Below are 56,997 nucleotides of genomic sequence, written 5' to 3'. Positions count from 1 at the left end.
CCGACTGCGCGGCCTGCTGCTGGAGCGGCGTGATCGCGCTGACGCCATGGTGGCGGCCATCGACAGGGAACTTGAGGCACGGGCGAAGGGACTGAAGGTGACACCGGAGGAGCAACTGGAGATGCTCGGTGCACGGCTGTACGACGCGATCGGCGGCGCCTACACCGCGACACGGCGTACCGATCCGCGGATCGCCGCGCAGATCTGGGACGCGCTCGGGGACACGCAGACGGTGCTGAACGTCGGGGCCGGCACCGGCTCCTACGAGCCTGCTGATCGCGACGTGACCGCGGTGGAGCCATCGGCGGTCATGCGGGGGCAGCGGCCTGCCGGCTCGGCGCCGTGCGTGGCCGCCGCCGCGGAGAGCCTGCCGTTCGAGGACCACTCCTTCGACGTCGCCATGGCCGTCTCCACCGTTCACCACTGGGGGGACCCGTTAGCGGGGCTGCGCGAGATGCGGCGCGTGGCCCGCCGCGTCGTGGTGCTCACGTTCGACACCGACGAGCCCGGATGGCAGGACCGGTTCTGGCTTACCCGCGACTACCTGCCTGAGTTCGCCGCCGTCCTCGCGGAATTTCCCTCCCTGGCTGGGATGGCCGACGCGATCGGCGCCCGCGTTGAGCCGGTGCCCATCCCGTGGGACTGCGCTGACGGCCTGTTCGAGGCTTACTGGCGCCGACCGGGGGCGTATCTGGAGGATCACGTGCGCCGTGCGATGTCGGTGTGGACGAGGGTCGGACCGGAGGTCGAGCAGGGGGCGGTGCGAAGCCTTAGCGACGACCTCGAATCCGGCCGGTGGGCCGAGCGCAACAGCGACCTCGCCGACCTCGACGCGGCAGATCTCGGCCTCCGCCTGCTCATTGCTTGAACCGCGTCGCAGCGTCAGTGCCATGGCGGCATTTGGATGGCTCGCCGGTCATGTGCGGCGCTGAGCGGGCATGGCGCTGTGGACAGGACCGGCCGCGCGACTCGGCATGCCCAGGTCGATCGCCCGCGAGCCCCGCTGGTCGATCTGCGCAAGCTTGTCCTCCGCTCCGGCGAGGCTGATTCGCAGTCCTTCGACCTCGCCGAGCCAGCCTTCGCGTTCGGCTTCGGTGATGCGTGCAATGAGGTTGTCGCGGATCTCCTCCAACCGGATGAGCTTGACCGGGGCCGGCTGGAGGAGCGAGCAACGAACGCAAGCATGTTCATGGACACAAGGGCTTGAGGAGGCACGAGCGTAGGTGCCGATGGAGACCTTGCGCTTCTCGAAGTGCGCGAGGAATGCGTCCCCTTCCTCCTCGGTGGGGATCCGATACTCATCGCTGGGTCGGGTGGCCCTGCGGCGGGCGATGAAGGCGCGATGGGCCTCGATCGTCTCGGCGGGGTAGATCGCTAGTGGTGTGCTCGGGTATTGGAACTCTCTGAATGCCTCCTGCCCCCGCAGTTTCGCTCGGGTCGCCGGCGTGCTGCGGTCCTGTATCAGGTCAGGTCAGGTCGGTGCGAGGGTCGATAGCCCAGTGGTTGGTTCGCAGGACTCGACCGGCGAAGGGCACGTCTCGCTTGCCCAGGAACCGGAAGCCGAGCGTGCGGCAGATGCCGTTGGACGGGGCGTTGGTTGTTGCGGGGAATGCGTGTATCAACCCCCACCGGCCGTTGTCGCGGGCCAGCTCAAGAAGCTTGCGGACGCCCAGCTTCCCGAGTCCCTGTCCCTGGTACTCCGGCAGCACCATCCAGCCGATCTCGGAGATGCGCTCGCCGTCTGCGTCGTGAGGCCACAAGGCCACGGTACCCGCAACCACGTTCAGCTCGGCCTCATCGGGCACGATCATCTTTGTCCAGTCGGTGTCCGCTGCGACTCGTTGAACATCACGTTGGACCTTCGCCTCCATGCCTTCGCGAGGCAGCGGGCCGCCCAGCTCGGCCATCATGACCGGGTCGCATCGCATCCGGACGTAGGCGTCGACGTCACCGTACTCAACATCACGTAGCAGCATCTATGTTGCTCCCTTGTCTATGGATTCAGACATCATGGTGGCGGCGGCTTACCTCGGCTGCGTAGGCGGCCCAGTCCCCGGCGGCGGCTCGCTGCCATTTGATGGCGACGGTGATGTCGAACGTCGGTGATCGGGTCCCGGGCCCCGCAAGGACGCCTCCGCCGCCGGCGCCGTCGAGACCGTGATCGACGAAGCCTGCCGGACCCTGCACCTGCCCACGATCCGCTCACGCTGGGAGGAGATCGCGTCCACGGCGCTGCAGGAGCGAACCAGCTACAAGGACTTCCTGGCCGACCTGTTGGAAGCCGAGTGTCTCCAGCACGAGGAGCGGAAGACCCGGCTGGTCAGGGAGGCGACTTCGCCCGCCCCAAGCGGCTGGAGGACTTCGAGTTCGAGAAAAGTTCGAACGTGCCCCCCGACCAGGTCAGCACCCTGGCCGACCCAGCCGGGGTGAAAGCCGGCCTGCCGCTCTGTCTGATTGGGGACTCCGGCACCGGCAAGTCACACCTGCTGATCGCAATCGCTTCGAACGCCCCGTTCTCGGAGTGGAAGCAGACGTTCACCGACCCGCGGCTCTGCGCGGCGATCGTGGACCGAGACCGGCACCGACAGCTTCCGCTTCAAGAAGACCCAGAAGACACCGCAAGTCCTGAGTGCGTTTCCGTGGCGCGGCGTTCCGCCCGTCCCGTCCCGTCGTGCTCAGAGCAGCGGAGCGAGTGCCTCCGTGGCCGCGCGTAGGGCGGGAGCGTACGTCTCGATCTCCTCGCGGGAGACGAGGAAGGTGACGGTGGTGACGCTGACCCCGCCGATCGGTCGGCCCGTTGGGCCCAGGACCGCGGCGCCGATGCAGCGGATGGTCGGCTCGTTCTCCTCGTCGTCCACGGCGAACCCCCGGGCGTGGACCGCCTGCAGCTCCGCCCGCAGGGCATCCGGGGTGGTCAGTGTCCTCGGCGTGCGGCGCGGCAGCCCCGCGCCGGTGACCAGGGCGCTCACCTCCTCGTCGGGCAGGTGCGCCAGGATGCTCTTGCCGATCGCGGTGCTGTGCAGCGGCATCCGCATCCCGACCCGGGATGCCGTCAGGAACGGCTGGTCGCCCTCCAGCTTCCGGATGTAGGTGAGCGTCTCCCCGCTGTGCAGGGCGAGGTGGACGGTCTGGCCGGTGGCCTCCCGCAACTCGCCGAGGATCCGCCCGATGCTCTGCTGCTCACTGCCGCTGATCAGGGCGGACAGCGCACGCAGTCGAGGGCCCACCGCGTACCGGGATTCGCCTTCGAGGCGTACGAAGCCCTGCTCGATCAGTGAGGCGAGGATTCGGAAGGTGCTCGACTTCGGGACGGCTGCCGCCACCGTCACATCGGTGAGCCGGTGCGGCCCGCCGGGCGCGGCCACCGCCTCCAGGATCCGCATCGCCTTCTCCAGGGCGGTCCCGGCCGCCGAGGTCCGGCCGCCGCGGGAGGTGGCGCCGACGCCGGCTCCGCCGGCGGCCTCGGCTTCCGAGTCCCTCGTGTCACTCATATCCCTCTCGTTCCTCTGGCCCTTCTCATCGGGCATGCGCTCTCCCAAGGCGGGCCGGGTTGTGGGTAGGGTCTCGGCAAGGAGTTCCAATACACGGTACCGCGTGCCACTACGTGGCACACGAGGGGGTCTTCCGTTGTCCTGTCACCCGTACGCGGCGCTGGCCGCCCAAGGCCTGCTGCCAGTGCTGCGCAACGCCGACGCGGACGAGGCCGTCCGCCGGACCACCGCCCTGCTGGCCGCCGGCTGCCGCGCGATCGAACTGACCACCTCCACCCCCGGCTGGGCCGAGGCCGTCGCCCGTACCGCACCGCTCACCGACGCCCACGACCGTCCCGCCCTGATCGGCGTCGGCACCGTCACCACCACAGCCGAGGCCGAGTCCGCCCTGGCCGCGGGCGCGGCCTTCCTGATCTCCCCCTACCCGGCCCCCGAAGTCCGCGCCGTCGCCACACGGCGCGGGGCGGTCTTCGTGGAGGGTGGCTTCACCCCGGGCGAGATCGCCTCCGCCGTCCGGGCCGCCGGCGCCGCCAAGGTCTTCCCGGCGCACGTCGGCGGCCCGCAGTTCATCCGCTCCCTCAAAGCGGTGCTGCCCGAGGCCCTGTTCATCACGACCGGAGGCATTCGCCCCGACGAGACCCGACAATGGCTCGACGCTGGGGCGACCGCCGTCGGGATCGGCACCGGCCTGCCGGAGGACCTCGGCGAACTCGCCGCACTGTTCGCCGAGTTGGCACGGCCCTGCTGCGCCCACTGCGCCCGTCCGGAGCGCTGAGGTGCCTCCCCGAACCGCATACGACGTACTCGTCCTCGGCGAGGTCCTCGTGGAGGTCCACGCCGACACCGCGCTATCGGAAGCCGCGGACGGCACCCCGGCCCGCATCTCCTACTCCGGCGACGCCCTCAACACGGCCGCCGCCGCGGTGGCCGCCGGGGCTCGGACCGCCCTGCTCGCCGTCATCGGAGACGACGAGCTCAGCACACCGCTGCTGCACCGCGCGACCGAGCTCGGCATCGACGTCTCCCACGTGCGCCGCGCCCCGCGCCCCAACGGCGCCTACCTGCTCGCCGCCGACACCGAGGGCGACCGTGCGTTCGTCTACTGGCGGACCCACAGCGCCGGTTCCACCCTCTCCACCCGGCACGTCGATTCCTGGCGGGAGCTGCTGACCGGCGCGAAGGCCCTCGTCACCAGCGGGATCACCGGCGCGCTCTCCCCGACCAGCCGCGATGCGGTGGTGGCCGCCGCCGAGACCGTGCACGGCGCCGGCGGGCACGTCGCCTACGACCCCAACTTCCGTTCCCGGCTCACCGGGCGGGCCAAGGCCCGGGAGCTACTCGCCCGGGTCGCCCCGCTCACCGGGCTGCTCAAGTCCTCCTGCCCCTCCGACGCGCAGGCCCTGCTCGGCACCAGCGACCCGCGCACCGCCGCCGCCCGCTACCGTGCGCTCGGAGCCCGTACGGTCGTCATCACCGCGGGCGCGGACCGGTTGCTGCTCGACGACGGCAGCCGGCCCGCGTACCACCCCGTGCCCGTCAACCCCGATCCGGTCGACGCGACCGGTGCCGGGGACTGCTTCACCGGCACCACCACCGCCCGGCTCGTCCTCGGTGACCACCTCGTCGACGCCGTCGCGTACGGCGCGGCAGCGGCCTCCCTCTCGGTGTCGGGGCGCGGCGGCACCGGACGCGTTCCCGCGTTCGCCGAGACGGCGGCCCTGGCCGCCGCACACCGCACGGCCGGGCGGAACCGCCACCTGCCACCGCGGCATACCCACACCAGCCCGAACCGGACCGAGCACTACTAGCGCCCTTCGAGTAGCGCGATCTCCTCGGGGGACAGGCGTAGCGCCCCGGCGGCGATGTTCTCGACGAGGTGGTCCGGGTTCCCGGTGCCCGGGATCGCGAGCACGTGCGGGCCGCGGTTCAAGGTCCAGGCGAGCCGCAGTTGCGCCGTCGACACCCCGTGTGTCGCGGCGATGTCCCGCACCTGCCGGCCGTCCTCCGTGATCACCCCGGCCTCCTTGCCCGCGCCGGCGATCGCGAAGAACGGCACGAAGGCGACGCCCTGTTGCCCGCACGCGTCGAGGAAGGCGTGGTCCTCGGCCGGCGAGTCGATCCCGTACGGGTTCTGCACGCAGACGACGGGGGCGATGGCGCGGGCCTCCGCGAGCTGGTCGGGACGTACGTTGGACACGCCGAGGTGCCGGACGAGCCCAGCCGTGCGCAGCTCGGCGAGCGCGCCGAAGTGCTCCGCGATCGAACCGGTGGTCTCACGGCGCGGTATGCGCAGGTTGACCACGTCGAGGTGGTCGCGCCCCAGCTGGCGCAGGTTCTCCTCGACCTGCCCGCGCAGCTGCTCGGGCGTGGCCCACCACCACTCCCCGGCGGAGTCCCGGCCCGGACCGACCTTGCTGGTGATCACCAGCTCGTCGCCGTACGGGGCAAGGGCCCGGTTGATCAGCTCGTTGGCCGAGCGCAGTGGAGAGAAGTAGAAGGACGCGGTGTCGATGTGGTTCACCCCGAGTTCGACCGCCCGCCGCAGCACGGCGATCACCCGGTCGCGGTCGCTGGGGGAGCCGTCGGCGAGGTGCGTCAGGCGCATGGCGCCGAAGCCGATGCGGCGGACGGTGAGGTCGCCGAGTTGCCAGGTGCCGGACGCTGCCGCGGTGATCGTTTCGGGAGTCATGCGGTGAGGGTAACCGGGTCGGCGACCCAGCCCGCGGCGAGAACCAGCCGGGAGGTGCGGTGGACGGCGAGGAAACCGAAGGGACGGTGGAAGGAGACCTCGACCCGGCGGACGCGGTGACCGGGCCGGGGCGGCGGCCCCCCGCCGGGCTGGGCCGCGATCGCGGTGACGGCCGCGGCTTCGAACCCGGTCGCGTCGAAAGCGGCCATGGCGGACTGCCGGGCAGAACCGACGGCCAGGGGTTCGGGGCTGATCCCCGGGAAGTGCCCGGAGGTGGGATCGCTGGCGCTCTCCAACCCGAACAGGCTGGCGTGCTCCAGCAGGTCGTGCTCGGCCCGGACCGAGAAGGCCACGGTGTCGACGTGGAGCACGGGTTCCGGGGCGTACGCGTCGACCGTACGGACGGTCAGACCGGGAGCGGGGCGCCCCTCGGGGAGGGACCCGGCGCCCACGGCCGGGGCCGCTCCCGTGACTACGGCCAGCCCTGCGGCCAGAACCTCGCCCGCCGACACCTGCGGCTCACCGAGGAGCAGGTGCACGTCCAACCCGTCCGCTCCACGGACTTCCAGGGCGGTGACCGGACCGGCCGGGCCGTGCGTCACGCGGACCGGGTCCAGCTCCGACGTGGTGCGGGACAAGCCGCGCAGGATCCGCCCGTGCCACGGTCCGTGATCGGGCCGCAGGGACCGCTCCGCGAACGGCTCCGCCCACCGCAACCGCAGCGCGAGCGCGGAGGCGAGGACCAGCCGGGTGTCCTGCTGGAGCGAGACGGGCATCTCCTCGACGAGGCCGTCGGTCCGCTGCTGCGCCCACCCGTCCAGGGTCTTGCGGTCGGTGTCCTCGTCGCCGGTCAGGGTGCCCCGGGCCCCGTGCGGGAGCGAGGCGAGCCACGGGTCCGCCAGGGGGAGGTCCGCCCTGGTCCACAGGCCGGTGGCCGCCCGCAGGCCCCGTACGTCGGCCAGTGCGTCGAGCAGGTCCCGGGCGGTCTCGACCGCGGAATCGGCGGATGTGCCCAGCGCTTCCGCGAGTTCGGCGCGGGCGGGTCCGTCGGCGCCGCCCGCCAGGAAGGCGAGCAGGGGCCAGACCCCGGTCGCCATCACGACGGTTCCCTCCTCGCCGGTCGCCGCCTGCTCGGCCCAGCGCATGGTGAGTCGGTTGACCGCCCGTACCGTCGTGTTCGTCATGGCGGGGAGCGTACGGGGTGGGACGCCGCCGAGCGGGGTCAATTCTCCGCGGCCCGGCGAGCGTTGTACTGCGCAGTGTCTGTTGTGGCGAGCAAGAATCCTCCGCAACACCCGTGCGGGACGAACTTCCTCTCACTCGACACACGAAATCAGTTGGACCTTCGGCCCGCTCCATGCCAGAGTTGGCCTCACCGAAGGGGTGTAGCTCAGCTGGTCAGAGCGCTGGTCTCCAAAACCAGATGTCGCAGGTTCGAATCCTGCCGTCCCTGCAAGCAGTGCGCGGCGTCGGGCCCGTCCCTCTCCAGGGGGCGGGCCCGACGCCGTTCCCTCCCACCCGTCCCCGCCGGTCCGTTCGGTCCGTCCCCTTCTGGACCCTGGGTGGCCTGGGCGGCGCGGAAATCCCGGTAGGCGTGCTCACCGCGCTCGTCGGCGGACCGTTCTTCCTGTGGATGCTGCGTCGATCCACCCGGATCGATGGGTTGCGGGATGACCGGACAGCGGCCCGTGGAACTCGCCGTCTACGCCTGACGGGTGCCTGATGGGCGGTCATGCGATGCATGACCGCCCGGAGCAGGGGCTACTCGGCCGTGGGCTCCTGGTAGCCGTACGGGCGGGTGATGATCTCCATCCCGTGACCGGACGGGTCCAGGAAGTAGACGCCCCGGCCGCCGTCGTTGTGGTTGATCTCGCCGGGCCGCTTCATGTGCGGGTCGGCGAAGTACGGGACCCCGCCCGCCCGGATCTTCTCGAACGACACGTCGAACTCCTCCTCGGAGAGGAGGAACGCGTAGTGCTGCGCGGTGATGGTCCCGGACGGGACGGTCGCGAAGTCCAGGGTGACGCCGTTACCCGTGTCGACGGGGACGAACGGGCCCCACTGCGTCCCGACCCGCAGGCCGAGGATGTTCGCCAGGAACTCGGCGGATTCCCGGTTGTTCCGGGAGTGGATGATCGTGTGGTTCAGCTCTACTGCCATGGATGAATGCCTCCGCAAGGCACATCACGGCACCTCCATGCCTCACCCAGCCGGTGACCGACACGCGATGCCGTGATCCCGATCCTACATTTCGTTCACCGTGGACCTCCGTACACCGCACCGAGGTTGTCCCGTGCGGGATGCGTGCGCCCGGCCGGGCCGGCCGCGAACACCCGCAGCAGGTTCTCCGTCACCCGGGTGGTCAACGCCCCCGACTTCGCATCCAGGCCGTGGTTGGCCCCGCTCCGGCCGTCGCCCGTCGCGTCGAGGGCCTCCACCCACCGCATGGTCCCGGTCGCGAACACCCCCGCACCGCTCGGTACCGTGTAGTACGCCGTGTCGTGGTGGCTGGGCCGGCCCTCGCAGACCACGGGGGAGTGGGCCAGGACCTCGATCGGCCGGGGCGTCGGAAAACCGGTGTTGACCTTGTCGTACTCCACCCCCACCAGGTGTGCGAAGCCGTCGCCCGCCCGCACGCCGGTGCCCTCGAACAGCCAGTGGCCCGGGTTGGTCACCACGTACGGGGCGTCCACCGGGTAGCCGTCGTAGATCACGCCGAGCAAGGAGCTCTCCGGGTCCGCGCCCGGGGCGGAGCGGAAGTCGGCGGTGGCCGGGTGGCCCCGCTTGAACCCCGGGTCCTGGTCGTAGGCGGACTTGTAGCAGACCACCGTACGATCCGGTCCGAGGTCCGAGGGCTCCAGTCGGATCCGGCGGAAGCAGCAGTTCGCGCCCAGGATCGCGATGTTGGTTCCGGCGTCCCGGGCCGCCGTGACGTGGGCCCGTTGCTCGGGCGACCAGTACTCGTCGTGGCCGAGGGAGAGCATCGCCGAGGCCCCCTCCAGCAGCCGCTTCTCCCGCGCCACGTCGGTGGTGGTCGCATAGGCCAGGGGTATGCCGAGCCGTTCGGCGAGCGCCAGCAGCGGGGCCTCGTACACGAGGAACAGGCCGGCGCCGTCGTCGTACTCGTACGGCCGGTCGAAGGTGACGGCGAGGGAGCGCGAGGCGTAGCCGCCGGTGGGTCCGTCGTAGCTCCCGTAGCCGCCCCACCGGTTGTACGCCTGCCAGGTCGCCACCGCGTTCACCACGACCGTACGACCGGTGGCCGTGGCAGAGCGCACGGTGATCGGCACGAAGCGCTGGCCCTCGCCGCCCTGGGCGTCGAGCCGCAGCAGGTAGCAGCCCTCAGGCCAGCCCCCGGTGTCGACGGTGGTGGTACGGGGCCACCGCGTGCGGACCGTCCGGGTCGCGGGATCCACCGCGTGCTCGGGCTGGCGGACGCCGGGCAGGGCCTCGGACCGCCACACCAGCCGGGCCCGGGCGCCGCCGTACCAGCCCATCCGGTAGGCGGAGACGGTGAACCGGGGCGCCGTGGTGGACACGTGCAGTCCGAAGGACTCACCCGGCAGGACGCTGACCCTGTCGGCGAAGCCCTCCATGGACCGCGCCGGACCGGCCTTGGTCACGCGCCAGTCGGCGTGACCCGGCTTGGCGTTCTCGGCCTCGACGTCGAAACCGCCCGGTCCGGCCTTCCCCGCCGAACTGCTCGACACCGGCTCCTTGCGCGGTCCCGGCCCGTGCGCCCCGCTGGCGGACTCCCCGTCCGCGCAACCGGCCACGGCCCCGAGACCGGCGGCCGTGGCCGCCCCCGTCGCGATTGCGAGAAACCGGCGCCTGCCCGCGACCGCGCCGTCCCCGGCTATGTGCTCCTGTTCCATACGGGCACGTTATGGCACCGTTGGCATCCCTCTGATATCGGCCCGGCGACCCGCCTCGTGACCAGCCGACCGAACTCGTGAGCAAGCCCGTGTGGCTGTGTCCGCGTGAGCGGTGGAAACGACGAACGGTATGCACTCGGCCGGCAGCACAAGGCCTTGCGTAAGGCGATCGCGAGGAATCGGACCAGCTCGCACCGTACCGTTCCGCCGGCCTCCTCCCGTCCCCGAGCCCCTCGGGATCGGCATGACGTACGACTACAGGAGCTGACACTCGGCCCCTTGCCCACCACGACGTCACCCCAGCCGCACCACCACCTGCTGCGTGGTCCCCGCCGCCGCGGTGAGATCCCCGAACCCGAGGCGCAACTGCGCACCGGTGGCCTCCGAGACGACGCTCGGGGGCCGGGACAGCACCGCGGCGACGGACCGGTTCCACACCAGGGTCAGCCCGGTCAGCACCCGGGCCGGATCGGAGACGCAGACCGCGGCCGTACCGTCGGGTCGCTCTCGGACCGTCACCGAACAGGGTGCGGTCGCCTGCAGCGGGCCGGCCGTCCCTGCCTGCCAGAAATTGACCCCGGTGAATCCCAAGGAGGACACCGAGACGCCCTGGGCCGTCTCCGAGTTGGCGAGCAATCTAAGCCAGCCCGCAGCGGCGGCCCGCACGGCGGTCTGGGCCGCCGTGGCCCCCGGCAGTATCTGGTGGACGTATCCGGCGCTCACCGGATCCGTGCCGTGGTCGTACCAGAGGGTGAGGTAGCGCCGTGTCAGGGCCGTGGTGGACCCGCCCCGGTTGATGTCGCTCCACCGGCCGGTGCGGGCCGCGCGCAGGGCCCTGAACGGGCCCGCGCCCGACATCACGTACCCGCCGACGCCCGCGAGGTGAGCCCAACCAGGGGAGGGGAAGGCCGCCGACCAGCCGAGGGCGGTGGGCTGGGCGGTGCCACTGACGACCAGGGCATGAACGCCGGCGGCGCCCAGATTACGGTTGTCGACCACCGTCTCGACGGCTGCCCCGTCCGTGCAGGCGATCCCTGCCCCCAGGCAGACGATCGTGTCGGTGAGGAAGAACCAGGACTTGCGGGCCGTGAGCGTGCTGCCCAGACCCCGCAGATGCTGGCCGATCGAGGCGAACTCCCCGTCGCTCGTACCGCCCACCCAGGCCGCCTCGGGCCGTGCGGCCCCCCAGTCACCGCCAGCTCCGTCCGCCAGCAGCTTCCGTGACACGGTGGTTCCCGGTAGCCGGTACGGATCCACGGTGGGCCAGAAGGCATCTGCGTACTGCCCGTTTCCGAACGTGGACCCCCACCAGGACAGCATTCCGCTCCCGGTGTGCCAGCCGCGCAGGTTCTCCCCGTTACCCGTCTCGTAGTGGGCGATCCGCTTCGAGGCCATGGACAGTCCGGCCGCCCAGCCGGGCCGGCGGTGCGTGGCCCGGTCCATGGACGTGAACAGCCGGTGCTCGACCGGCTCGGGCAGGGCCGTGACCGAGGGGTCGGACTCGACCTCCGCCAGCCGGGTGAGCGAGGACAGGGCGAGCGTCGCGTCCGCGAGCGGGCGGCTGTAGTAGTCCCTGGCCATCGAGCCCTTCACCAGTCCCCGCCAACGGGCCCGCTCGGCACTGCTCGCGCCCTCCGCGAGGAGCAGGATCGCGGCGAGCACCGCATGCCCCCGGGCGTGGTCGTCCTGCGGGACCCGTCGCGGGTCGGCGACCATCAGGCCGCGGCTCACCGCCCGCCCCGACACCGCGTCCATGACCAGCCCGTTGAACAGGAACGGTGCCCACGCCTGCTCCACCGCATCGAACACGATCTGTGTCCCGGGGTCCGTGAGCTGCCACGGAGTGCCCTTCAGTAGCCCGAGCAGCAGCCCCAGTCCGCCGAGCAACACCGCACCGTACGTCCCGGTGTACGGCACCCACGTGTGCTGGACGAAGGATCCGTCCCGGTAGAGCCCGTCGCCCGCGGTGGCGTACGGGAACACCGGCGCGAGCGCGTCCCGAGCCAGGGCGATCTTCGCCGAGTCCGCGCCGACCACCCCGCGCAGCGCCAGAACCCGACACAGGTCCACGCGGTTCGCACCCGTACTGGTGCCGGTGTACGAGCCGACGACCGAGTCCGGCACGAAGTGGTCCACGGCCGCGCAGAAATCGGCGAGGCGGGCGGCCGACAACTCCTCGTACAGCAGCACGCACAGGTCCAGCAGGGCCTGCGGGGCGCCGATCTGCCAGCAGTACCAGTTGCCGTAGCGCACCTGACCGCAGTGGTAGACGTCCGTGTGCAAGTGGTCCAGCCCCATCAGCAGGGCCGATCGCAGCCCGCCGTCCCCCGTGAGCCCGGTCCCGGGCCGGACGTACGCCTCCGCCATGGTCCGCAGCCGGTAGTAGCTCTGCATCATCAACTCGGGATCGCCGCCGTAGGCCAGGTCGGGCCACAGGGAGCCAGCCGCCGGCGCCATGACGGACCGCCAACCACCGGCGAGTCCGCCGAGCTCCGCGAGTCTCGAACGGAACGGCTCGACCGTGGTCGCGACGTCACCACCCAGGACGAGCCCGCGCCACACCGCGCGCATGGCGTCGTGGACCTCGCTCACCGGCCCGGCGCCCGCGCGAGTCGACGCCCCCGGCAAGAACGCACCCCCGCCCGCGGCGGAGAGGAAGGCACGCCGACTCCACACCTTTGTCATCGCTTGCTCCTTGTCCGTTCCCGTTCCCGTTCCCGATCCGATTTCCGCCGGCAGGTCACCGCCCGCCCGTATGGCCCGCCTCACGCCACGTGCTCCCGGTAGCGCTCGATCACCTCCCGCAACACTTCGCCGCCATCCCGCGCCCATAGCCCCGGATGGAAGACCTCCACCTCCACCGGACCCCGGTAGCCGACACCATCGGCCAGCTCCCGGAAGGCCCGCAGGTCGATGCAGCCGTCACCCAACTGCCCCCGGCCGCACAGTGCCCCTTCGGGAAGCGGGGTCACCCAGTCGGCGACCTGCACCGACACGATCCGCCCGGAGTCGCCGGCCCGGCGCAGGTCGGCCGGCAGCCGGTCGTCCCACCACAGGTGGTACGCGTCGGCGACCACACCCACCCGCCCCGCCGGGAACTGCTCGGCGATGTCCAGGGCCTGGCCGAGGGTGGAGACCACGCACCGGTCAGCGGCGAACATGGGATGCAGCGGCTCGATCCCGAGGCGCACGCCGTACGCGGCAGCCCAGGGCACGAGCTCGCCCAGGATGTCCACGATCCGCCGGCGCGCCCCCGCCAGGTCCCGGTCGCCGGCCGGTAGGCCGCCCGAAACCAGGACGAGTACGTCGGCACCCAGCTCGGCGGCCTCCTCCACGGCCCGACGGTTGTCTTCGATGGCCGCCGACCGCCCCGCCGGATCGGCGGCGGTGAAGAACCCGCCGCGGCACAGCGAGCTCACCCGCAGCCCGGCCCCGGCGACCAGCTCCGCCGTCTTGCGCAGCCCGAACTCCCGGACCGGATCCCGCCACAGCCCGACCGTGTCCACTCCGGCCGCCGTGCACCCGGCGACCAGCTCGGGCATCGACCACTGGCGGATCGTCTCCTGGTTGAGGCTGAACCGGATCGGGGCGGGCACCTCACTCACGACGCCACCCCGTGTACGGCGAGGAGCTGCCGCATCCGTGTCTCTGCCCGCTCCGGATCGGGTAACAGGCCCAGCCGGTCGGCTAGTTCGTACGCGGTGACCAGATGGAGGAGGGACCGCGCAGACTGGAGTCCGGCCACCATCGTGAAATGATCCTGGTAACCCGCCAGCCAGGCCAGCAGCACCACCCCCGTCTTGTAGTAGCGGGTCGGCGGGGCGAACAGGTGCCGGGACAGCGCCACCGTCGGATCCAACAGCCCCCGGAAGCCGGCGAGGTCGTCCCGGTCGAGGGCGAGCGCCGCTCGGGCGGCCAGTGGTGCGATCGGATCGAAGATGCCCAGCAGCGCGTCGCTGGCCAGCTCTCCGTCTCCGGCGATCAGCTCCGGATAGTGGTGGTCGTCGCCCGTGTAGCACCGGGTGCCCGGCGGGAGTCTGCGCCGGATGTCCACCTCGCGCTCCGCGTCCAGCAGCGAGACCTTGATCCCGTCCACCTTGTCCGGGCACTCGGTGACGATCTTCAGGAAGACGTCCGTGGCGGCGTCGAGATCGATGTGGCCCCAGTACCCGGCCAACTCCGGGTCGAACATCGGGCCCAGCCAGTGGAGCACGACCGGTCGGGCGCTCTGCCGCAGCAGCCTTCCGTACACCTCCAGATAGTCCTCCGGGCCGCGCGCCGAGGCCGCCAGGGCTCGCGAGGCCATGAGTACGGCCCCCGCCCCGCACGCCTCGGTGTGAGCGAGCTGTTCCTCGTACGCGGCGGTGATCGCGGCCAGGGAGTGCACACCGCCCGCAGCGAGTTGATCGGTGCCCGCTCCGCAGACGATCCGGCCGCCCACCGCCCGGGCTTCGGCGGCCGACCGGCGCATCAGCTCCGCCGCGGCGGGCCAGTCCAGGCCCATCCCGCGCTGCGCGGTGTCCATGGCCTCCGCGACCCCGAGGCCCTGTGCCCACAGCCGGTGCCGGAAGGCCAGCGTGGCCTCCCAGTCCAGCCGTGGACCGGCCTGCGCCGAGGTGGTGAGCGGATCGGCGACCACATGGGCTGCCGCATAGAACCTGCGGCTGCGGGCCGGAGCGCCGATCGACGGTGCGAGCGGTTCGGTACAGGGGCGGTGCACGCGGTATCCGCCGTCCGCCGAAGGCAGCCGGATGCTCACAGGACCACCTCCGGCACTCGCAGCCGACGGCCCTCCACCGAGGAGCGCAACCCCAGCTCGGCGAGCTGCACCCCGCGCGCCCCGGCCAGCAGGTCCCACTGCCAGGGCTCGTCGAGCACGACATGGCGCAGGAACAGCTCCCACTGGGCCTTGAAACCGTTGTCGAATGGTCCGTTGTCCGGCACCTCCTGCCACTGGTCGCGGAACGCCTCGGTCTGCGGCAGATCCGGATTCCACACCGGCTTGGGCGTGGCCGCACGGTGCTGGACGCGGCAGCCGCGCAGCCCGGCGACCGCCGATCCGTGCGTCCCGTCCACCTGGAACTCCACCAGTTCGTCCCGGTGGACCCGGACCGCCCAGGAGGAGTTGACCTGGGCGACGGCGCCGCCCTCCAGTTCGAAGATGCCATAAGCGGCGTCGTCCGCCGTCGCCTCGTATGGCTTGCGCTCCTCGTCCCAGCGGCGGCCGATGTGGGTGCGGGCAAGTGCCTGCACCGTCCGCACCCGACCGAACAGCTCGTGCAGCAGGTATTCCCAGTGCGGGAACATGTCGGCGACGATGCCCCCGCCGTCCTGGACCCGGTAGTTCCACGACGGTCGCTGCGCCGGCTGCCAGTCGCCCTCGAACACCCAGTACCCGAACTCCCCGCGCACGGAGAGGACCTCGCCGAAGAAGCCGCCTTCGACGAGCCGTCTCAGTTTCAGTAGGCCCGGGAGGAACAGTTTGTCCTGGACCACGCCGTGTTTGACCCCGGCCGCGGCGGCCAGGCGGGCCAGTGCGAGCGAAGAGGCGAAGGTCAGGGCCGTCGGTTTCTCGCAGTACACGTGCTTGCCCGCTGCCACGGCCTGCCGGACCGCGGCCTCGCGGGCACCGGTGATCTGCGCGTCGAAGTAGATCTCGACCTCCGGGTCGGCCAGTACGGCCGCCAGGTCCGTGTCGAAGTGCTCCAGTCCGTGCTTCTCCGCGATGGCCCGCAGCGCCGGCTCCCGGCGTCCGACCAGCACCGGTTCGGGCCACAGCAGCCTGCCGTCACCCAGGTCCAACCCGCCCTGCTCGCGCAGGGCCAGCAAGGAACGGACCAGATGCTGGCGGTATCCCATCCGGCCGGTCACGCCGTTCATGGCGATCTTGATCGTCCTGCGCTCCACGGTGTCTTCCTCCATGTATCGCGTGCTCTTCGTGTTCTTCGTGCCCTCGTGTCCTTCGCGGTCCAGCGGGAAGTTCGATGAAAGCCCGATAGAAAGCGCTTTCACTCCATTCAGGCTAGGGTCGGGAATCACTCCCATGCAAGACTCGTTCGAGTGATAGAAAGCGCTTTCTCTTTCGGGCATCATGGAGATCCACACCCCGGATGAGACGGTGATCCGGGACGGACAGGAGGGGTGCAGGATGGCGGTGACCCTTGCCGAGGTCGCGGCGCACGCGGGCGTGTCGCCGGCGACGGTCTCGCGCGTGCTCAACGGCGGATACCCGGTGGCTGGCGGCACCCGTACCCGGGTGGAACAAGCCGTCGAAGAGCTCGGCTACGTGGCCAACGGCCCCGCCCGCGCCCTCGCCGCCGCCACCTCCGACCTGATCGGCGTCCTCGTCCACGACGTCGCGGACAGCTTCTTCGGGATCCTCGCCGGATCCCTGCAGAGCGCCCTCGCGCCCACCGGGCGAGGAGACGCCCGGCGACTCGCCGTCGTCTGCAACACCGAGGGCGCCCCCGCGGCCGAACTGGCCTACCTCGCCCTGCTGGAGGGCCAGCGGGCCGGCGGCGTCGTACTCACCGGCGGCGCCGTGGAGGAGCCCGAGCACACCGCCGCGCTCACGGCCCGCATCACCCGGATGGCCGGCGCCGGTGCGCCGGTCGTCCTGTGCGGGCGCCCTCCGCTGCCCGTGCCCGCCGCACTGCCCGTCGCGACCGTCATGTTCGACGACCGCGGCGGCGCGTTCCGCCTCGCCGAACACCTGCTGACCCTCGGCCACCGGCGCATCGCCTACGTGGCCGGCCCTCCGGGACTGAGCACCACCCGGGAACGGCTCGGCGGACACCACGAAGCCCTGCGCCGGCACGATCCGCGTCTCCTCGAAGCCTGCGACGCGCTCACCGTGCACGCCGGCTTCGAGCGCTCCGCCGGTTACGACGCCACCCGAGAACTGCTGCGCCGCGGCGCGTCCTTCACCGCGGTCGCCGCCGCCAACGACACCGTCGCCACCGGAGTGGCCGCGGCCTTGCGCGAGGGGGGCCTGCGCATTCCCGAGGACGTCTCCGTCGCCGGCTTCGACGACCTCCCCTTCTCCCTTGACACCGCGCCCGCGCTCACCACCGTACGGATACCCCTGCGCGAGGCGGGCGCGCTCGCCGCCCAGCTGGTCACCGGCCGCAAGCCGCTGCCTCCGGGCGGCATCACCACCCTGCCCACCGAGCTGATGGTGCGTGATTCCACCGCACCGCCCCCGTCCGAGGGGAGCCGTCCGTGAGATACGCCTTCTCCACCCTCGGCCTGCCCGGCGCCCCGCTCGACCGGAGCGCGGCCCTCGCGGCCGCCCACGGTTTCGACGGCCTCGAACTGCGCGCCCACCCCGAGGAACCCCTGCACCCCGCCAGCCCGGTAGCCGACCGTGCCGCGGGCCTGCGTACCCTCGCCGCCGCCGGTATCACGGTCCTCGGGGTCGCGGGCTACGCCCAGGTGGCCGCTCCGGAAGCGGACGAACAGGTCCTCGCCGAACTGCGGGGACTGGTACGGCTCGCCGCAGACCTCGAAGCCCCCTACGTGCGGGTGTTTCCCGGGGGCGCCGGGCAGTCCGAGGCCCGCGCCGACGCCCGCGCCGTGCGCCGGCTGGCCGCCGCCGCGCCGTTCGCCACGCGGCACGGCGTGCGCATCCTGCTCGAAACCCACGACTCGCACCGGACTGGAGCCGCCGCCGCGCGGGTACTGGACCGCGTCGGGCATCCCGGCGCGGGCGCGCTGTGGGACGTACTGCACACCTGGCTCGGGGGCGAGTCGCCTGCCGAGTCGCGACGGGCCCTGGCCCGGCACTTGGGCTACGTACAGGTGAAGGACGTGGCGTCCGCACAGGAGCTCACCCCCGTCGGGCTCGGCGCCGGAGTGGTTCCGCTCGCCGACGCGGTGGCCGCCGTACCACGGGACGGCTGGCTCTGCTGGGAGTACGAGAAGCGCTGGTACCCCGGTGCCGTCGAGCTGCCGGGGCAGCTCGCACGGGGTAGGGAATACCTGGAGCGACTCGTGGTGGCGACGCCTCACGCCGAGTAGGCCAGCCGCCCGCGGTCGACGGCGTAGCGGAAGTCCAGACCGAGGGCGTACCGCTCCAGCTCCTCGACCGCCGTCGCCGCCAGCCGGTCCAGCTCCGTGCCCAGCGACCCCGCGACGTGCGGGGTGAGCAGCACGTTCGGGAGGTTGTACAGCGGAGATCCGGCGGGCAGCGCCTCGGGCTCGGTGTGATCGAGCACGGCGTGCAGCCGTCCGGCGACCAGCTCCTCCGTCAGCGCCGCGGTGTCGACGAGCGAGCCCCGTGCGGTGTTGACGAGCGTGGCCCCGTCCGGCATCAGGGCCAGCCGGGACGCGTCCAGCAGGTGCCGGGTCTGGGGGAGTGCGGGAGCGTGCAGGCTCACCACGTCGCTGCGGCGCAGGAGTTCGTCGAGCCCGCAGGCCTCGCCGCCCAGCGCATCGAGTTCGGCGGGATCGGCGTACGGGTCGTGGACGAGCACCCGCAGGTCGAAGGGGCGCAGTAGCTCCATGACGCGCCGGCCGATGAGCGAGGCACCGACGATCCCGACGGTGCGCTGGTAGTTGCCCACGGCCGGGTAGCGACGCAGCAGGTCGATGGGGCCGCGCGTGGCACGGTAGGCGTGGGCGGATTCCAGCACCCGTTTGTTGGCGAACAGGATCGCGGCGAGCGTGTACTCGGCGACCGGTACGGCGTTGGCGGCAGCGGCGCTGGAGACGAGCAGTCCGCGCTCCCAGCAGGCGTCCGTGACATGGTGTTTGACACTGCCCGCGGCGTGGACCACGGCGCGTAGCCGCGGCATCCGGCGCAGCGCCTCGGCATCGAGGGGTGGGCAGCCCCAGCCCGTGAACAGCACCTCGGCCCGTGCCAGGCGCCGGCGGAGTTCGGGCTCGGCATGGGCGAAGTCGGTCACCAGCAGGTCGGCATCCACATCTGCGACGCGGACGAGTTCGGGCAGCACCCGGCCGCTGAGCACTGCGGATCGGGTACCGGGGCTCATGGCGAGCACGGTGGCGGGGCGACGGCGGGCGGGGAAACGATGGGTCACTTGACGGCTCCTGCGGTGAGACCCGAGCGCCAGAACCGCTGGAGCCGGAGGAAGGCCAGCACGAGCGGGACGACGGCGACGAGTGAACCGGTGATCACCAGGGGATAGAACTCGGGTTGCTGGTAGACGCTGCGGTTCCACATGAACAGGCCCAGACTCACGGGGTAGAGCCGCTCGTCGTTCAGCATGGTCAGCGCGCCGTAGAAGTTGTTCCAGATCGCCGTGAAGGTGAACAGGAAGATGGTCACAAACCCGGGCCACAGCATCGGGAACGACACGTGCGCGAAGACCCGCAGTTCACCCGCGCCGTCCACGCGGGCCGCGCCGAGCACCTCGTCGGGGACGTAGCCCTGCGTGAACACCCGGGCCAGGTACATCCCGAAGGGGCGCAAGACGTCCCGTCACGATGCCACCGGTATCGCGATCGGGCGATGCGCCCTCGGGCACCCGATCCGGCGACGGACGGCGCCGCCCCGCGACGCCCTGCACACGATGCGCGCGCGAACGGAGACGACCCCAAGAACGCGGCCGCCCAGTGCATCCAACCCCGGTACCGAGCTGCCGCTGGGCGACCGGCCCGACCTCGGCCGCGCCACCGTCGTCGCCCTCCAGTGACCCCGCCCTTACCGGGAGGCGGACCGGGCCCCGGCCCGCCTCGACGACCGGGCCGACGCCGACGCCGACGCCGACGCCGACGCCGACGCCGACGCGGACGCCGACGCGGACGCCGACGCGTCCGGCACATCGCCGCCTGGAGAACGAACCGGTCGCACGGGTCGCGGAGTTGCTGAGCGCCGGGCGGCTGCGGGTGGAGACCGCCGGCGAACGTACTGCCTAGACTGCCACTCGGTCGATCACGAGCCCGACGAGCGTGGAGGAACCCACCGCATGCGTTACATCCCCCTGGGCAGTTCGGGACTTCAGGTGTCCGCCGTCGGACTCGGCTGCAACAACTTCGGCGGGCGCCTCGATGCCCAGGCCACCCGCGCCGTGGTCGACGCCGCCCTCGACGCGGGGATCACCCTCCTCGACACCGCCGACATCTACGGCGGCCGGGGCGGCTCCGAGAACCACCTCGGCCAGGCCCTGAAGGGGCGCCGCGACCAGGTCGTCCTCGCCACCAAGTTCGGCTACGCGGGCATGGACATGGAGTACGGGCCCGCCGCCGGATCCCGTGGCGGTCGTGCCTATATCCGGCGGGCCGTCGAGGAGTCCCTGCGCCGCCTCGACACCGACCACATCGACCTCTACCAGCTGCACAGCCCCGACCCCGCCACCCCCGTGGCCGAGACGCTGGCCGCGCTCACCGAGCTCGTCACCGAGGGCAAGGTGCGCTACATCGGCCACTCCAACTTCAGCGGCTGGCAGCTCGCCGAAGCCGCCCACGTCGCCCGCGAGACGGGCGCGGTCCCCTTCGTATCGGCCCAGAACGAATGGTCCCTGCTCCAGCGCAGCGCGGAGTCGGAGCTGGTCCCGGCGGCCGTGCACTACGGCGTCGGGGTGCTCCCGTACTTCCCGCTCGCCAACGGCCTGCTGACCGGCAAGATCCGCCGGGGTGCGCCCGTTCCGGCCGGCTCCCGTCTGGAGGGGCGCGACGCCTACCTCACCGAGGCGCGGCTCGACACCGTGGAGGCGCTCGCCGCCCTCGCCGACCAGCACGGTCGCAGTGTCCTCGAACTCGCCATCGGCTGGCTCTCCGCCCAGCCCGGCTGCTCCTCCGTCATCGCGGGTGCCACCTCCGCCGAGCAGGTGAGGGCCAACGCGGCCGTCGCCGAACGCCTGCTGGAGCCCGAACTGCTCGCGGAGATCGACACGATCGCGGCGGCGGGGGCGTCGGCGTGAAGGACATGCTGCGCTGCGCCGTCCTGGACGACTACCAGGAGGTGTCCACGAGCATTGCGGACTGGTCGAGCGTGGCGGACCGGGTGGAGGTGGTGACGTACACCGACCACCTCTCCCACGAGGACTGGCTGGCCGCGCGCCTGGCCGACTTCGACATCGTCGTCAGCCTGCGCGAGCGGGTGCCCTTCCGGGCGACCCTGCTCGACCGGCTGCCCCGCCTCAAGCTGCTCGTCGCGAGCGGTATGCGCAATTCGGTCATCGACTACGCCGCCGCCGAACGCAACGGCGTGACCGTGTGCGGCACCGCCAGCTCCGCCACTCCGCCCGTCGAGCTGACCTGGGCGCTGCTGCTGGGCCTGGCCCGGTCCGTCGTCCAGGAGAACACCGCCCTGCGCGCGTACGGCCCCTGGCAGAGCACCCTCGGCGCCGACCTGCACGGCCGGCGGCTGGGCCTGCTGGGCCTGGGCAAGATCGGCAGCCGGGTGGCCGCGGTCGGTCTCGCCTTCGGGATGGACGTCGTCGCCTGGAGCCGGAACCTCACGAAGGAGCGGTGCGCGGAGGTGGGCGTCGGCCTTGCCGCGTCCAAGGAGGAACTGCTGGCGAGCAGCGACTTCGTCTCCGTCCACCTCGCGCTCGGCGAACGCACCCGCGGCCTGATCGGCGCCCCTGAACTCGCGCTGATGCGCCCCACCGCCTATCTCGTCAACACCGCGCGGGCGGCCATCGTGGACCAGGACGCGCTCCTCGACGCCCTGCGCGAGGGGCGCATCGCGGGTGCGGGCCTCGACGTGTTCGACACCGAGCCGCTGCCGGGCGACCATCCGGTGCGTTCCGCCCCGAGGCTGCTGGCCACGCCCCACCTGGGCTACGCGACGCGGGCCAACTACGCCACGTACTACGGCGAAGCGGTCGAGGACATCCGTGCGTTCCTCGACGGTTCGCCCGTGAGGGTCCTGCCGTAACGGCCTGCTCAGGACACGATGTCCTTGCGGGAGAACCCGCGGAACGCGAGCGCGAACAACACCAGCGCGTACGACACCGACACCGCCGCCCCCTTGATCATCCCGCCCCACTCCAGCTGCGGCTGGAGTGCGTCCGCCCAGGCGAACTGCCAGTGCGCGGGCAGGAACTCCCGCCAGGATCCGAGTGCCGTCACCGCGTCCAGCACGTTGCCGACGATCGTCAGGCCGACCGCCCCGCCCACCGCACCCAACGGCGCGTCCGTCCGCGTCGACAGCCAGAACGCCAACCCGGCCGTGACCAGCTGCGACACGAAGACGAACGCCACCACCAGGGCGAGGCGGGGCACGGTGTCGGCCGCGGCCAGCGAGCCGCCCGTGGGCAGTTTCAGCGGACCCCACCCGTAAGCGGCCGTGCCCGCCGCCAGCGCCACCACCGGCAGCAGTACCATCGCCGCCAGGCTGAACCCCAGCGCCACCACCAGCTTGCTCCACAGCAGCCGGGACCTCGGTACCGGCGAGGCAAGCAGGTAGCGCAGCGAGGACCAGCTCGCCTCGGACGCCACCGTGTCCCCGCAGAACAGCGCCACCGGGACCACCAGCAGGAAGCCCGCCGAGACGAACAAGCAGGTGGCCGCGAAGTTCGCAGCCGAGGCCGTCGCCGTGTCGATCAGCGTGATGCGGCTGTTCGCCCCGCCCCGGCGGCCCTCCGGGCCGCCGCCCACCGCGAACGCGACGATCATGATGAGGGGCAGCGCGGCCAGCACCCCGCCCATCACCAGGGTCCGCCGCCGGCGCCACTGCCGCAGCGCCTCGACGCGCAGCGGTAGCGTTCGGCTCGCCCGGTAGCCGACGGCCACTCCTGTCACGGCGCTCACGCCGAACCTCCGATCAGGGTGAGGAACGCGTCTTCCAGGCGGCGGTGCGGCCCCACCCCGGACACCGGCACTTCCAGCCGTACGAGGTCGGCGACCAGTTCCGCGGCCGTCGCCCCCTCCAGTCGCACCAGCAGTCCGTCGTCGGCCGCCGTCACGCTGCCCACTCCCTCCAGCGCGGCCACCTTCCCCACCGTCCCTTCGCCCACCGGTCCGGCCAGCGTCACCATCAGCACGTCTCCGCCGCCCGTGATCTCCGCGACCTCGCCCGCCTGCACCAGCCGCCCGCGGTCCATGACCACCAGGTGGGTGCACGACTGCTCCACCTCCGACAGCAGGTGGCTGGAGACGATGACCGTCCGTCCGCCCGCCGCGTACCGGATCATCACGTCCCTCATCTCCCGGATCTGCGGCGGGTCCAGACCGTTCGTCGGCTCGTCGAGGATCAGCAGGTCCGGCATGCCGAGCATGGCCTGCGCGATCGCGAGCCGCTGCCGCATTCCCTGCGAGTACGTGCGCACCGCGCGCTCCAGCGCGTCGCCCAGCCCGGCGATCTCCAGAGCCTCCGTCATGTGCGCGTCCTCGGCCGGACGTCCGGTGGCCTGCCAGTACAGCTCCAGGTTGGTCCGCCCCGACAGGTGCGGCAGGAAACCGGCCCCCTCGACGAAGGCCCCCACCCGCGACAGCACCGGCGCACCGGCCCGTACTGCGTGCCCGAACACCCGGACCTCCCCGGCGTCGGGCGAGATCAGCCCCATCAACATCCGCAGCGTCGTGGTCTTCCCGGCGCCGTTGGGCCCGAGCAGCCCCAGGACCTGTCCCTTCTCCACCCGGAACGACAGGTCCCGCACTGCGTACCGGTCCTGTGCCTTCGCGTACCGCTTCGTCAGACCGGTGATCTCCAGGGGTACGTCGGCCAGTGCGGGGTCGGGGTGCGGTGCGCCGCCCCGCACCCCCGCGCTCTCCCGGCCCGTCCTGCGCAGCCCCAGCAGTGCCGCGGCCAGCAGCGCCGCGCCCAGCGGCAGACCCCAGGTCCACGCGGGCAGGCCTGCCGAAGCCGTCCGCACCCCGTTCGCCACCGGGACGGCCAGGCCGCCTTGCACCGCGACCGAGTAGGTGGCCGGTGCGGACGGGGAGGCGTAGCCGAGGTCGGTGGCCGCGACCACGAGCCGCAGCCGGTGTCCAGCCTCCACGGCGTGGTCGACGGCGGGGAGCCGCAGCTCCACCACCGCCCCCTGCTGCGCGTTCTCCACCCGCAGCGGGGCGACCAGCTGACTCGGCAGCACCGCCTGCCGTCCGTCGGGCCCGACGTCGTACACCTTGCCGAACAGGACGGCCGAACCGTCCGCAGCCGTCGACCTCACCTTCAGGGTGACGGTCGGCGTCCCGGTGATCCGTACCGCCTCGGCCAGCGGCTCCGATTCGAACCGGGCGTACTGACCGGGGAAGTCCAGCGAGAGCCCGGCCCCGAAAGCGGCGAGCTGCCCGCCGATCCCCGGCAGTGAGGACAGGGCGGGCGGCGCGCCGCCCGCCGGATTGGCGAAGCCCTGTTCCCGGCCGGTCAGGGCGAACTGCCGGGGGCCCGCACGGAGCCCGGGGTACTTCTCGCCGCTCGCGCCGCGCAGCTGTACCGCCCCGTCGGTGGAGTCGATGCCGCCGGAGCGCGAGACGCGGAAGGCCGGGCCGGTGTCCGTCCCCCCGTCGCCCTTCAGGTAGCGGTCGAACCAGGCGGTGACCCGGGCCTCGACCCGGCCGGACTCGCGCATTCCGCCGTCGTGTCCGCCGGCCGCCCAGTCCACGGAGACGGGTGCGCCGTTGGCCGCGACGGCCTCGGCCATCGCATCCGCCTGGTCCAGCGGGAAGAGGGAGTCGTCCTGACCCTGCACGATGAGGGTCGGCACCTTGATCCGGCCCCCGACCGCCGACGGGCTGCGCGCCTCCAGCAGGGCACGGGCCTCGGCGTCGGGCTTCCCGGCGACCGCGACCCGCTCGTACATCGCGCACAGTTCCGGCTGGAACCGTCCGCAGGCCGTGCCGGTCGTGCTGCCGGGGGCAGCTCCGGCAGCGCTGCCGGGGGCGCTCGCGCGGTCGGCGGGCAAGGCCTGCGGCTGCATCCCACCGGCCGAACCGGTGGTGAAGAACAGCCCCGCCCACAGCTTCTTGAACACTCCCTGAGGGAAGAGGGAGTCCGCCAAGTTCCAGTACGTGATCTGGGGGGCGATCGCGTCGACCCGCCGGTCGTAGCCGGCGGCGAGCAGCGCGACCGCCCCGCCGTACGAGGCTCCCGCCACGCCGACACGCGGATCGCCATCCCCGTCGAGCTGCACCTCGGGCTGCTGCGCGAGCCAGTCGACGAGCCGGGACACGTCCTTGACCTCGTGCTCGGGATCGTTCAGCCCGATCTGCCCGCCCGAGCGGCCGAAACCGCGGGCCGACCAGGTCAAGACGGCGTACCCGTCCCGGGCCAACCGCTCCGCCTGCGCACGGACGTCGTCCTTGCTGCCGCCGAAACCGTGTCCGAGGAGCACGGCGGGCCGCTTCCCCGAGCTGCCCGCAGAAGTGAAGTACGAGGTGTCGATCCCGGCGCCGGGCATCTGCACCACGCGGTCCAGGCGGTGCACGGTGGGCGCGTCACCGGACGCGGCTGCCGTCCACGTACCGGCTCCCGCGACGACGGCGAGCGCGGCGACGCCCGCGAGCAGACGGCTCGGGCGGCGCCGCGGCAGCGGGAGCTTCGGTGATCGGAGCTTCATACGGGAACCCTAGACGGCGGGGCCCCGCACCCCGAGCGCCCCAAGGGGGAACCGCCCACCTCCTCAAGGACTACCCGGCCGGCCCGGCATACCGCACTTGCGGTACACGGACCCGACCTGCGCCGTACGTCGAGTGGCGGGAGGATGACGGCATGCTGCTGGCCGACGTCGCGCGCGTCTCCCGGGAGGTCGCCGAAACCTCCGCCCGCTCCCGGAAGACCGCCCTGCTCGCGGAGCTGTTCGCCGCCGCGCCCGCCGACGAGGTCGGCCTGGTGATCGCGTACCTCTCGGGACGGCTCCCGCAGGGCCGGCCGGGCATCGGCTGGCGCACCCTCGGCCAGCAGGTCGAGCCCGCCCAGCAGCCCGTTCTGACCGTCGGCGCCGTCGACGCGGCGGTGACCGAGCTCGCCGCCGTGGCCGGCACGGGCGCGCAGGCCGAACGCCGCCGGATCATCGACGCGCTGCTCGGCGCGGCCACCGAGCTGGAGCAGCGGTTCCTGCGCAGCCTGCTCTCCGGCGAGGTGCGCCAGGGCGCGCTGGACGCGGTGGCGCTGGAAGGGGTCGCCGCGGCGGCCGGGGTACCGGCCGCCGAACTGCGCCGGGCCGTGATGCTGGACGGCTCGCTGCCCCGGGTCGCCGCGGCCTTACTGACCGAGGGCGCGGCGGCGCTGCGCGCCGTCACCCTCCGCGTCGGGCAGCCCGTCCAGCCGATGCTGGCGAACACCGCCACGTCGGTGGCCGCGGCCCTGGCCGCTCTCGGGCCCTGTGCGGTGGAGGAGAAACTCGACGGGATCCGGGTCCAGGTGCACCGCGACGGTGACGACGTACGGGTGTACACGCGCTCCTTGGACGAGATCACCGACCGGCTGCCGGAAGTGACGGACCTGGCGCGGGCATTGCCGGGCCAGCGGTTCATCCTCGACGGCGAGGTGATCGGGGAAACGGCGGACGGCCGTCCGGTGCCCTTCCAGGAGGTCGCGAGCAGGGTCGGCTCGCGGGTCGACGTGCAGGCCGCCCGGCGGACGCTACCCGTCGTCCCGTACTTCTTCGACGTCCTGGCGGCGGGGGACGAGGTACTGCTCGACCTCCCGGTCCGCACGCGGTACGCCGCGCTGGTGGCCCTGGTGCCGGAAGCCTCCCGGGTCCGCCGGCTCGTGATCGAGGACCCGCAAGCCCAGGCCGCGGAGGCCGAGGAGTTCTGGGCCGAGGCCCTACGGCGCGGCCACGAGGGTGTGATGGCCAAGGCCCTGGACTCCGGGTACGCCGCCGGGCGGCGCGGCAAGCACTGGCTCAAGGTCAAGCCCGTGCACACCCTGGACCTGGTCGTGCTCGCCGTCGAACGGGGCCACGGCCGGCGCACCGGCATGCTGTCGAACCTGCACCTGGGCGCGCGGGCCGCCGACGGCACGTACGCCATGCTCGGCAAGACCTTCAAGGGGCTCACCGACGAGATGCTGCGCTGGCAGACCGACCGCCTGCGGGCGCTGGCCGTGGAGGACGACGGCTTCACCGTCCGGGTCCGGCCCGAACTCGTCGTGGAGATCGCTTACGACGGCCTACAGCGCTCCCCGCGCTACCCGGCCGGGGTCGCGCTGCGCTTCGCGCGGGTCCTGAGGCACCGCCCGGACAAGAGCGCGGACCAGGCGGACACGGTGGAAACGGTGCTCGGCCAAGGCCGCGGCTGACTCCTTCGACGGCCCCGGTGGAGGAGGGTTTGCCTCAGAGGCAAGGCAAATTGCCAGAAAGGCAGGATTCTGAGTCAATCGGGGTATGACATCCGGTCCTGCCCCCGGCCCCGACGGCCTGGACGAAACGGTCGATCCAGCCCTCGGCGCCGATACCGACGCCGAAGCGGACGAGCTGCCCACCGTCGCCCCGCAGCTGCGTGAGCTGCGGCGACGCGCCGGGCTCACCCTGGAGGCCGCCGCCGCGCGGGCCCGGCTCTCGCCCGCGCACCTGTCGCGGCTGGAGACCGGGAGGCGCCAACCCTCCCTGCCCCTGCTGCTCGGGCTCGCCCGCACCTACGGTACGACGGTCTCCGAGCTGCTCGGCGAGACCCCCGCCGTCGCCGATCCCATCGTACGGGCGGGCGGACCCGGGGCCCGCGAGGCCGACGGGTGGACGTACTGGCAGGCCGGCGGCTCCGGCCGGGGGATGCAGGCGCTGCGCGTGCACGTCCCGCACGGCCGCAGCCAGGCCGAGCTGGTCCGCGTACATCCCGGTGAGGAGTGGCTCTACGTCCTCAAGGGGCGGCTCCGGCTGCACCTCGCAGAGGCCGAGTACCTGCTCGAACCGGGCGACAGCGCGCACTTCGACTCGCTCACCCCGCACCGGATCGGCGCGGCCACCTCGGGCGGCGCCGACCTGCTGTTCGTCCACACGCTGCTGCAGAGCAGCCTCGCCGGACTGTGCCTCGGCAGCAGCGGCGGCGGCGCAGGCGGCAGCGCGACCACCCACCACCGATAACCCAGGAGTCCCCTCGTGCGCATGCAGTCCAAGTTCCCGCGCGGCCTGATCGTTCGGCTGATCGCCTACTTGTTCGTCGGTCACCTCTTCGCCTTCTTCGTCTACCTCCTCTTCGTCCTGGGCGGTCAGAACCAATGACGGCCCCTGGAGCGGCCGGGGGAGATTTCCCCTCGCGGCTCTAGGAACCTGCAGGTCCTGTCGCTACCCTCCGCGCATGATTTCCACGGTTGTCTGGGGTACCGGCAACGTCGGCCGATTGGCCATCCGTGCCGTAGAGGCCCACCCGGCGCTGAAACTGGCCGCCGTCATCGTCCACCATCCCGAGAAGGTCGGCCGCGACGCCGGCCTACTCGGCGAACTCGACCACGACACCGGCGTCGCGGCCACCGACGACATCGAAGCGGTCCTCGCCGCCGGCCCGCAGGCCGTCGTCTACGCGGCCTCCGGCGACACCCGACCCGACGAGGCCCTCGCCGACATCACGCGGGCCGTCCGTGCCGGGGCGGTCGTCGTCAGCCCCGCCCTGTACCCGCTCTACGACCACCGCAACGCACCGCCGGAGTTCCGCGATCCGGTGGTGGCCGCGGTCGCGGAGGGCGGCGGCTCGCTGTTCGCCTCCGGTGTGGACCCCGGATGGGGCAACGACGTACTCCCGCTCCTGCTCAGCGGACTCGGCACCACCATCGACGCCATCCGCTGCCAGGAGATATTCGACTACTCCACCTACGACCAGCCGGACTCCGTCCGCTACCTCGTCGGCATGGGCCAGCCCATGGACTACGAGCCGATGATGCTCCTACCCTCCGTCCCCACCATGGTGTGGGGCGGGCAGGTACGGATGATGGCCCGGGCACTCGGCGTCCAGCTCGACGAGATCCGCGAGACGGTCGACCGCCGCGCCCTCGACGCCACCGTCCACACCCGCACCATGGGGGAGTTCGGAGCCGGCACCCAGGGCGCCGTCCGCTTCGAGGTGCAGGGCATCGTCGAAGGCGAACCCCGCATCGTCATCGAGCACGTCACCCGCATCCACCCGTCCTGCGCCCCCGACTGGCCGTCGCCGCCCGACGGTGGCGACGGCGCCCACCGGGTGGTCATCGAGGGGCGCCCGCGCATCGAGGTCACCGTAGAGGCCACCGACGAGGGCGAGAACCGCTCGGCGGGCGGCAACGCCACCGCCGTCGGCCGCCTGGTCGGCGCCATCGACTGGCTGGTGGAAGCCGAACCGGGCCTCTACGACGCCCTCGACGTCCCCCTGCGTCCCGCCATCGGCAAGCTCGGAAGGAAACAGTCATGAGGATCGACGTTCCCGAAGGTCAGCACCCGATCGAATACGTGTGGGGGGACCTGGTCCCCGGGATCGGGATGGCCGCCGCGAACTTCTCGTTGTCGGTGTACGCCCACACCACCCTGGGGCTACGCGAGTTCGAGGCCGCGCGGCTGCGCGTCGCGCAGATCAACGGCTGTGTGTTCTGCCTCGACTGGCGCACCGAGCGGGACGGGGAGAAGGTCGAGGAGGAGTTCTCCGACGCCGTTGCCGAGTGGCGCACCACGGACCGATTCGACGAACGCACCCGGCTGGCCGCGGAGTACGCGGAACGGTACACCCTCGACCACCACCACCTCGACGACGCGTTCTGGAACCGGATGACCGCGCACTACAGCCAGGTCGAGATCGTGGAGCTGACGATGAGCATCGGTTCCTGGCTGGCGTTCGGCCGGCTCAACCACGTGCTAGGGCTCGACAGCGTGTGCGTACTGCCGGGGCACTGAGGGCGGTGGGCACGGCGGACGCGGCAGGGGCGTCAAGCGGGTCGGGCGGGTCGGGCGTCAGGCGCGCCAAGGGGGCCGGGGCCGGTCGGTACGTTCCGACGGGCGGCCCCGGTCTCGGTGCCTGTCACCTACAGGTCGGTGGCGATGATCTTCTCGATGTTGCGCTCCGCGAGCGCCGTGATCGTGACGAACGGGTTGACGCTGGTGTTGCCGGGGATCAGCGCGCCGTCGATCACGTACAGACCGGTGTAGCCGTGCAGGCGCCCGTAGTTGTCGGTGGCCCTGTTCAGGACCGCACCGCCGAGCGGGTGGTACGTGAGGTGGTCGCCCCAGATCTTGTTGGTGCCGAAGAGGTCGGTCCGGTAGATCGTCCCCTCCTTTGAGTTGATCTTGTCGAAGATGGTCCTGGCCATGTCGATGGACGGCTGCTTCCACGCCGTCTGCCAGTTCAGCTCGACCGCGCCCGAGGCGGCGTTGTACGTGAACTCGGCGCGGTTCGGGTTCTTGGTGATCGACAGGTAGAAGGAGGCGTACGTCTCGATCCCGGTCGGTAGTGGCGCCACCTCGGCGAACGCGCCGCCCGCGTCCCAGTTGTCGATGCCCCCGCAGGGGATCGCCGCCTGGATCTTGCCCGTCGGGTCCCACATGTGGTTGGCCCGGCCGCACATGACGTTGCCGTTCTCGCCCCAACCCTTGCCGATCTCGTTGTTCAGGGCGGGCAGCGCGCCGGTGGCCTTCAACTTCACGAGCAGCTTGCTGGTGCCCACGCTGCCGGCCGCGAAGAACACCCTGTCAGCGACCACGGTCTTGGTGGCGGTGGTCTCGCCGGTGGTGCTGATCTGGTCGATGACGACGGTGTAGCCGCCGCCCGGCGCGGGGGAGACGGAAGTGACCTTGTGTAGCGGGGAGATGGTGACCCTGCCGGTGGCCCCGGCCTGGGCGAGGTAGGTCTTCTGCAGTGACTTCTTGCCGTAGTTGTTGCCGTAGAGGATCTCCCCGGCGACCGCGGACTTGGGGACGGTTCCGGCAGCCTCCTGCTTCATGTAGTCCCAGTCGTACACGTCGGGGACGAAGACGAAGGGGAAGCCGGAGCGCTGGGCGTGCTTGCGGCCGACGCGGGCGAACTGGTAGCAGTCGACCGCGTCGAACCAGGCCGGGTCGACCAGGCCGACGCCCAGCCCCGCATTGGCACGCGGGTAGTAGGTGTCGTACATCTCGTCAGCGTTCACCGAGGGGAGGACGGCGCCGAAGTTCGCGCGCTTCGGGGTGACCGCCATGCCGCCGTTCACCAGCGAGCCGCCGCCGACACCGCGGCCCTGGTACACGAGGATGCCGCCCATCTCCTCGGCATCCAGGATCCCGGTGTAGCGGGGGATGTCCTTGTCGAGCGGGAAGCCGAGGAAGTTGCTCAGGGGCTGCTTGGTCCTGGTGCGCAGCCAGTAGGAGCGCTGGTCCGGACTGGTCGTGTGGCAGAAGATCTTGCCGTCCGGGCCCGGAGTGTCCCAGGCCATGCCCATCTCGATCATGTGGACGTCCACGCCGGCCTGGGCGAGGCGCAAGGCGGCGACGGACCCTCCGTAGCCGGTGCCGACGACCAGGGCGGGCACGTGTGCACCGTTGTCGATCGGGCCCGCGGCCGACAGGGTCGGGCTGGCCGCCTGCGCCTGGGCCAGAGCCTGGTCCGGAGTGATCTGGCCTGCGAGGGCAGCAGCTCCCAGAATAGAACTTGTTCCTGCTATGAATCCACGGCGGGAGATCCCCTTGGATCCGTTTCCGTTCAGGGCTTTGTCGCCCATGTGATGTTCCTCACTCTCAATGGAATGGGAACGAGTTCTACTGCCATGCGCATACGAAGTCACTACATACGTCCAGAAAACTTTCGGCCGGTCACACCGCAGCGACGCCCGCGCCGCGGCGTCGGACCCAACCCGGGACCAGCAGGCACGCAACCGCGGCGAAGGTGCACCGGGTCGAAGCGAATTCCAGCCGCCACGGCGCTGAGCAGGCCAATGCCCCGGCGCCGAGCACCACGCCGAGCAGCCGCAGCCGCAGCCGCAGCCGCCGGTCTCCGGCGAGCAGCAGGGCGCCGAGCGTGGCGAACAGATAACCGGCGAGCACCAGCGGCATCCACGGAACATTCACGCCGTAACCGAGGGTGTGCCCCCGGATCTCGGCGGTCACCGGGCGGGTCGCGACCGGGAGCACCGGCAGGGCGATCACCGCCCACGCCGTGGTGGCCGGGCCGCTGCCGCCGCCCGCGTTCCAGACGGCGGCCTCCACCAGCTGGTGGGCGCCCAGCAGCAACGGCACCGCGGCGACGGGCAGATCGCGGGGTCGGCGCACGCGCGCCACGCACACGACCCCGACGGTGGTAATGACTGCACCCGCCGTCAGATCGGCCGTGGCGTTCCAGCGCATGGTTCCGTGTCGCCTACCCGGGCATGTGGGGGCCGGTGCCTGCCCGGCCTCGCATGCGGCGTAGGGGCCGGGACGTCGGACGGGTCGCTCCGCGGACGGCCCCCTCCCACCGTACGGGCGGAATCCGTACCTCCGCGCGGCGACCGCGGAGGCAGAACGGCACCGGCATCGGCATCGCCGGACCGGCGGGCCTGTGGACTCCGGGGGCGCGGCTGGGGCTGCGGCTACCAGGCTGGTGCCGTGCCGTGCCGTGCCGTGCCGGGCGCCGCGGGCCGGTGAACCTTCCGGTCACAGCACCGGGCGCGCGAGCGCGCGGCGCAGCCCGCCGGCCCGCCCGCACCGCTCACTGTTGTGCCGTCGTCGTCGGCGGTTCGAGCGGCGGGGAGGTCGTCGCGCAGTACGTACGGCACTGTGGGTGGCACGCCCCCGCCACGGGGGTGCGTACGGTTGCCCAGGCCACGACGGCGCCGAGTACCAGCACCGCTGCACACCACAGCATGGCCCGCCCGAAGGCGGAGTCGAACTCGGACGCCGAGCGGTACGCCTCCGGTCCCATCCCGGAGAGCAGCGGCAGCGCCGCCACCGCCAGCAGTCCGGCCGCCCGTGCGGCCGCGTTGTTGATGCCGCTGGCGAGGCCCGCCCGGCCCGGGTCCACCGAGGACAGTACGGTCGCTGTGAGCGGGGCCACCAGGGTCACCATGCCCATGCCCATCACGATCAGCGCCGGCAGGACGTCCCGTACGTACGAGGCCTGCGGGCCCACGCGCAGCATCAGCAGCACCCCGGCCGCGCACAGCAGCGGCCCCACCGTGAGCGGGATGCGCGGCCCGATCCGCTCGCCGAGGGCCCCCGACCGGGCCGACAGCAGCAGCATCAGCGTGGTGGTGGGCAGCAGCGCGGCCCCGGCCGCCAGCGCCGAGTATCCGCAGACCACCTGGAGCTGGAGCACGACGAGGAAGAAGAACCCGCCGAACGCCGCGTACACGCACAGGGTGACCAGGTTGACGGCGGTGAACTGTCGGGAGGCGAAGATGTCGGGCGGCACCATCGGATCGGCCCGGCGTCGTTCGACGTACACGAAGAGGGCGGACAGCAGGAGGCCGCCGACCGCCGCAGCGATCACCAGCGGGGACCCGGACCGGGCCTCGATCAGGGCGAACGTCAGCAGGGCGAGGGCCACCGCCCCCAGTGCGGCGCCGAGCACGTCGAACCGCCCGTGCGCCTGCGGGTCGCGCGATTCCGGTACGTGGCGCAGCGCGACGGGTACGCACAGCGCGGCCACCGGCACGTTCAGCAGGAAGATCCAGCGCCAGCCGGGTCCGTCCACCAGCCAGCCGCCCAGGAACGGTCCCACGGCCGCGCCCACTCCGCCGAACCCCGACCACAGTCCGATGGCCCGACCCCGGTCCTCGGCGGCGATCGAGCCCTGGATCAGCGCGAGTGAACCGGGCGTCAGCAGTGCCCCGCCGACGCCCTGAAGGGCCCGTGCGGCCACCAGGACCCCGGCGTTCGGGGCGATGCCGCACAGCAGCGAGCCGACCGCGAACCACATCACGCCGAGTACGAAGATCCGCCGCCGCCCGTACCGGTCGCCGAGCGCGCCGCCGACCAGGATCAGACCGGCGAGGGTCAGCAGGTACGCGTTGACGGTCCACTGGAGCGCGGCCAGATCGGTGTCGAGGTCCTCCCCGATGTGGGGGAGCGCGACGTTGACGACGGTGGAGTCGAGCAGGGCCATGGTCGACCCGAGCACGGTGGCGAGCAGGATCCACCGGCCCCGGGCGGACGCGAGCGCGACGTCGGGCGCGGCCGGACCGTTCGCCGGTGCCCCGGGCGCTGGATCGGTCATGCCTTCAGGCTGGCCCGTCCGGCCGGGGAGGGCCACCGGGCGCGCAGGATACGGCTCATTAGGCCCTCTTGTAATGGGCATGACGCCTCCTTCACCATGACCGCGCACGTCACGCACGCCCTTCCCGCCCAACCTGCACACGGCGTACGAGGAGACCACACGTGGCCCAACGCAACGGACGACGATCCTTACGCGCGGCGCTCGCCGCCCTCACCACCGCCCTGCTGCTGCCCATCGGCGCGGGCGTCGCGGCGGCTGCGCCGGAACCCGGCCCCACCCCCGGCGCGGCCGAGCGCAAGATCGAGCCGAAGCTCCGCGCCCAGCTCGACGACTCGGCCAAGGCCGTCTTCTGGGTGTACCTGGACAGCGCTGCCGACCTCACCGCCGCGGGCGGGCAGCCGACCCGCGCCGCCAAAGCAGAAACGGTTCTGCGGGCCAAGAAGGAGAACGCAGCGCGCAGCCAGGCCGAGCTGATCAAGGCACTGGACGGAGCCAAGGCCGAGTACACCTCGTACTGGATCGTCAATGCCGTCCGCGTCGTCGGCAGCGCGAAGCTCGCCGGCACCCTCGCGCAGCGCCCCGAGGTCTCTCGGATCGACGCCGACGACAAGGTCACCCTCCCCGAACCCGCCGAGGGCCACCGGGAGAAGACCGCTGCCGCTGCCGTCGAGTGGAACGTCGACCAGATCAAGGCTCCTCAGGTGTGGGACCGGCTCGGCGTGCGCGGTGAGGGGATCGTCGTCGCCAACATCGACAGCGGCGTCGACTACACGCACCCGGCCGTGAACGACCAGTACCGCGGCAAGAACGCCAACGGGTCGTACGACCACGCCTACAACTGGTTCGACCCGGCCGGCGTCTGCCCCACCGCGGCCCCCTGCGACAACAACGACCACGGCACCCACACGATGGGCACCATGGTCGGCGACGACGGCGGCGCCAACAAGATCGGTGTGGCCCCCGGAGCCAAGTGGATCGCCGCCAAGGGGTGCGAGACCAACTCCTGCTCCGAGGCCTCCCTCCTGGCTGCCGGCCAGTGGATCGTCGCCCCCACCGACCTGAACGGCCAGAACCCGCGCCCTGACCTCGCCCCGCACGTCGTGAACAACTCCTGGGGCAGCGCGACCCACGACGACTGGTACCAGCAGATCGTCGACGCCTGGCGGGCCGCCGGCATCTTCCCCGCCTTCTCCAACGGGAACGCCGGCCCCGGCTGCGCCACCAGCGGCTCGCCCGGCGACTACGCGAGCTCCTACAGTTCCGGCGCCTTCGACATCAACGGCGCCATCGCACCGTTCTCCTCGCGCGGTGCGGGTCCCGGCGGCATCGTCAAACCGAACATCGCGGCCCCCGGAGTGAACGTCCGCTCCTCGGTCCCCGGCGGCGGATACGAAGCCTTCTCCGGCACCTCCATGGCCTCACCGCACACCGCGGCCACCGTCGCCCTCCTCTGGTCCGCCGCACCCGCCCTCGAAGGCGACGTCACGCAGACCGAGCAGCTCCTGAACGGCACCGCCCAGGACACCGACAACGGACAGTGCGGTGGCAGCGCCGCCGACAACAACGTCTTCGGCGAGGGCAAGCTCGACGCCTTCGCCGCCGTCTCCGGCGCCCCGCGCGGTGCGATCGGCGCACTCGCCGGCACCGTTCGCTCCGGCGGCGCACCGGTCGCGGGCGCCAAGGTCACCGCCGCCGGACCGATCGCACGTACGACGACCACCGCGGCCGACGGCACCTACGCCTTCCGGTCCCTGTCGGTGGGCGCCTACACCCTGACGGCCTCGAAGTTCGGCTACGGCCGGGAGACCGCGACGGCGACGGTGGCCGAGAACACCACCGGCACGGGCGACTTCACCCTCACCCAGGCTCCCTCCGGCACGCTCACCGGCACCGTCGCCTCGGCCGCCGGCCCCGCCGCGGGCGCCACCGTCACCGTCACGGACACCCCGGTGACCGCGACCGCCGACGCCCAGGGCCACTTCGAGGTCACCCTGCCGCACGGCAGCTACGAGGTACGGGCCACCCACTCCTCCCGCTGCGTCACCGCAGGCAGCGCCCGGGCCACCGTCGCCGGTGACACCACGGTGGCGATCACCCTGCCCGAACGCACGGACGGCTACGGCTACGCCTGCTCCACCACGGGCGGCCGCCCGTACGCGGCGGGGGACCGGAAACTCGCCCTGACCGGGGACAACACCACCGAACGCGTCGAGCTCCCCTTCCCGGTCCCGCTGTACGGCAGGACGTACGGCCAGGCCTGGATCGGGACGAACGGCACGGTCAGCTTCGGCGGCAACCACACCGGTGACGTCAACGGGGACATCCCGAGCACGGGCACGCCCAATGCGGCGCTGTACCCGTTCTGGGACGACCTGGTCGTCGGCGCGGCCGGCAGTGGCTCGGGAGTCTTCACCGCGGTGACCGGCAACGCCCCGCACCGGCAGTACGTGATCGAGTGGCGCGAGGTCTCCCACTGGTCGGCGCAGAGCGACACGTTCTCGTTCTCGGCGGCGATCGGCGAGGACGGCACCGTGGCCTACACGTACAAGGGCACGGGAGGCACCGGCATCAAGGGCGGCTCCACGGCCACGGTGGGCGTGGAGAACGCGACGGGTACGGACGCCTTCGCGTACTCCTTCAACACCGCGGTCATCACGGACGGCCTGTCGCTCTCCTTCCGGACCACCAAGAGCGGTGTCGTCGCGGGCCGGGTACTCGACGCGAACGACGGCAACGGCGTGGCGGGAGCCACGGTGACCGTCGGCACCGGCGACACGGCGGTGTCGGCGATCACCGCGGCGGACGGCGGGTACGTCGTCCAGAGTCCGGCCGGTGCGCGGGCGGTGTCCCTCGCCGCCCCGGCGTACGAATCCGCGGCGGTGACCGTGGACGTCAAGGCGGCAGAGGTCACGACGGTGACGCAGGCCCTGCGCACGGGCCGGGTCACCGCCTCCAAGCCGGCGGTGGAGGTCGTCGTCCCCGCGGACCAGAAGCGGACCCGCATCCTCGACCTCACCAACCCGGGCCTCGGCACGGACTTCACGGTGTCCGAGGACGCGGGATGGCTGACGGCCACGCCGGGCACGGGGAACCTCCCGACGGGAGGCAGGACCGCGGTGACCCTGGCCGTGGACACCACGGGCCTGGCCGCCGGGACGGTCCTGACGGCCGATCTGAAGATCACCTCGGCCAGTGGCCGCGCGCCGGTGCTGAGCGTTGCGGTCAAGGTCGTGGTGCCGCGCTACCAGGTGGCCCTGGACGCGGGCTCCGACTACGCCGCCACGGACGCCCTGGGGGACAGCTGGTCCCCGGACCGCGCGTATGCGGCCGGCTCGTACGGCTACCGGGGAAGCTCCTCGGTACGGTCCACCGGCCGCACGATCGCCGGCACGGCTGACCAGAAGCTGTTCCGCAACGCGCGTGAGGGCATGTACGAGTACCGCTTCGACAACGTTCCGAACGGTACGTACACGGTGGAGCTCGGCTTCGCGGAGCTGTCCTCGACGAAACCGAACAAGCGCGTCTTCGACGTCCTGGCCGAGGGCACTCAGGTCCTGCCCTCGCTGGACATCTCGCTGGAGGCGGGCACCTACGAGGCCCTGACGCGGACCTACACGGTCACGGTCACCGACGGAGTGCTCAACGTCCGCTTCGTCACGCACAGCGGCTTCGGCAAGCCCTTGCTGAACAGCCTGCGTGTCACGGACCGGCCCGACAAGAACTAGCGGATCCACTGGGTCCAGCGAGTCCATTGGTTCGGGGCAGGGTGCCCGTCGGGCGCCCTGCCCCGGCCCGTGCCATTCGGGTGGCCGGCGCCGGATCGAGGGCGGCGCACCCGGGAGGGCGGTCCGTTGACGGATAGCGTGGGGGACCATGACGCTGCAGAGCGACCGGTACGACCTGACCGACCGGATCCGGGCCGTGCTGCGGTCCGCGGACCCGGACGCGGTCTGGGCGGTCGGGGGACCCGACGGGGCCCACGCCGGATCGGGCGACGGCCCCGCCCTCGACGTCGGTGACGTGACGGCGGTGCTCGCGCTCTGGCCGGTGATCGGAAGCCTCGTCGCCGAGGAAGCCCTGCACCTGCACACCCCGCTCACGACGTACGGGGCCGAGGCGGCGGCCGGCACCCCGATCGGCACCACGACGCACCACCTGCTCACCCACTGCGCCGGTCCCACGGCCCACTCCGCACTTGCCAGCCTCGCCGAACACCTCACCGGCAGCACCCTCGCCGAGTTGGCCGCCACCCGGATCTGGCGCCCCCTCGGCATGACGGGCACCGGCTTCACCGACGGCGCCCTGTACGCACCCACGGCCGACCTCGTCCGCTTCCTGAGCCATTTGCTCTCCCCGGCGGAGCACCCAATCACCCGTGCCTGGATCACCGAGTCCCTCCGCATCCGCACCGGAGAGCTGACCCCCGCCCGCGGCCTGCTCTGGCACCCAGCCCCCCACGGCACCTGGGTCCATGGCGAAACCGCGGCGGTCTGGGTCTCGCCCCGTCTCCACCGCTGGGCGGTCCTCCTGCCGACCCGCCCCCCGGGCCACCTCCGCACGACCTTCCGCGACGCGGCCTTCGCGCCGACGCCCCTCGCGCCGGAAGGTCCCCGGACGCACCGCTGACCGCAGGCGCACCCGTGTGGTGTTCCGCGGACCGGGACCGGCTCGCCCTTCGGCCGTTCGCGCGCTCGACGGCGGGCCCGGAGCCCGCGGCCGGACGTGCCGGGCGGCGCTCGGAGCGCGCTCGTTCCGAGGCCGACGTACGGTGAGCTCGATGTCACCGACCGTTGGTTTCCGGCTGCGCGCGGAGGTACACGGATGCGCACGCTTCACGAGGCCGCCCTCGACGCGCTCAGGCGCCCGGGCTGGCACGGCCACCGGCGCGTACGGCGTCGGCCCCCGGCGGAAGACGGCGCGGGCCGTCGGGCCGGCGCTCCGGCGCGGACCCCGACGGTGCGGTCCCGGGGAGGCGGTGCGGGCATGACCGACCCCGGTACGACCCAGCCCGCCGTCTCCCGCGGGCAGCCGGCGAGAGCCGGGCGGACCGAGTCCATCCGGTCGGTCGCCGCCCGGGCCCTTCCGTTCCCCTTCCCTTCCTCCTTCCCCTTCCCCCTGCTCGCCCGCGGCCCCGGCGGAGCCCGACCCGCCTTCTCCCCCGAGGCCCTGCGCGTCCTGCGGGCACGCCACGGCGGAGCGCCCGTCCTCGTACGCGGGCTGTCCGGGGCCGTCCTCGTCCTGCTGGACCGTGAGGACCTGCAGCAGTTCTACGCCGAACCCGCCGACGTCCTCGCCCCCGCGCAGCCGGAGCCCGGCGAGACCCACCGGGTGCACCACTCCTGCGCCACGGTCCGCAGCGTCATGGCCGAGGAGGCCCGGCACCTCACCGCCGCCACCACCCTTGACCTGGCCCGCGCCCGCCACTCCGTGGCCCGCGCCGCCCGGCAGATCGTGCTGGGCGAGGCTGCGGCTGCGGGGGACGAGGAACTCACCGGACTGCTCCGCCGGTTGCGCCGGCGCGGCAAGGACCGCGGCGACCCGGCCGCGGCGTGCGCCGACCCCGCCGCCCGGGCCCGGGCCCGGCACTGGCTGCGGGCCGTGGACACCATCCCCGCGACCCTGCTGCGCACCCTGCTCCTGCTCGGCGCCCACCCTGCCGAGCAGGACGCGGTGGCCGCCGAGGCCGCCGGGGGCGGCCCCCCGGGGGAACTGCCCCGGCTGCGTGCGTGCGTACGGGAGTGCCTACGGCTGTATCCGGTCGTGCCCGACCTGGTCCGGGTCACCCGCACCGAGACCGAGTGGCAGGGCGTGCGCCACCCGGCCGGCACGTCCGTCCTGTTGCCCGCCCACTTTCACCAGCGCGACCCGGACCACGTGCCGGCCGCCCACGTCTTCGTACCGGGGCGCTGGAAGACCCCGGGCGCGGACGAGGACGTCCGGATGGCCCCGTTCGGCCACGGCCCCGGCCGCTGCCCGGGCGACGGGCTGAGCCTGCTGATCACCACCGCGCTCTGCGCCGAAGTCCTGCGCCGCCGCCGCATCACGGGCACCCGGCCGGTGCTCGACCCGCCGGGCCCGCTCCCCGTGGCGCTCGACCCGCGCGGCATCCGGCTCACCCTCAGCCGCCGCTGACGTCCCGCCACCCCTCCCCACCGACATCCCGCGAGGATTCCATGTCCGACGCCGCGACCTCCGCGTCCACCGACCCGGACGACGACCTGCTGGGCATCCTGTGCCGCGAGCTCGCCGAGGCCGCCGAGGCAGTCGGCGAAGCGGCCCGCCACGCCTCCGAACTGGCCCTCGGCGCCCGCCTCCCGGCCGCCGCCCTGGGCCGCCGGCGGCTCGCCTGGCGGACCCTGCTGCGCACCCTCACCGACCCCGCGGGTCTGGGCTGGGCGCCCCGTGGTCGGGGTGTCGCCCGGGCCGGCTGGTTCGTCGGGGTCCTCACCGGCCGGGAGAGCCTCGCGGTCAGCCTGGCCGTCTGCGGCCTCAAGGCCCGTATCCGGGCGGCGAGTGCGGACCGTCCCGAGCTGAGGGACGACCCCGACTGCGCGGCGATCCTGCGGGCCGTGGACGAGGACCGGCAGGCCGCGGCCGTCCGCGACTTCCGCCGGCTCGTGCGGGACCAGGGTGCCGAGCGGGCGTTCGGCCTGCTGACCCCCTCCTTCGCCGACCTGTTGGCGTGGAACGCCCTGACCGACGTGAACCCCTTCAACGACCATGCCGGCTGGCAGGTGGCCACCGGTCGGGCCGTGCCCCCCGCACCGCTCCTGGGGCTCGGCGCCGCCGTCCGGGTCCTCTGCGGCCGGGACCGGAACGGGGAACGCAACCGGGCCGGGAAGCGAAAGCGGGACCGCAACGGGGGCGGCCGAAGTCCGGCTGCCGCCCCGCCCACCCCGTACAAGGGCTGCACCCACACGATCGGCCTCGTCGGCACCGGGGGTCTCCTCCTCGTACAGCCCTGGCGCAGCCGGTGAACCCCGCCCCCCGGCCGTGGCTGCGTCCGCAACGGTCGGACCCGGCCGACGGGCTGTGCGGCCACGCAGCCGTCCTGCGCACCCATGCGGTCCGGCTGCGCGCGGCGGCCCAGTTGCTGGACGGGCGGGAGCCGCAGGCCGACGCCTTCCGCGCCGAGGTCGCCGCGCTGGCCGACCGCTGTGCCACCGCCGCGGACGGCCTCGCCGCGGTCGCGGCGCAGCTACAGCAGGAGTGAGAGCAGCAGGACGAAGCCCAGGCCGCACACCGAGATGATGGTCTCCATCACCGACCAGGTCTTGAGGGTCTGTCCGACCGTCATTCCGAAGTACTCCTTGACCAGCCAGAACCCGGCGTCGTTGACGTGGCTGAAGAACAGCGAGCCGGCGCCGATCGCCAGCACCAGCAGCGCCGTCTCCGTGGACGTCATGCCGGCGGCGAGCGGGGCCACCAGACCCGCCGCCGAGATCGTTGCGACCGTTGCCGAGCCCGTGGCGAGGCGGATCGCCACGGCGATCAGCCAGGCCAGCAGCAGCGTCGGAACGGACCAGTCCGTCGACAGCTCCAGGATCATCTGGCCGACGCCCGCGTCGATCAGCGTCTGCTTGAAGCCCCCGCCCGCCCCCACGATCAGCAGGATGCCCGCGATCGGGGCCAGCGACTTCTCCACCGTGGTCGCGAGCCGTGCCCGGGTGAACCCGGCCGCCCGGCCGAGGGTGAACATGCCCACCAGCACGGCCGCGAGCAGTGCGATCAGCGGGGAGCCGGCGATGTCGGTGACCCGCTGCACCTCGTTCTCCCGGTCGTCGACCACGATGTCGACCAGGGCCTTCATCAGCATCAGCGCCACGGGCAGCAGGACGGTGAACACCGTTGCCCCGAACCGGGGGCGGTGCCCGGAGTCCGTCGTCGGCCGCTGCGGGACCGCGTGTTCGGGCGCCGGGATGTCCACCCACCGGGCCGCGTACCGGGAGAACAGCGGCCCGGCGATGACCACGGTCGGGATCGCGACCAGCACGCCGAGGGCGAGGGTGATCCCCAGGTTCGCGTGCAGTGCATCGATCGCGACGAGCGGACCGGGGTGCGGCGGTATCAGTCCGTGCATCACGGACAGGCCGGCGAGTGCAGGGACGCCGATCCGCATGAGCGAGTAGCTGCCGCGCTTGGCCACGAGCAGCACCACGGGTATCAGCAGCACGATGCCGACTTCGAAGAAGAGCGGCAGCCCGATCACCGAGGCGATCAGCACCATGGCCCAGGGCATGGCCCGGCCCTGGGCCTTGGCGAGGATGGTGTCCACGATCTCGTCCGCGCCGCCCGAGTCCGCCAGGAGCCGGCCGAGGACCGCGCCGAGCGCGATGAGGACGCCGACCCCGGCGACCGTGGCGCCCAGCCCGGTGGTGAAGCTGGCCACGGTCTTGTCCAACGGGGCGCCCGCGCAGGCGCCGAGGGCGAGCGAGCCGACCGTCAGTGCCAGGAAGGCATGCAGCTTGAGGCGGGTGATGAGCAGGACGATGACGGCGATGCCCGCGAGGACGGCCACGCCCAGCTGGGCGTTCCCGGCCGAGGTGATCGGAGCGGGGACGGCCGCTGCCAGCATCTCGACGCTGAGATCTGTCACGGTGGGAAGTTCCTTAGCTTTCGTGAGGGGGAGTGGGCCGGTGGTCCGCCGGCAGCGTCGTCAGCGCGGCCAGGGCCCGTTCGGTGATCTCCTCGGGCGATCCGGACACGTCGACGGCGACGCCGAGTTCGTCCTCCTGGAGCGGCTCCAGGGTGGCGAACTGGGAATCCAGCAGGGTGGTGGGCATGAAGTGGCCCGTGCGGGCCGCCATCCGCCGCTCGATCAGCGGGCGTTCGCCGGTCAGGTGCACGAACACGGCATCGGGTGCGGACGTTCGCAGCCGGTCGCGGTAGGCGCGTTTGAGTGCCGAGGAGGCCACCACCGAGCCCCGGTCCGCGGGCCGGGCACCGAGCCACGCGCCGATGGCGTCCAGCCAGGGCCTGCGGTCGGCGTCGTCCAGCGGAATGCCGGCGGACATCTTGGCGACGTTGGCCGGCGGGTGGAACGCGTCGCCCTCCACGTACGGAAGGCCGAGTGCGTCCGCGAGCAGCCTGCCCACGGTCGTCTTGCCCGTGCCGGCCACGCCCATCACCACCAACACGCGCTGGGTGCCGCTCACCTCGTACCTCGCTGTCCTGTTCTGACGTCGGTTCGTGCGCCCTCACTGAAGCGCATTAAGTAATACTTATTCAAGGGGTGCGGCGTGAAACATCACATCTTTTGCTTGTTGAGGGGCCGCCGTACGCTTACGGCATGACGACTGAAGGCCAGGGGCTCCACTCCCACGTGCTGGACACCCTCGGCCTGGCGATCACCGCGGGGGAGCACCCTCCGGGGAGCGTCCTGCGCACCGATGAGATCGCCGAGCGCTTCGACGCCTCGCGCACCGTGGTCCGGGAGGTCGTCCGCGTCCTGGAATCCATGCAACTGGTCGAGTCACGCCGCCGGGTCGGGGTCACCGTGCGCCCCACCGAAGAGTGGAACGTCTACGACCCACGGGTGATCCGCTGGCGCCTCGCCGGCACCGACCGCCCCCGCCAGTTGCGTTCCCTGACCGTGCTGCGCTCCGCGATCGAACCGGTCGCGGCCGGTCTCGCCGCCGCCCGGGCCACCCCCGACCAGTGCGCCGCGCTCACGGAGGCCGCCCTCGGCATGGTCCGCACCTCGCGCGGCCACCAGCTCGACGGCTACTTGCACCACGACGTCGCGTTCCACCGGATCGTGCTGAACGCCTCCGGCAACGAGATGTTCGCGCGCCTCGGCGACGTCGTCGCCGAGGTGCTCACCGGCCGAACCCAGCACGCGGTGATGTTCCACGACCCCGACCCGGCCGCGGTCACCCTCCACGTCCAGGTCGCCGAAGCCGTACGGGAAGGCGATGCGGCCCGTGCAGAGGCACTGACCCGACAGATCGCGGTGGGCGCCCTGGAGGAGCTCGCCGTCCTCGCGCCGACCGAAAACACGACGCAGCCCGCCTCCCCTTGACCGACGGGCCTGCCGTCGGTCCGGACCCGCGGGTTCCTTAGGGCCGGCCGGGCGGTGAAGTCCTCCGGGTCAGGGACCGCCACCTCCTACGCCCCTCTGCCCGCCCCTCACGACCCGACGGCGCGAGCACCCGCGGGACCTGGTGCTCCGTCACCGAGACGCGCAGAAGCACTTCCAGTGGGTCGACGGTCTCGGGGACACCGACGCGTGGCTGGAAGGGACCGTCCCGGGGAAGATTGTCGATTTCGCGGCCGAGGCTGGCGCTTTGGGCGCGGCGGAGCTGCGGGACTACGAGGCGGGCAAACTCATCGCGTTGCTGGCCTGGTGTCCCTCGTCGACTGTCGGCTGGATAGGGTCACGACGTGGGAGGTCCCAAGGACCTGGCCCTGCGCATTGAGCGCCTTTACCTGGAAGTACGGTCCGGGGTTGTTCGTGGTGATGGCTGTCTCGAATCCGGAGCGTGGGGCGCGTCTGACAACGACCGACAGGGAGTGGGGGTCGGTTCCGGCGAGAACCCGCCATGCTCTGGTCTGCGTCGAGCCGTTCCAGGAGGCGTAGACGACGCTGTGTCCGTCGTCGGACCGTGCCGCGGCATTCGGTGGGTAGTACGGCGTGCCGATCCATTCGTTCCGGAACGCTCGGTACGAGATGTTGGAGCCCGGCAGCTTCGCGTCGTAGAGCAGGTTCTGCAAGCCGTTGCCCTGGGTGTTCCCCGCACCCGCGTACTCCGAGTAGTACGGGCTCTGGCCCCATCCGATGAATTTGTTGCCGTTGGAAAGGGCCTGAGTGTTTCCCTGGGTCGGTGACTCCAGCGGCGGCTCGTGGTAGTAGGTCCTGTCCACGGTCGCCTTCCGGCTACGGAAGTCGAGGTTGAGGATCAGGCCGTGCGACACCTGTTCGGGAGCGCCGTCGGGCAGGTCGCAGCAGCCGTCGTCGAACATACTGATCCGGTTTCCCGGCCGAAATCGGGCATCGTGCTGCCAGTAGAAGTCCGCGTTCGGGCCGAAGGTGAAGTCGCTCTTCTTTCCTCCGATCTGATAGCGGATCCTCCCGGTTCTCTTGGTGACGTCGTAGATCGCCCACATGTTCCGGGCCGAGATCAGCAGTCGGCCGTCAGGGCCCTCGTCGATGGAGTTGATGTGAAAGGCATCCCAGACCCCGTCGGACGACGACGCACTGGAGACCGGCTCCTCGGAATCCGCGAGGTCGAGGTGATCCAGTGCGTTCCATGAGAAGAGGAGTCTGCCCGTGGCGAGGTCGACCTCCTGGATTTCGCTGTTCTCGATGGCCCCGTTCTTCGGGCCTCCGTAGGGGGTGAGATCCATGGGCACGGGCTTGGATGCGATGAACAGCGCGGTGCCCCTGCGGGTCAGGGTGAATTCGTGCTCGTCCGGGTAGTAGCCGTGATGCGCGAAGACAGTCTTGAGCAGGCGGTAGTGCCTGTCGTAGATGTAGTAGCACCCGCCCTGTTCGGGCGCACCGGCCGGCAGGTTCGTATAAGCCGGGGGAAGCGCGAGGGTGCCCTGCCACCAGGTCAGCACCGGTTGTCCCCGGTCGCTGCGGCCGTCGTAATAGGTCTGGACCTTGAAGTCGGCGTTCTGGAGGTTCGTGGAGGGCAGTGGGCGGAACCAGACCGGATCGCCGGAGTTGTCGTTGATCAGTGCTCCGGTCTGGCCGACCATCTGGTCCGCGCTGAACGGGGCGACGAAGATGTCTCCGCGAGCCGTCCCCGGTTTGTTCGCGGTCACCTTCACCCGCATGGGGTGAAGGGCCGGATCGGAGACGAAACTCCACACATCGCTGCCCGACAGGATCGGGGGCGGAGTACTTTCCGATGGGGGGAAGGGCTCCGTCGCGCACAGGCGGGCACCCCCTTGCGGGCTCGCTGAGGCCGAGGGCACGCAGCTTGCGATGACACACCCCGCGACGAGCAGGCAGGCCCCGGCAGTACGGCGGGTCCTGCTTTGTGTCCGGCGAACCCGCAGCTCTCGCGTCGCCATTACCGATCTCCTGGACATCCGGGCACCCCCTTCTCCGGTGACGGTGTAAAGCCTTCGAACCCTCTGTCCGGTTCACCCCTCCGACCCGGAATGGCGAAGATCGGGAGTTGTCCCTCGGGTGACGGTAAAGCAGCAAGGGGCCTCTGCGTCGGCCTAAAGCCACTCAAGTAGGCCATTCGGCAGGCACGAACTCACCCGGGTGGCATAGGACAGCACCAACGGAGGAACCGACAGGCGATTCCTCGGCGACGCCGACACCAGATCCGGCACAGCAACCCGAATGCCGCACCGAACCGGCCCTCGGCAAGCGCGGGCCCCTCTTGCCGTATACGTTCACTAACTGATGGGCACGTGGCCTCGCCGTTTTGAGCTTGCGGACTGGAACGCTTCGGCGCGTTGCAGCAGGCATCGTGTGGAGAGAATACGGAAAGCGGAGTAGCAGGTATGACCGACGCAGCCAGACGCATTTCTCCGCCAGGGAGGTCCCCCCGCGCCGGTCGCTCGAAGGGGCCGGAAGGGCGGGGATTTCGCCGGAGGTCGCTCTTCCACGGGGGTAGAGCGTGCGCGGCTGCGCTGCTGACCGCGCTCCTCATCAGTGGGTTCGTCGCTCCCTCGGAAGGCCCAGGCGTCCCGTCCGGTGGCGCAGGAAACGGCGACGTGGTGGGTACTCCCACCTCTCTGCGTAACGTGCCCCGGGACATCTCCACCGTGGCCAACGGCGAATTGATCGTCTACCGCATGCCAGGGATGCATGGGAAGCAGATCAATGCGACGGCCATGCTGTTCACTCCCAAGAAGGCACCTCCGGCTAAGGGCTGGCCGCTTCTCGTGTGGGGACACGGAACCACCGGATGGGCACGGCACTGCGCCCCCAGCGTGCAACTCCAGGAACACGGCAAGTGGGCTGACGGCCCGAACTCCGCACTGCTGGCGTCCGTCCTGGAGATGGGCATCGCCGTGGTCGCGCCGGACTACGAGGGGCTGGGGCCGCCGTCCGCGGGCGTCAGAACGGGGCACGGCTACTACGACCTGCCCAGCGAGGGCTACTCCATGATCTATGCCGCGGTCGCCGCACAGCGATACCTCGGCGCCAGACTGTCCGGGCAGTGGGCCCCGGCGGGATGGTCGGAAGGCGGCTTTGCAGCGCTTGCCGCCGCCTACTACTCCGCCTCGGCCACCAAGGCGGACCCCGCCCTGGAGTACCGGGGCACCATTACCCTCGCCCCCGTGCCGGACGTTCCCGCCATGAACAAGATCCTGTGGCAGGACATCAACAACGCCTCTCAGTCCGGGCTCCCCCCGACGGATCACCAGATCAGCCAGCTGGTCTTCGCCAACGCGGAAACCATCTACTTCACGAAGACCGAACGCTACGCGGGCTACGACGTCGACCCGAGACAGGTCTACGGCCCAAACATGCTCCGGTTCTACCGTCAGGACTGGCAGGCCTGCATCGACGACCTGAATGCCGCCGTCAGGAAAGACATCCAAAGCTATCTCAGCGCCTCTGCGTCCCACCGCCTGAACACCTATCCGGGGGTTCGCGGAGACAGCCCCAACTCGCTTCCGGAGATCAGACGATTCTTCGGACAGAACCAGGGCAAGCTCGAAAGCTCGACCCTTCCGGGCTCGGTCCTGTGGCTGTATGGGACGGATGACATCACCAGCCCCAACAACGTCACCTACAACGTCGTCAACAAGATGCTGACCAACGGAAACGACATCAACCTCTCGGTCCTGCAAGGGGCAGGCCACTATGACGTCCCCGTCGTCAGCCAGCCGCTGCTCCAGGCCCGCCTGAAACAACTCTTCGCGCTGGGGTGATGACGAGCCGGGCCCAGGTTTGGGAGTCGCTGATGTCGCGGGCGTCGGGCACAGAGCGGGCGAGGCGGTCGAGCTTGGGCACCACGAGCGTGTCGCCAGCGCGCCGGAGGCCGGAGCCTGGTCCAGTCCGGGGTGGTTGCAATAGGTACCGGTCAGTCCGCGGTCGAGGTAGATCCGGCCTTCGGGGACGCCGAGGCCGATCAGGATCTCCCGCTGGTCAGTGAGGTCCTGGGCGTCGGTCGAGCAGGGGGCATAGCCCGTGGACAGTCCGTACCTCGGCTGACCCTCTCTAAGAGCCATCCGGAAGGCCGGCGAAGTAGGCGGCGGCCATGTCCTGCGCGCCGTGGCCCCGCGCCGCGGCGCGGTGGAGCCGGGCTGCGGTGGCCCGGGCCAGGTCGACCGCCACGCCCGCCCGGTCCGCCGCCTCGGCAATCAGGGCGGTGTCCTTCTCGGCGCTGTGCACCGTGAAGCTGGGGGCGAAGTCCCGTTCCAGCACGGCCTTCATCTTCGCCTGGAGGTACGGGTTGTCCATCGGCCCGCCGGTCAACGCCTGCGCGAACAGCTCCGGGTCCACCCCGAGGCCCTCCGCCAGGGCGAGGGCCTCGCCGACCGCCGCCGTCATGGTGATCGCGTATCCGACCGTGGTCAGCTTCAGGCGGGTTGCCGCCCCCGCCTCCTCCCCGGCCCGGAGCGTCTTGGCGCCCACCGCCGCGAACACCGGGTCCAGCCGCGGATCGGCCGGTCCGGCGGCCAGTACCACCAGCGTCCCGGCCTCCGCGGGCTGCCGGGTCCCCTGCACCGGGGCGTCAACGAAGACCAGCCCGTGGTCCCGCGCGAAACCGGCCAGCTCCTGGAGCGCGACCACGCCGACCGTGCTCATCTGCGCCCACACCTGGCCCGCGCGCAGCCCCGGTGCGGCAGCGGCCATCGCCTGCGCCACGGCAGCGCCGTCCGTCAACACGGTCAGGACCACATCGGCCCCGGCGACCGCCTCGGCCGGGCTGTCCGCGACGAGCGCACCCTCGGCGGCCAGCGGCTCGGCCTTCTCCCGGGTACGGTTCCACACCCGCAGTCCGAGGCCGGCCCGCAGGAGGTTCCGGGCCATCCCCGAGCCCATGATCCCGGTGCCCAACAGTGCGACGGTGCCCACGGCGTCACTCCCCTTCCGGAAACGTCCAGCCCGTCCGTCCGTCCGTCCGACCGTCCGTCCGACGGTCCGGTCAGTTTCCGGTGGTCGGCGTGCGCGGCGTCGTCTGCTGGACCGCCCAGCCGTTGCCGTCGGGGTCGGAGAAGTAGACGAACGAGCCCCAGGGCATGTCCTGGACCTCCGTCACCTCGATGCCGCGGCCGCGCAGGTCTTCGTACGCCTCCTCGATGTCGGCGACGACGACCTGCATGTTGTCGAGCGACCCCGGGGCCATCCGGGTGAGGCCCTTGCCCAGCGCGATCGAGCACGCGGACCCCGGCGGCGTCAGCTGAACGAAGCGGATGTCCTCGCTCACCGTGACGTCGTGGTCGGCATGGAAGCCGATCCGCTCGTAGAAGGCCTTGGCCCGGTCGACGTCGGTGACGGGGACGGCGACCAGCTCCAGCTTGATGTCCATCGATTGCTCCACGTGCTCCACGGTCGGCAGCGGCCCCGACGCACGGGGGCCTTCCGGCATCATGCGCCCACGGCCGGTACCGCGCCGCCCGAGGCGTCGGCCGGGGTCCCGGCCGAGCCGTCGTGCGCTGCGAACTGGGTCCGGTACAACTCCTCGTACCGTCCGCCCGCCGCCAGCAGCTCGGTGTGCGTACCGCGCTCCACGATCCGGCCGTCCTCGACCACCAGGATCAGGTCGGCCGCCTGTACGGTCGACAGCCGGTGCGCGATCACCACGGCGGTCCGGCCCGCCAGGGCCTCGCCCAGGGCCTCCTGCACCGCCGCCTCCGAGGTGGAGTCCAGGTGCGCCGTCGCCTCGTCCAGGATCACCACCCGCTGCCGGGCCAGCAGCAGCCGCGCGATGGTCAGCCGCTGCCGCTCGCCGCCCGAGAGGCGGTAGCCGCGCTCGCCGACGACCGTGTCCAGGCCGTCCGGCAGGGAGGCGACCAGCCCGTCCAGCCGGGAGCGGCGCAGGGCCTCCCAGATCTCCTCCTCGCCCGCCTCCGGCCGGGCCAGCAGCAGGTTCGACCGCACCGACTCGTGGAAGAGGTGCCCGTCCTGGGTGACCATGCCGAGCGTCTCGCGGATCGAGTCGGCCGTGAGGTCCCGTACGTCGACCCCGCCGAGGCGGACGGCGCCCGCATCGGCGTCGTACAGCCGCGGGAGCAACTGCGCGATGGTCGACTTGCCGGCGCCGGAGGAGCCGACCAGGGCGATCATCTGCCCGGGCTCGGCGCGGAACGAGACCTCGTGCAGGACCTGCGTGCCGCCCCGGGCATCGAGGGTCGCCACTTCCTCCAGCGAGGCCAGCGAGACCTTGTCGGGGGAGGGGTAGCCGAAGGAGACCCGGTCGAACTCCACCGCCACCGGCCCGTCCGGAACCCGGCGGGCGTCCGGCTTCTGTGCGATGAGCGGCTTCAGGTCGAGGATCTCGAAGACCCGCTCGAAGCTGACCATGGCGCTCATCACCTCGACGCGGGCGCCGGCGAGGGCGGTCAGCGGGGCGTAGAGCCGGGTCAGGAGCAGGGCGAGGGCGACGACGTTCCCGGCGTCCAGGGTCCCGCGCAGGGCGTAGTAGCCGCCGAGTCCGTAGACGAGCGCGAGGGCGAGGGCCGAGACCAGGGTGAGCGCGGTGATGAAGGCCGACTGGGCCATTGCCGTACGGATTCCGATGTCCCGTACGCGCGCCGCGCGGGCCGCGAACTCGGCGGACTCGTCGGCGGGCCGCCCGAAGAGTTTGACGAGGGTGGCACCCGGGGCGGAGAAACGCTCCGTCATCTGCGTGCCCATGGCCGCGTTCAGTGCCGAGGCCTCGCGCTGCATGGCGGCCATCCGGGCTCCCATCCGGCGCGCCGGCAGCACGAACACCGGGAGGAGGACCAGGGCCAGCAGGGTGATCTGCCAGGAGATGCTCAGCATCACGGCCAGCGTCAGCAGCAGGGTCACCGTATTGGCGACGACACCCGACAGGGTGTTGCTGAACGCCCGCTGGGCGCCGATGACGTCGTTGTTGAGCCGGCTGACCAGGGCGCCGGTCCGGGTCCGGGTGAAGAAGGCCACCGGCATCCGCTGCACGTGGTCGAAGACGGCCGTCCGCAAGTCCAGGATCAGCCCCTCCCCGAGGGTGGCCGACAACTTGCGGGTGAGCAGCCCGAGCCCCGCTTCCGTGATCGCGATCAGTGCGATGAGGAGGGCCAGTCGGGTGACCGCAGCGCTGTCCCGGCCGTCCACGATGGCGGTGACGATCCGGCTCGCGAGCACCGGGGTGGCCACCGCGAGCAGCGCGGTCACCACGCTGAGCAGCAGGAACAGTACGAGCCCGCGGCGGTGCGGTCGGGCGAAGGCGGCGACCCGGCGGACGCCGGCCCGCGAGAGCGGGCGCCGGTCCTGCTGGGCGTTCATCGCGCTGTGCAGCGATGTCCAAGCGGTGACTTCCATGTCCATGGCAGGAACCGTACGACCTCAACTAAAGTTGAGGTCAATGTCTTGGCCGGATCGGTACCGAACTCCCGCCCGTACGAGGGACATTCGCACCCCTCGTGGGCTGTCAGTGGGCGGTGCCATCATCGGAAGATGACGCCGGAACGGACATCAGGATCGCAGCCGAAGCCACAGCACGGGCCGGGTTCCGACCGCTCGGGACGCGGGGCCACCGACTCCGTCCTGCACCTCTTCGAGCAGTGGGCGCGGGAGACTCCGCAGGCACCCGCCGTCCATGCCGGCCCGGACCTCCTCAGCTACGGCCAACTCGACGCGCGCGCCGACCGATGGGCGCACCATCTGCTCGCCGACGGGCTGCCACCCGGCGGCGTCGTGGCCATCGGGACCGCCCGGCCGGCCGAACTCGTCATCGCCCTCCTCGCCGTCCTCAAGGCCGGCGGGGCCTACTCCCTCCTCGACGTCGCGACCCCGCGCACCGGGCAGCGGCAGCTCTCCGCCCTCACCCCCCACGTCCTGCTCACCGACGCCGCGCAGCACGCCCGGCTGGACGGCGGCGGCAGCCTGCGGGTGATCCGCCTCGACACGGAGGCGGCTGCGATCACCGACCGGCCCACCGAGCCCCCGGAACGACCCGCCCCCGGTGCGGTGGCCGCCGTGCTGTTCACAGGAGCCTCGGTCCCGCGCGCGGTTCCCGTCGACCACGCCCGGCTGCTCGCCGCCCATGACGCCTGGGCCGAGGTCACCCGACCGACCCCCGAGGACCGTCACCTGATCACCTCCGGGCAGGACGTCACGGCATTCGCCGCCGGGTGGACCCGGGCCCTGTGCTCGGGCGGCTCCCTGGTCCTGCCCGAATGCTTGCCCTGGACCCCGGAAGGGATCCGTCGGGCGGTCGGGGCCGAGCGGGTCGATGTGCTCCACACCGACCCGGCCGGCGCGACCCGACTGCTCACGGGCGGGGCGGGCGGGGCGGGCGGCGCCAGCAGGCCCGGCCGCACCGGACCCGAGCTGGCCGCGAGGTCGTTGCGGCTCGTCACGGTCACCGGAGACCGGCTCTTCCTCGACGAACAGGCCGCACTGCAGGGCAGGCTACGGACCGGCACCCGGCTGCTCAACGTCTACGGACTCACCGAGACGGCAGGAGTCGGCACCTGGTTCGAACTGTCCCACCTGCCGGGCCCGTTGGACGACCTTGAGCAGCACTGCCTGATCGGTGCCCCCTTCCCCGGCTGTCACGTGGACCTGCGCGAAGGGCAGCTGCACCTCACCCCGCCCGACGGCGGCGACGCGCTCCCCACCGGCGACCTCGGGGAGCTCCGCCCGGACGGGCTGCTGGAGTTCGCGGGCCGGATCCGCGATCGGATCACGGTGGACGGCGGCGTGCTGGACCCGCACTCCGTCGAAGCTGCCGTCCGGGGCCACCGGGACATAGGCGCCGCGATCGTGGCCGAGGTCCCGGACGGCGGCGGCACCGGCAGGAGCGGCAGCCGTAGGGGCACGAGGCGACTGGTGGCGTACCTGGCCCCGCCCGCCGACGCGGCGTCCTGGCCGCCGAGCGCCGACCTGCCGGGCATCGAGCAGCTCCGTGACCACCTCGCGGGCAAGGTGCTCCGGGACCAGACCCCGCACGCCGTGGTCCGGTTGCGCGCCCTGCCCCGCAACCGTGCGGGTCAGGAGGACCGGGACGCCCTGCCGCAGCCGGTGCTCCTGGCACCGCCGGACCGGCAGGAGGCCGCCCGCGGCGCCGGCAAGTACACGGCCGCGCGGGACGGCACGTACCGCACCTCGTGCGGCTACGGCTGCGGCGCCCTACTGCTGGCCGTCGCCGGCCTGTTCTTCCTCGTCCTCTCGAAAGCCCTCTGGCCGGGCTCGACCGACCTCACCGGTGTCCCCGATCCGTGGTCGTACCTCTTCTTCGTCCTCTACCTCTTCGAGGGAGCGGCCTTCGCGGGCGGCCTGCTGTTCCTCGTGTTCGGCCGTCCCCCGATGCTGCGCCAGGGCCGCGGTCGCGGCCTCACGACGGCCGCGCACCTGGCGGTGGTCTACCTGCTCGTCGCCTGGTGGCCGCAGGACAATGCGTACCGGCTGGCGGCCAAGCAGGACTGGCCCCTGCAGGCCGCCCTCGTCTACACGTTCAACATCCCCCTGATGATCGCGGCCGCCCTGGTGGTGCGCTACGTCACCCGGAAGCCGGCCTCGCCCTTCGACTTCGACGACTGACCCCAGACGAACGCCGTCCCCACGGCGAGCGCCTCTTCCCGAACCAGCGCCTCGGCCGCGTCCAGCGTCGCTCTGTCGTGCGCGGCCACCAGCACACCCAGCCAGGGTGCCGGATCGAAGGCGCCGGTCGGGATCGCCGGCAGGAACACCGCCCCGAGTTCCGCGCACCCCCGCGACAGCGTCTCGCACAGTCCGTCGAGGGCGGCCTCGGGCAACCGGGCCCCCAACTCCACCCGGTCCACGATCCGTACGAGATGGCCCGCGCCGCGCAGTGCGTCGAGCCGGGCCGCCACCATGAAGGCGATGGACGGCCCCGTGAGGCGCAGGTTGGTCTCGGTCGGTGCCAGACGCCCCGCACCGTCGCAGACGAAGTCCACGTCGAACCAGCCCCGGTAGCCGGCGGCGGCCAGTTCCCGGCCCACCGACGTCCCGAAGGCGAGCAGCGGTTCCTCCGCCCAGGCCGGCACCACCCCGGGGCCCACCGTCGCGCCGCGGTACCCGGAGTCCGCCACGTCCATCACCGCTCCGCCGACCTCGTGCAGCCGGCCCTCCTCGTCCACGAACCCGTCGTACGTCAGGTCCCGCGGATCGCCGGGTGCCGTCGGACCGGACACGTACTCCTCCACCAGCAGCGGCCCGCGCGGGAGCCCGCGCAACACCGCGCGGGCCCCGCCCTCCGCCCGGACCCGGGCGGCGGTCACCACCGTGGTGCCCGAACCCCCCACGCCGTGCTCCGATTTGAGAACGCTGCTCTGACCCGCCCGGGCCCTGGAAGCGAGCAGTCGGGCCGCCGCCCGCCGGGTGGCCGCCGGCCACTGGGCGGGGAGCACGATCCGGGGATGCCCGCCACCCGCCAGGATCCGTTCGAACAGGCCGTGCGCCGCGGACTTCGACTCGTAGCGCAACGCGCGGGGCCGCCACGGCTGCCCGGCGAGCCGCGCGAAGGGCTCCGTCCGCCCCCACGGCACGAGGGGCAGCTCGGCTGCGGCCAGCCGACCGGCCAGTACCGGTCTGGCCCGGACGGCGTCCGACAGGCCGGGACCCGGTCCCGCCAGACCGTCGTACACCTCCACGCCCGCCCACTCCACGGTGCGGCAGACCCGCTCGATCCAGCTCCGCGGCACCGGCCGCGGCAGCACCAGCGCGCCCGGCCACGGGCTGTAGAAGGCGGCCAGGCAGGCGTAGTGGTGCGCGGCCCGCTGCTCGCGGTCGAGCGTCGCGTCGGCGAACTGCACGTTGTACTCGGCGACGTTGCCCACATGCACGGCCGGTCCGCCACCGGTCCACGCAACCGCCCAGTCGGCGAGCCGCGCGGGAGCTGCCTCGAACCGCACCAGACCCGCGGGGACGGGGACGCGGCCACCAGGGGCGTCGGCCCGTCCGGACGGCGCCGGCGTCAGTGCGCCCATCGCCCGGTAGAACCCCGCCGCATGCGGATCGGAGTCGATCAGCAGCCGGCGGAACCCCAGTGCGGCTGCCCGGACCAACACATCGCGGTACAGCCGCCGCCCCACGCCCCGCCCGATGGCCTCCGGCTCCACGAACAGCAACCCCAGCCGCGCCACCGGCGGCGCGCCCTCCAGGGAGGCGAGCCCCAGAATCCGGCCACCCGGGGACTCTTCGGCCACCACGATGCGTCGACCCGCCACCTCCTCGGCGCGGATGCCGAGTTCCTCCGCACACGAGGCCAGGAACTGCACGTCGTACCCCCAGTACGCTTTGGAGCGCAGCACCAGAGCGGTCAGCGCCTCCGCCTCCGCACCGTCGGCCCGCGCCGCCCTGAGCTTTACCATTCCCTGACCTCCCCATGGCCTGTCGCAAGACCGTGCGATAGATTCGGCCACCCTGACGGCAGCTGTGTCAGGTACGGCAGGTCCTTCCTACCCCCGCGGAGAACGGCTTCTCAATGAGCGACATCGTCAACGGACTTGGCCGCACCAGCGCCTTCGGCGCCCTCGGCCTGGTGCTGCTGATCCTCGGCATCGTCCTGGTGGACGTGCTGACTCCCGGGAAGCTCCCGAAGCAGATCTGGGAGGAGCGCAACAGGAACGCGGCCGTCATGCTGAGCTCGGCGCTCCTCGGCGTCGGCGGGATCGTCTTCACCTCGATCTGGACCACGTACGACGACTTCGGCAAAGGCCTGCTCTCCACCGCTGCCTTCGGGCTGCTCGGCCTGATCCTGATGGGCGTGGCCTTCCTGGTGCTGGACTGGGTGACCCCGGGCAAGCTCGGCGCCATCGTGGTCGACCCGGTGCCGCACCCGGCGGTCTGGGTGACGGCCTCCTGCAACCTGGCGGTGGCCGCGATCGTCGCGGCCTCCATCGCCTGAGCCGTTCCCCGGGCACGCCGAGGGCGCCGTTCCCACAGGGAGCGGCGCCCTCGGCCCCTGGCGTTGTGCCGCTGCTACGCCAGACCCAGTGCGAACAGCGCGAATCCGGCCGCCAGTAGCCCCGCGACCGCCCGCCGCAGCCCCGTGGCTCGGACCCACGGCTCCTCGAACCGGCGCGCGTACCGGGCGATGCCCACGAGCAGCGCCGCGAACAACGGCATCCACGCCAGCCGGGCCGCGATCCAGCCGAGGGTGTCCGGCGGCGTCGTCAGACCCGCGAGCCCTCCCGCGAACGAAGCGGGCACGGCCGCCGCCAGCATGGCCGTCTGGTGCCAGCAAAGGATCGTCATCGCGCACAGGTTGATCACGACCACCGGCGCCCACAGCACCGGCCGGGACAGCAGTTTCGCCAGCCGGTCCCGCAGCAGCATCGCCGCCCCCGACTGGACCGCGGCCAGGGCCAGCACCAGCAGCGAGGGCGGGTGCGAGTTGGTCCGCGTCCCGCCCGGCACGCCGACCATCGACGCCGGGTAGTGGAAGAGGACCAACAGCGCGGCGAACAGGACCGTTCCGCCCACCAGCAGGAGCCGGGCCCCGCGTCGCCCGATCCGCCGCTCGCCCCAGGACACGCCCAGCTGGTACGCGAACAGCCAGCCCGGCAGGATGTTCAACAGGGCCAGCCAGGCGGGCACCGAGTCCGCGAGCGGCCCGTAGCGCAGGAAGTCCACCACCGCGACCGAGACGAGCAGCGGGGCCGCCGCCCATCCGCCCAGCCGGTGCGCCGCCCGCACGCAGTACGGGGTCAGAGCGGTGACCACCACGTACACCCCGACGAACCACAGCGGCTGGATCACCAGCGTGGCCCCGGTCCGCAGCGTGGCCTCCGGCACCCCCGCCGCGTACAACACCGGCGCGGCCAGAGCCCACACCGCGGTGACCCCGAGCACCGGCCGCCCCAGCCGGGCGACCCTGCCCTTCAGCCAAGCCGC

49 protein-coding genes, 1 tRNA gene and 1 pseudogene (2 of these 51 running past the window's edge) are annotated in these 56,997 nt (G+C 72.0%); 25 read left to right on the top strand and 26 right to left on the bottom strand.

Annotated elements, in window-relative coordinates; translation table 11 throughout:
- Positions 1-868, top strand: the 3' portion of a protein-coding gene (locus ABZZ20_RS20680) for a MerR family transcriptional regulator (protein ID WP_356871604.1). 230 nt of this gene lie to the left of the window's left edge; 868 of the gene's 1,098 nt are visible here — the last part of the coding sequence; its start codon lies off the left edge, out of view; it ends in the stop codon at positions 866-868.
- A gap of 48 nt (positions 869-916) precedes the next feature.
- Here the strand turns inward: ABZZ20_RS20680 and ABZZ20_RS20675 are convergent, their stop codons facing one another.
- Both ABZZ20_RS20675 and ABZZ20_RS20670 read right to left on the bottom strand, forming a co-directional pair.
- Positions 917-1,132: a hypothetical protein gene (locus tag ABZZ20_RS20675; RefSeq protein ID WP_356871498.1), complete on the bottom strand. Its 216-nt coding sequence runs from the start codon at positions 1,130-1,132 to the stop codon at positions 917-919.
- A 334-nt stretch (positions 1,133-1,466) separates the two neighbouring features.
- Entirely contained in the window at positions 1,467-1,976 is a 510-nt protein-coding gene (locus tag ABZZ20_RS20670) for a GNAT family N-acetyltransferase (RefSeq protein WP_356871496.1), read from the bottom strand.
- A 181-nt stretch (positions 1,977-2,157) separates the two neighbouring features.
- Between ABZZ20_RS20670 and ABZZ20_RS20665 the strand changes: the two genes are divergently transcribed.
- Positions 2,158-2,430: an ATP-binding protein gene (locus ABZZ20_RS20665; RefSeq protein ID WP_356871494.1), complete on the top strand. Its 273-nt coding sequence runs from the start codon at positions 2,158-2,160 to the stop codon at positions 2,428-2,430.
- A complete protein-coding gene (locus ABZZ20_RS20660; RefSeq protein ID WP_356871492.1) occupies positions 2,385-2,714 on the top strand; it encodes a hypothetical protein in 330 nt (109 codons plus the stop codon). Before ABZZ20_RS20665 ends, ABZZ20_RS20660 begins: the two co-directional genes overlap by 46 nt.
- On the opposite strand, the gene ABZZ20_RS20655 is transcribed toward ABZZ20_RS20660, so the two are convergent.
- Positions 2,676-3,491: an IclR family transcriptional regulator gene (locus ABZZ20_RS20655; RefSeq protein ID WP_356871490.1), complete on the bottom strand. Its 816-nt coding sequence runs from the start codon at positions 3,489-3,491 to the stop codon at positions 2,676-2,678. The two genes, ABZZ20_RS20660 and ABZZ20_RS20655, sit on opposite strands and share 39 nt — an antisense overlap.
- A 136-nt stretch (positions 3,492-3,627) precedes the next feature.
- On the opposite strand from ABZZ20_RS20655, the gene ABZZ20_RS20650 reads away from it, so the two are divergent.
- Entirely contained in the window at positions 3,628-4,266 is a 639-nt protein-coding gene (locus ABZZ20_RS20650; protein WP_356871488.1) for a bifunctional 4-hydroxy-2-oxoglutarate aldolase/2-dehydro-3-deoxy-phosphogluconate aldolase, read from the top strand.
- Between the two features lies 1 nt (position 4,267).
- On the top strand, positions 4,268-5,299 hold the full coding sequence (locus ABZZ20_RS20645) for a PfkB family carbohydrate kinase (protein WP_356871486.1): 1,032 nt from the start codon (positions 4,268-4,270) through the stop codon (positions 5,297-5,299).
- Here ABZZ20_RS20645 and ABZZ20_RS20640 read toward each other — a convergent pair.
- Together ABZZ20_RS20640 and ABZZ20_RS20635 are read right to left on the bottom strand one after the other, a co-directional pair.
- Positions 5,296-6,180, bottom strand: coding sequence for an aldo/keto reductase (locus ABZZ20_RS20640; RefSeq protein WP_356871484.1), 885 nt, complete (start codon positions 6,178-6,180; stop codon positions 5,296-5,298). The genes ABZZ20_RS20645 and ABZZ20_RS20640 overlap by 4 nt on opposite strands.
- On the bottom strand, positions 6,177-7,364 hold the full coding sequence (locus ABZZ20_RS20635; RefSeq protein ID WP_356871483.1) for a serpin family protein: 1,188 nt from the start codon (positions 7,362-7,364) through the stop codon (positions 6,177-6,179). Before ABZZ20_RS20635 ends, ABZZ20_RS20640 begins: the two co-directional genes overlap by 4 nt.
- Positions 7,365-7,559: 195 nt before the next feature.
- Between ABZZ20_RS20635 and ABZZ20_RS20630 the strand changes: the two genes are divergently transcribed.
- Positions 7,560-7,633 (top strand) — tRNA-Trp (locus ABZZ20_RS20630).
- A 308-nt stretch (positions 7,634-7,941) separates the two neighbouring features.
- On the opposite strand, the gene ABZZ20_RS20625 is transcribed toward ABZZ20_RS20630, so the two are convergent.
- From ABZZ20_RS20625 to ABZZ20_RS20600, 6 genes are all read right to left on the bottom strand, one after another.
- A complete protein-coding gene (locus ABZZ20_RS20625; protein ID WP_356871481.1) occupies positions 7,942-8,340 on the bottom strand; it encodes a VOC family protein in 399 nt (132 codons plus the stop codon).
- Positions 8,341-8,435: 95 nt separating this feature from the next.
- Entirely contained in the window at positions 8,436-10,055 is a 1,620-nt protein-coding gene (locus ABZZ20_RS20620) for a N,N-dimethylformamidase beta subunit family domain-containing protein (RefSeq protein ID WP_356871479.1), read from the bottom strand.
- A 294-nt stretch (positions 10,056-10,349) separates the two neighbouring features.
- Complete coding sequence (locus ABZZ20_RS20615) at positions 10,350-12,740, bottom strand: polysaccharide lyase 8 family protein (protein WP_356871477.1); 2,391 nt, start codon at positions 12,738-12,740, stop codon at positions 10,350-10,352.
- Between the two features lie 80 nt (positions 12,741-12,820).
- Positions 12,821-13,660, bottom strand: a complete 840-nt coding sequence (locus ABZZ20_RS20610) for a sugar phosphate isomerase/epimerase family protein (RefSeq protein ID WP_356871475.1) — start codon at positions 13,658-13,660, stop codon at positions 12,821-12,823.
- Positions 13,657-14,814, bottom strand: coding sequence for a dihydrodipicolinate synthase family protein (locus ABZZ20_RS20605; RefSeq protein ID WP_356871473.1), 1,158 nt, complete (start codon positions 14,812-14,814; stop codon positions 13,657-13,659). Before ABZZ20_RS20605 ends, ABZZ20_RS20610 begins: the two co-directional genes overlap by 4 nt.
- Positions 14,811-15,962: a Gfo/Idh/MocA family oxidoreductase gene (locus ABZZ20_RS20600; RefSeq protein ID WP_356871602.1), complete on the bottom strand. Its 1,152-nt coding sequence runs from the start codon at positions 15,960-15,962 to the stop codon at positions 14,811-14,813. Before ABZZ20_RS20600 ends, ABZZ20_RS20605 begins: the two co-directional genes overlap by 4 nt.
- A gap of 241 nt (positions 15,963-16,203) precedes the next feature.
- On the opposite strand from ABZZ20_RS20600, the gene ABZZ20_RS20595 reads away from it, so the two are divergent.
- Both ABZZ20_RS20595 and ABZZ20_RS20590 read left to right on the top strand, forming a co-directional pair.
- Entirely contained in the window at positions 16,204-17,280 is a 1,077-nt protein-coding gene (locus ABZZ20_RS20595) for a LacI family DNA-binding transcriptional regulator (protein WP_356871471.1), read from the top strand.
- Positions 17,277-18,074 (top strand): sugar phosphate isomerase/epimerase family protein, encoded by a 798-nt coding sequence (locus ABZZ20_RS20590; protein ID WP_356871469.1) that lies wholly within the window; start codon positions 17,277-17,279, stop codon positions 18,072-18,074. Before ABZZ20_RS20595 ends, ABZZ20_RS20590 begins: the two co-directional genes overlap by 4 nt.
- Here the strand turns inward: ABZZ20_RS20590 and ABZZ20_RS20585 are convergent.
- A complete protein-coding gene (locus ABZZ20_RS20585; protein WP_356871600.1) occupies positions 18,062-19,048 on the bottom strand; it encodes a hydroxyacid dehydrogenase in 987 nt (328 codons plus the stop codon). The two genes, ABZZ20_RS20590 and ABZZ20_RS20585, sit on opposite strands and share 13 nt — an antisense overlap.
- Positions 19,049-19,092: 44 nt before the next feature.
- Positions 19,093-19,491: pseudogene (locus ABZZ20_RS20580) on the bottom strand (ABC transporter permease subunit); the annotation flags it as partial.
- 97 nt (positions 19,492-19,588) lie between these two features.
- On the opposite strand from ABZZ20_RS20580, the gene ABZZ20_RS20575 reads away from it, so the two are divergent.
- The 3 genes from ABZZ20_RS20575 (at position 19,589) to ABZZ20_RS20565 (ending at position 21,900) form a co-directional block, all read left to right on the top strand.
- Positions 19,589-19,711, top strand: coding sequence for a hypothetical protein (locus ABZZ20_RS20575; protein ID WP_356871616.1), 123 nt, complete (start codon positions 19,589-19,591; stop codon positions 19,709-19,711).
- 273 nt (positions 19,712-19,984) lie between these two features.
- Complete coding sequence (locus tag ABZZ20_RS20570; RefSeq protein WP_356871467.1) at positions 19,985-20,938, top strand: aldo/keto reductase; 954 nt, start codon at positions 19,985-19,987, stop codon at positions 20,936-20,938.
- Between the two features lie 5 nt (positions 20,939-20,943).
- Positions 20,944-21,900, top strand: a complete 957-nt coding sequence (locus ABZZ20_RS20565) for a D-2-hydroxyacid dehydrogenase family protein (protein ID WP_356871598.1) — start codon at positions 20,944-20,946, stop codon at positions 21,898-21,900.
- An 8-nt stretch (positions 21,901-21,908) separates the two neighbouring features.
- On the opposite strand, the gene ABZZ20_RS20560 is transcribed toward ABZZ20_RS20565, so the two are convergent.
- Both ABZZ20_RS20560 and ABZZ20_RS20555 read right to left on the bottom strand, forming a co-directional pair.
- Positions 21,909-22,775, bottom strand: a complete 867-nt coding sequence (locus tag ABZZ20_RS20560) for an ABC transporter permease (RefSeq protein ID WP_356871465.1) — start codon at positions 22,773-22,775, stop codon at positions 21,909-21,911.
- Positions 22,772-25,525, bottom strand: coding sequence for a CocE/NonD family hydrolase (locus tag ABZZ20_RS20555; protein WP_356871463.1), 2,754 nt, complete (start codon positions 25,523-25,525; stop codon positions 22,772-22,774). Before ABZZ20_RS20555 ends, ABZZ20_RS20560 begins: the two co-directional genes overlap by 4 nt.
- 152 nt (positions 25,526-25,677) lie before the next feature.
- On the opposite strand from ABZZ20_RS20555, the gene ABZZ20_RS20550 reads away from it, so the two are divergent.
- The 5 genes from ABZZ20_RS20550 (at position 25,678) to ABZZ20_RS20530 (ending at position 29,764) form a co-directional block, all read left to right on the top strand.
- The gene (locus ABZZ20_RS20550; protein WP_356871461.1) at positions 25,678-27,210 is read left to right on the top strand and encodes an ATP-dependent DNA ligase; all 1,533 of its coding nucleotides are present in this window, start codon (positions 25,678-25,680) and stop codon (positions 27,208-27,210) included.
- Between the two features lie 85 nt (positions 27,211-27,295).
- Complete coding sequence (locus ABZZ20_RS20545) at positions 27,296-27,991, top strand: XRE family transcriptional regulator (RefSeq protein ID WP_356871459.1); 696 nt, start codon at positions 27,296-27,298, stop codon at positions 27,989-27,991.
- Between the two features lie 21 nt (positions 27,992-28,012).
- Positions 28,013-28,129, top strand: coding sequence for a DUF6126 family protein (locus tag ABZZ20_RS20540; protein ID WP_356871596.1), 117 nt, complete (start codon positions 28,013-28,015; stop codon positions 28,127-28,129).
- Positions 28,130-28,205: 76 nt separating this feature from the next.
- Entirely contained in the window at positions 28,206-29,288 is a 1,083-nt protein-coding gene (locus tag ABZZ20_RS20535) for a dihydrodipicolinate reductase (RefSeq protein WP_356871457.1), read from the top strand.
- Positions 29,285-29,764, top strand: coding sequence for a carboxymuconolactone decarboxylase family protein (locus ABZZ20_RS20530; RefSeq protein WP_356871455.1), 480 nt, complete (start codon positions 29,285-29,287; stop codon positions 29,762-29,764). Before ABZZ20_RS20535 ends, ABZZ20_RS20530 begins: the two co-directional genes overlap by 4 nt.
- A 128-nt stretch (positions 29,765-29,892) precedes the next feature.
- On the opposite strand, the gene ABZZ20_RS20525 is transcribed toward ABZZ20_RS20530, so the two are convergent.
- The 3 genes from ABZZ20_RS20525 to ABZZ20_RS20515 all read right to left on the bottom strand — a co-directional run bounded on the left by ABZZ20_RS20525 (position 29,893) and on the right by ABZZ20_RS20515 (position 34,031).
- Positions 29,893-31,560, bottom strand: coding sequence for a GMC oxidoreductase (locus ABZZ20_RS20525; protein WP_356871453.1), 1,668 nt, complete (start codon positions 31,558-31,560; stop codon positions 29,893-29,895).
- A 91-nt stretch (positions 31,561-31,651) separates the two neighbouring features.
- Positions 31,652-32,182 (bottom strand): DUF6629 family protein, encoded by a 531-nt coding sequence (locus ABZZ20_RS20520; RefSeq protein ID WP_356871451.1) that lies wholly within the window; start codon positions 32,180-32,182, stop codon positions 31,652-31,654.
- A 343-nt stretch (positions 32,183-32,525) separates the two neighbouring features.
- On the bottom strand, positions 32,526-34,031 hold the full coding sequence (locus ABZZ20_RS20515; protein WP_356871449.1) for an MFS transporter: 1,506 nt from the start codon (positions 34,029-34,031) through the stop codon (positions 32,526-32,528).
- A gap of 161 nt (positions 34,032-34,192) precedes the next feature.
- Between ABZZ20_RS20515 and ABZZ20_RS20510 the strand changes: the two genes are divergently transcribed.
- The 5 genes from ABZZ20_RS20510 (at position 34,193) to ABZZ20_RS20490 (ending at position 41,244) form a co-directional block, all read left to right on the top strand.
- Positions 34,193-37,756, top strand: a complete 3,564-nt coding sequence (locus tag ABZZ20_RS20510) for a S8 family serine peptidase (RefSeq protein WP_356871447.1) — start codon at positions 34,193-34,195, stop codon at positions 37,754-37,756.
- A gap of 148 nt (positions 37,757-37,904) precedes the next feature.
- Entirely contained in the window at positions 37,905-38,657 is a 753-nt protein-coding gene (locus ABZZ20_RS20505; protein WP_356871445.1) for a hypothetical protein, read from the top strand.
- A gap of 195 nt (positions 38,658-38,852) precedes the next feature.
- On the top strand, positions 38,853-40,163 hold the full coding sequence (locus tag ABZZ20_RS20500) for a cytochrome P450 (protein ID WP_356871443.1): 1,311 nt from the start codon (positions 38,853-38,855) through the stop codon (positions 40,161-40,163).
- A gap of 41 nt (positions 40,164-40,204) precedes the next feature.
- Positions 40,205-41,008, top strand: a complete 804-nt coding sequence (locus tag ABZZ20_RS20495; protein ID WP_356871441.1) for a hypothetical protein — start codon at positions 40,205-40,207, stop codon at positions 41,006-41,008.
- Positions 41,005-41,244 carry a hypothetical protein gene (locus ABZZ20_RS20490; RefSeq protein ID WP_356871439.1) on the top strand — a complete coding sequence of 80 codons (240 nt, stop codon included), beginning with the start codon at positions 41,005-41,007 and terminating at the stop codon, positions 41,242-41,244. Before ABZZ20_RS20495 ends, ABZZ20_RS20490 begins: the two co-directional genes overlap by 4 nt.
- On the opposite strand, the gene ABZZ20_RS20485 is transcribed toward ABZZ20_RS20490, so the two are convergent.
- Positions 41,230-42,627, bottom strand: coding sequence for a gluconate:H+ symporter (locus ABZZ20_RS20485; protein WP_356871437.1), 1,398 nt, complete (start codon positions 42,625-42,627; stop codon positions 41,230-41,232). The two genes, ABZZ20_RS20490 and ABZZ20_RS20485, sit on opposite strands and share 15 nt — an antisense overlap.
- Before the next feature lie 13 nt (positions 42,628-42,640).
- Complete coding sequence (locus ABZZ20_RS20480) at positions 42,641-43,156, bottom strand: gluconokinase (protein ID WP_356871594.1); 516 nt, start codon at positions 43,154-43,156, stop codon at positions 42,641-42,643.
- A gap of 164 nt (positions 43,157-43,320) precedes the next feature.
- On the opposite strand from ABZZ20_RS20480, the gene ABZZ20_RS20475 reads away from it, so the two are divergent.
- Positions 43,321-44,052 (top strand): FCD domain-containing protein, encoded by a 732-nt coding sequence (locus ABZZ20_RS20475; RefSeq protein ID WP_356871435.1) that lies wholly within the window; start codon positions 43,321-43,323, stop codon positions 44,050-44,052.
- Between the two features lie 305 nt (positions 44,053-44,357).
- Here ABZZ20_RS20475 and ABZZ20_RS20470 read toward each other — a convergent pair whose 3' ends face one another.
- Positions 44,358-45,812: an arylsulfotransferase family protein gene (locus ABZZ20_RS20470; protein WP_356871433.1), complete on the bottom strand. Its 1,455-nt coding sequence runs from the start codon at positions 45,810-45,812 to the stop codon at positions 44,358-44,360.
- Between the two features lie 927 nt (positions 45,813-46,739).
- Between ABZZ20_RS20470 and ABZZ20_RS20465 the strand changes: the two genes are divergently transcribed.
- A complete protein-coding gene (locus ABZZ20_RS20465; protein ID WP_356871431.1) occupies positions 46,740-47,876 on the top strand; it encodes a hypothetical protein in 1,137 nt (378 codons plus the stop codon).
- 289 nt (positions 47,877-48,165) lie between these two features.
- Here ABZZ20_RS20465 and ABZZ20_RS20460 read toward each other — a convergent pair whose 3' ends face one another.
- The 3 genes from ABZZ20_RS20460 to ABZZ20_RS20450 form a co-directional block, all read right to left on the bottom strand.
- Complete coding sequence (locus ABZZ20_RS20460) at positions 48,166-49,026, bottom strand: NAD(P)-dependent oxidoreductase (protein ID WP_356871429.1); 861 nt, start codon at positions 49,024-49,026, stop codon at positions 48,166-48,168.
- A 70-nt stretch (positions 49,027-49,096) separates the two neighbouring features.
- The gene (locus ABZZ20_RS20455; protein ID WP_356871427.1) at positions 49,097-49,480 is read right to left on the bottom strand and encodes a VOC family protein; all 384 of its coding nucleotides are present in this window, start codon (positions 49,478-49,480) and stop codon (positions 49,097-49,099) included.
- Between the two features lie 59 nt (positions 49,481-49,539).
- Positions 49,540-51,462, bottom strand: a complete 1,923-nt coding sequence (locus ABZZ20_RS20450; protein ID WP_356871425.1) for an ABC transporter ATP-binding protein — start codon at positions 51,460-51,462, stop codon at positions 49,540-49,542.
- Between the two features lie 129 nt (positions 51,463-51,591).
- Between ABZZ20_RS20450 and ABZZ20_RS20445 the strand changes: the two genes are divergently transcribed.
- On the top strand, positions 51,592-53,679 hold the full coding sequence (locus tag ABZZ20_RS20445; protein ID WP_356871423.1) for an AMP-binding protein: 2,088 nt from the start codon (positions 51,592-51,594) through the stop codon (positions 53,677-53,679).
- On the opposite strand, the gene ABZZ20_RS20440 is transcribed toward ABZZ20_RS20445, so the two are convergent.
- A complete protein-coding gene (locus ABZZ20_RS20440; protein WP_356871421.1) occupies positions 53,634-55,472 on the bottom strand; it encodes a GNAT family N-acetyltransferase in 1,839 nt (612 codons plus the stop codon). The two genes, ABZZ20_RS20445 and ABZZ20_RS20440, sit on opposite strands and share 46 nt — an antisense overlap.
- Before the next feature lie 113 nt (positions 55,473-55,585).
- Here ABZZ20_RS20440 and ABZZ20_RS20435 point away from each other — a divergent pair, with 113 nt between their 5' ends.
- On the top strand, positions 55,586-56,008 hold the full coding sequence (locus ABZZ20_RS20435) for a DUF350 domain-containing protein (RefSeq protein WP_356871419.1): 423 nt from the start codon (positions 55,586-55,588) through the stop codon (positions 56,006-56,008).
- A gap of 74 nt (positions 56,009-56,082) precedes the next feature.
- Here the strand turns inward: ABZZ20_RS20435 and ABZZ20_RS20430 are convergent, their stop codons facing one another.
- Positions 56,083-56,997, bottom strand: partial view of an acyltransferase gene (locus tag ABZZ20_RS20430; protein ID WP_356871417.1) — the 3' portion only. 297 nt of this gene lie beyond the right edge of the window; only the last 915 of its 1,212 coding nucleotides appear in the window; its start codon lies off the right edge, out of view; it ends in the stop codon at positions 56,083-56,085.

Source organism: Streptomyces sp. NPDC006430 (assembly GCF_040612395.1).
Taxonomy (GTDB): Bacteria; Actinomycetota; Actinomycetes; order Streptomycetales; family Streptomycetaceae; genus Streptomyces.
The sequence above is the reverse complement of the archived record's forward strand: the minus strand, read 5'-3'. Positions and strand labels throughout refer to the sequence as shown.

Excerpts from the sequence above, each read along its gene's own strand:
- ABZZ20_RS20670 (WP_356871496.1), bottom strand. The coding sequence starts at position 1,976 with ATGCTGCTACGTGATGTTGAGTACGGTGACGTCGACGCCTACGTCCGG.
- ABZZ20_RS20655 (WP_356871490.1), bottom strand. The coding sequence starts at position 3,491 with ATGAGTGACACGAGGGACTCGGAAGCCGAGGCCGCCGGCGGAGCCGGC.
- ABZZ20_RS20640 (WP_356871484.1), bottom strand. The coding sequence starts at position 6,180 with ATGACTCCCGAAACGATCACCGCGGCAGCGTCCGGCACCTGGCAACTC.
- ABZZ20_RS20635 (WP_356871483.1), bottom strand. The coding sequence starts at position 7,364 with ATGACGAACACGACGGTACGGGCGGTCAACCGACTCACCATGCGCTGG.
- ABZZ20_RS20625 (WP_356871481.1), bottom strand. The coding sequence starts at position 8,340 with ATGGCAGTAGAGCTGAACCACACGATCATCCACTCCCGGAACAACCGG.
- ABZZ20_RS20620 (WP_356871479.1), bottom strand. The coding sequence starts at position 10,055 with ATGGAACAGGAGCACATAGCCGGGGACGGCGCGGTCGCGGGCAGGCGC.
- ABZZ20_RS20615 (WP_356871477.1), bottom strand. The coding sequence starts at position 12,740 with ATGACAAAGGTGTGGAGTCGGCGTGCCTTCCTCTCCGCCGCGGGCGGG.
- ABZZ20_RS20595 (WP_356871471.1), top strand. The coding sequence starts at position 16,204 with ATGGCGGTGACCCTTGCCGAGGTCGCGGCGCACGCGGGCGTGTCGCCG.
- ABZZ20_RS20585 (WP_356871600.1), bottom strand. The coding sequence starts at position 19,048 with ATGAGCCCCGGTACCCGATCCGCAGTGCTCAGCGGCCGGGTGCTGCCC.
- ABZZ20_RS20575 (WP_356871616.1), top strand. The coding sequence starts at position 19,589 with ATGCGCGCGCGAACGGAGACGACCCCAAGAACGCGGCCGCCCAGTGCA.
- ABZZ20_RS20570 (WP_356871467.1), top strand. The coding sequence starts at position 19,985 with ATGCGTTACATCCCCCTGGGCAGTTCGGGACTTCAGGTGTCCGCCGTC.
- ABZZ20_RS20565 (WP_356871598.1), top strand. The coding sequence starts at position 20,944 with ATGCTGCGCTGCGCCGTCCTGGACGACTACCAGGAGGTGTCCACGAGC.
- ABZZ20_RS20555 (WP_356871463.1), bottom strand. The coding sequence starts at position 25,525 with ATGAAGCTCCGATCACCGAAGCTCCCGCTGCCGCGGCGCCGCCCGAGC.
- ABZZ20_RS20550 (WP_356871461.1), top strand. The coding sequence starts at position 25,678 with ATGCTGCTGGCCGACGTCGCGCGCGTCTCCCGGGAGGTCGCCGAAACC.
- ABZZ20_RS20545 (WP_356871459.1), top strand. The coding sequence starts at position 27,296 with ATGACATCCGGTCCTGCCCCCGGCCCCGACGGCCTGGACGAAACGGTC.
- ABZZ20_RS20540 (WP_356871596.1), top strand. The coding sequence starts at position 28,013 with ATGCAGTCCAAGTTCCCGCGCGGCCTGATCGTTCGGCTGATCGCCTAC.
- ABZZ20_RS20535 (WP_356871457.1), top strand. The coding sequence starts at position 28,206 with ATGATTTCCACGGTTGTCTGGGGTACCGGCAACGTCGGCCGATTGGCC.
- ABZZ20_RS20530 (WP_356871455.1), top strand. The coding sequence starts at position 29,285 with ATGAGGATCGACGTTCCCGAAGGTCAGCACCCGATCGAATACGTGTGG.
- ABZZ20_RS20525 (WP_356871453.1), bottom strand. The coding sequence starts at position 31,560 with ATGGGCGACAAAGCCCTGAACGGAAACGGATCCAAGGGGATCTCCCGC.
- ABZZ20_RS20520 (WP_356871451.1), bottom strand. The coding sequence starts at position 32,182 with ATGCGCTGGAACGCCACGGCCGATCTGACGGCGGGTGCAGTCATTACC.
- ABZZ20_RS20515 (WP_356871449.1), bottom strand. The coding sequence starts at position 34,031 with ATGACCGATCCAGCGCCCGGGGCACCGGCGAACGGTCCGGCCGCGCCC.
- ABZZ20_RS20505 (WP_356871445.1), top strand. The coding sequence starts at position 37,905 with ATGACGCTGCAGAGCGACCGGTACGACCTGACCGACCGGATCCGGGCC.
- ABZZ20_RS20500 (WP_356871443.1), top strand. The coding sequence starts at position 38,853 with ATGCGCACGCTTCACGAGGCCGCCCTCGACGCGCTCAGGCGCCCGGGC.
- ABZZ20_RS20495 (WP_356871441.1), top strand. The coding sequence starts at position 40,205 with ATGTCCGACGCCGCGACCTCCGCGTCCACCGACCCGGACGACGACCTG.
- ABZZ20_RS20480 (WP_356871594.1), bottom strand. The coding sequence starts at position 43,156 with ATGGGCGTGGCCGGCACGGGCAAGACGACCGTGGGCAGGCTGCTCGCG.
- ABZZ20_RS20475 (WP_356871435.1), top strand. The coding sequence starts at position 43,321 with ATGACGACTGAAGGCCAGGGGCTCCACTCCCACGTGCTGGACACCCTC.
- ABZZ20_RS20470 (WP_356871433.1), bottom strand. The coding sequence starts at position 45,812 with ATGCGGGTGAAGGTGACCGCGAACAAACCGGGGACGGCTCGCGGAGAC.
- ABZZ20_RS20455 (WP_356871427.1), bottom strand. The coding sequence starts at position 49,480 with ATGGACATCAAGCTGGAGCTGGTCGCCGTCCCCGTCACCGACGTCGAC.
- ABZZ20_RS20450 (WP_356871425.1), bottom strand. The coding sequence starts at position 51,462 with ATGGACATGGAAGTCACCGCTTGGACATCGCTGCACAGCGCGATGAAC.
- ABZZ20_RS20445 (WP_356871423.1), top strand. The coding sequence starts at position 51,592 with ATGACGCCGGAACGGACATCAGGATCGCAGCCGAAGCCACAGCACGGG.
- ABZZ20_RS20440 (WP_356871421.1), bottom strand. The coding sequence starts at position 55,472 with ATGGTAAAGCTCAGGGCGGCGCGGGCCGACGGTGCGGAGGCGGAGGCG.
- ABZZ20_RS20435 (WP_356871419.1), top strand. The coding sequence starts at position 55,586 with ATGAGCGACATCGTCAACGGACTTGGCCGCACCAGCGCCTTCGGCGCC.